The 46562-nt window shown below is 32.6% G+C and carries 45 protein-coding genes, 1 tRNA gene and 1 pseudogene (1 of these 47 running past the window's edge); 14 read left to right on the top strand and 33 right to left on the bottom strand.

Annotation, left to right across the window (positions count from 1 at the left end; translation table 11 throughout):
* Together tgt and Q0K76_RS02475 are read left to right on the top strand one after the other, a co-directional pair.
* Window positions 1-179: the final stretch of a tRNA guanosine(34) transglycosylase Tgt gene (gene tgt / locus Q0K76_RS02470; protein ID WP_294610761.1), read on the top strand. 958 nt of this gene lie to the left of the window's left edge; the window shows 179 of its 1137 coding nt (coding positions 959-1137); its start codon lies off the left edge, out of view; the stop codon is at window positions 177-179.
* Between the two features lie 72 nt (window positions 180-251).
* Window positions 252-328 (top strand) — tRNA-Pro (locus Q0K76_RS02475).
* 263 nt (window positions 329-591) lie between these two features.
* On the opposite strand, the gene Q0K76_RS02480 is transcribed toward Q0K76_RS02475, so the two are convergent.
* Entirely contained in the window at window positions 592-909 is a 318-nt protein-coding gene (locus tag Q0K76_RS02480) for a MerR family transcriptional regulator (RefSeq protein WP_294610763.1), read from the bottom strand.
* 155 nt (window positions 910-1064) lie between these two features.
* Between Q0K76_RS02480 and Q0K76_RS02485 the strand changes: the two genes are divergently transcribed.
* Window positions 1065-2261: an MFS transporter gene (locus tag Q0K76_RS02485; protein ID WP_294610765.1), complete on the top strand. Its 1197-nt coding sequence runs from the start codon at window positions 1065-1067 to the stop codon at window positions 2259-2261.
* A gap of 123 nt (window positions 2262-2384) precedes the next feature.
* On the opposite strand, the gene Q0K76_RS02490 is transcribed toward Q0K76_RS02485, so the two are convergent.
* Together Q0K76_RS02490 and Q0K76_RS02495 are read right to left on the bottom strand one after the other, a co-directional pair.
* The gene (locus Q0K76_RS02490) at window positions 2385-2774 is read right to left on the bottom strand and encodes a hypothetical protein (RefSeq protein WP_294610767.1); all 390 of its coding nucleotides are present in this window, start codon (window positions 2772-2774) and stop codon (window positions 2385-2387) included.
* 245 nt (window positions 2775-3019) lie between these two features.
* The gene (locus Q0K76_RS02495) at window positions 3020-3244 is read right to left on the bottom strand and encodes an EexN family lipoprotein (RefSeq protein ID WP_294610768.1); all 225 of its coding nucleotides are present in this window, start codon (window positions 3242-3244) and stop codon (window positions 3020-3022) included.
* A 505-nt stretch (window positions 3245-3749) separates the two neighbouring features.
* Between Q0K76_RS02495 and Q0K76_RS02500 the strand changes: the two genes are divergently transcribed.
* Complete coding sequence (locus Q0K76_RS02500) at window positions 3750-4469, top strand: hypothetical protein (protein WP_294610770.1); 720 nt, start codon at window positions 3750-3752, stop codon at window positions 4467-4469.
* Between the two features lie 24 nt (window positions 4470-4493).
* Here the strand turns inward: Q0K76_RS02500 and Q0K76_RS02505 are convergent.
* Both Q0K76_RS02505 and Q0K76_RS02510 read right to left on the bottom strand, forming a co-directional pair.
* A pseudogene (locus Q0K76_RS02505) lies at window positions 4494-4706 on the bottom strand (IS3 family transposase); the annotation flags it as partial.
* Window positions 4707-4821: 115 nt separating this feature from the next.
* Window positions 4822-5124: a hypothetical protein gene (locus Q0K76_RS02510; RefSeq protein ID WP_294610772.1), complete on the bottom strand. Its 303-nt coding sequence runs from the start codon at window positions 5122-5124 to the stop codon at window positions 4822-4824.
* A gap of 105 nt (window positions 5125-5229) precedes the next feature.
* On the opposite strand from Q0K76_RS02510, the gene Q0K76_RS02515 reads away from it, so the two are divergent.
* Together Q0K76_RS02515 and Q0K76_RS02520 are read left to right on the top strand one after the other, a co-directional pair.
* Entirely contained in the window at window positions 5230-5397 is a 168-nt protein-coding gene (locus Q0K76_RS02515) for a transposase (RefSeq protein WP_294610773.1), read from the top strand.
* Window positions 5398-5630: 233 nt separating this feature from the next.
* On the top strand, window positions 5631-6314 hold the full coding sequence (locus tag Q0K76_RS02520; protein ID WP_294610878.1) for an IS3 family transposase: 684 nt from the start codon (window positions 5631-5633) through the stop codon (window positions 6312-6314).
* Between the two features lie 12 nt (window positions 6315-6326).
* Here the strand turns inward: Q0K76_RS02520 and Q0K76_RS02525 are convergent, their stop codons facing one another.
* Together Q0K76_RS02525 and Q0K76_RS02530 are read right to left on the bottom strand one after the other, a co-directional pair.
* Window positions 6327-6758 (bottom strand): hypothetical protein, encoded by a 432-nt coding sequence (locus Q0K76_RS02525; RefSeq protein ID WP_294610775.1) that lies wholly within the window; start codon window positions 6756-6758, stop codon window positions 6327-6329.
* 780 nt (window positions 6759-7538) lie between these two features.
* On the bottom strand, window positions 7539-8465 hold the full coding sequence (locus Q0K76_RS02530) for a hypothetical protein (RefSeq protein WP_294610776.1): 927 nt from the start codon (window positions 8463-8465) through the stop codon (window positions 7539-7541).
* A gap of 1117 nt (window positions 8466-9582) precedes the next feature.
* Here Q0K76_RS02530 and Q0K76_RS02535 point away from each other — a divergent pair.
* From Q0K76_RS02535 to mutT, 4 genes are all read left to right on the top strand, one after another.
* Window positions 9583-11127, top strand: coding sequence for a multicopper oxidase family protein (locus Q0K76_RS02535; protein WP_294610777.1), 1545 nt, complete (start codon window positions 9583-9585; stop codon window positions 11125-11127).
* A 140-nt stretch (window positions 11128-11267) separates the two neighbouring features.
* Window positions 11268-11612, top strand: coding sequence for a hypothetical protein (locus tag Q0K76_RS02540; protein ID WP_294610778.1), 345 nt, complete (start codon window positions 11268-11270; stop codon window positions 11610-11612).
* Window positions 11613-11688: 76 nt separating this feature from the next.
* Window positions 11689-14415, top strand: a complete 2727-nt coding sequence (gene secA / locus Q0K76_RS02545; RefSeq protein WP_294610779.1) for a preprotein translocase subunit SecA — start codon at window positions 11689-11691, stop codon at window positions 14413-14415.
* Window positions 14416-14529: 114 nt separating this feature from the next.
* Window positions 14530-14934 (top strand): 8-oxo-dGTP diphosphatase MutT, encoded by a 405-nt coding sequence (gene mutT, locus Q0K76_RS02550; protein WP_294610780.1) that lies wholly within the window; start codon window positions 14530-14532, stop codon window positions 14932-14934.
* Window positions 14935-14974: 40 nt separating this feature from the next.
* Here mutT and Q0K76_RS02555 read toward each other — a convergent pair whose 3' ends face one another.
* From Q0K76_RS02555 to Q0K76_RS02575, 5 genes are read right to left on the bottom strand one after another with little or no spacing between them, the layout of a single operon-like run.
* Entirely contained in the window at window positions 14975-15364 is a 390-nt protein-coding gene (locus Q0K76_RS02555) for an EamA family transporter (protein WP_294610781.1), read from the bottom strand.
* The gene (locus Q0K76_RS02560) at window positions 15364-15720 is read right to left on the bottom strand and encodes an EamA family transporter (RefSeq protein WP_294610782.1); all 357 of its coding nucleotides are present in this window, start codon (window positions 15718-15720) and stop codon (window positions 15364-15366) included. Before Q0K76_RS02560 ends, Q0K76_RS02555 begins: the two co-directional genes overlap by 1 nt.
* Window positions 15708-16142 carry a zinc uptake transcriptional repressor Zur gene (zur, locus tag Q0K76_RS02565; protein ID WP_294610783.1) on the bottom strand — a complete coding sequence of 145 codons (435 nt, stop codon included), beginning with the start codon at window positions 16140-16142 and terminating at the stop codon, window positions 15708-15710. The genes Q0K76_RS02560 and zur overlap by 13 nt, the downstream gene beginning before the upstream one ends.
* A 22-nt stretch (window positions 16143-16164) precedes the next feature.
* A complete protein-coding gene (locus tag Q0K76_RS02570; protein WP_294610784.1) occupies window positions 16165-16437 on the bottom strand; it encodes an RnfH family protein in 273 nt (90 codons plus the stop codon).
* 1 nt (window position 16438) lies between these two features.
* Window positions 16439-16900, bottom strand: a complete 462-nt coding sequence (locus Q0K76_RS02575) for a type II toxin-antitoxin system RatA family toxin (RefSeq protein WP_294610786.1) — start codon at window positions 16898-16900, stop codon at window positions 16439-16441.
* A 33-nt stretch (window positions 16901-16933) separates the two neighbouring features.
* On the opposite strand from Q0K76_RS02575, the gene smpB reads away from it, so the two are divergent.
* Window positions 16934-17416, top strand: a complete 483-nt coding sequence (gene smpB / locus Q0K76_RS02580; protein ID WP_294610788.1) for an SsrA-binding protein SmpB — start codon at window positions 16934-16936, stop codon at window positions 17414-17416.
* Between the two features lie 25 nt (window positions 17417-17441).
* On the opposite strand, the gene Q0K76_RS02585 is transcribed toward smpB, so the two are convergent.
* From Q0K76_RS02585 to uxaC, 7 genes are all read right to left on the bottom strand, one after another.
* Entirely contained in the window at window positions 17442-18440 is a 999-nt protein-coding gene (locus Q0K76_RS02585) for a LacI family DNA-binding transcriptional regulator (protein ID WP_294610790.1), read from the bottom strand.
* Between the two features lie 11 nt (window positions 18441-18451).
* Window positions 18452-19570, bottom strand: a complete 1119-nt coding sequence (locus Q0K76_RS02590) for a glycoside hydrolase family 172 protein (protein ID WP_294610793.1) — start codon at window positions 19568-19570, stop codon at window positions 18452-18454.
* A 68-nt stretch (window positions 19571-19638) separates the two neighbouring features.
* Window positions 19639-20871: an oligosaccharide MFS transporter gene (locus Q0K76_RS02595; RefSeq protein ID WP_294610795.1), complete on the bottom strand. Its 1233-nt coding sequence runs from the start codon at window positions 20869-20871 to the stop codon at window positions 19639-19641.
* A 528-nt stretch (window positions 20872-21399) separates the two neighbouring features.
* Window positions 21400-22728: a glycoside hydrolase family 28 protein gene (locus Q0K76_RS02600; RefSeq protein ID WP_294610797.1), complete on the bottom strand. Its 1329-nt coding sequence runs from the start codon at window positions 22726-22728 to the stop codon at window positions 21400-21402.
* Between the two features lie 420 nt (window positions 22729-23148).
* Window positions 23149-24648: an altronate dehydratase family protein gene (locus Q0K76_RS02605; protein WP_294610799.1), complete on the bottom strand. Its 1500-nt coding sequence runs from the start codon at window positions 24646-24648 to the stop codon at window positions 23149-23151.
* 13 nt (window positions 24649-24661) lie between these two features.
* The gene (locus tag Q0K76_RS02610; protein ID WP_294610801.1) at window positions 24662-26125 is read right to left on the bottom strand and encodes a tagaturonate reductase; all 1464 of its coding nucleotides are present in this window, start codon (window positions 26123-26125) and stop codon (window positions 24662-24664) included.
* 49 nt (window positions 26126-26174) lie between these two features.
* Window positions 26175-27587, bottom strand: a complete 1413-nt coding sequence (gene uxaC, locus Q0K76_RS02615) for a glucuronate isomerase (protein ID WP_294610803.1) — start codon at window positions 27585-27587, stop codon at window positions 26175-26177.
* 296 nt (window positions 27588-27883) lie between these two features.
* Here uxaC and exuR point away from each other — a divergent pair, with 296 nt between their 5' ends.
* Window positions 27884-28663 carry a transcriptional regulator ExuR gene (gene exuR / locus Q0K76_RS02620; protein WP_294610805.1) on the top strand — a complete coding sequence of 260 codons (780 nt, stop codon included), beginning with the start codon at window positions 27884-27886 and terminating at the stop codon, window positions 28661-28663.
* Window positions 28664-29060: 397 nt separating this feature from the next.
* On the opposite strand, the gene galE is transcribed toward exuR, so the two are convergent.
* The 3 genes from galE to aroE all read right to left on the bottom strand — a co-directional run bounded on the left by galE (window position 29061) and on the right by aroE (window position 33038).
* Window positions 29061-30077 (bottom strand): UDP-glucose 4-epimerase GalE, encoded by a 1017-nt coding sequence (gene galE, locus Q0K76_RS02625; protein WP_294610808.1) that lies wholly within the window; start codon window positions 30075-30077, stop codon window positions 29061-29063.
* A gap of 927 nt (window positions 30078-31004) precedes the next feature.
* Entirely contained in the window at window positions 31005-31520 is a 516-nt protein-coding gene (gene aroL, locus Q0K76_RS02630) for a shikimate kinase AroL (protein WP_294610811.1), read from the bottom strand.
* Between the two features lie 687 nt (window positions 31521-32207).
* On the bottom strand, window positions 32208-33038 hold the full coding sequence (aroE, locus tag Q0K76_RS02635; RefSeq protein ID WP_294610813.1) for a shikimate dehydrogenase: 831 nt from the start codon (window positions 33036-33038) through the stop codon (window positions 32208-32210).
* A gap of 419 nt (window positions 33039-33457) precedes the next feature.
* On the opposite strand from aroE, the gene rpmB reads away from it, so the two are divergent.
* Both rpmB and rpmG read left to right on the top strand, forming a co-directional pair.
* Window positions 33458-33694 (top strand): 50S ribosomal protein L28, encoded by a 237-nt coding sequence (gene rpmB / locus Q0K76_RS02640; RefSeq protein ID WP_065557406.1) that lies wholly within the window; start codon window positions 33458-33460, stop codon window positions 33692-33694.
* 15 nt (window positions 33695-33709) lie between these two features.
* On the top strand, window positions 33710-33877 hold the full coding sequence (rpmG, locus tag Q0K76_RS02645) for a 50S ribosomal protein L33 (protein WP_025314526.1): 168 nt from the start codon (window positions 33710-33712) through the stop codon (window positions 33875-33877).
* 375 nt (window positions 33878-34252) lie between these two features.
* Here the strand turns inward: rpmG and gltP are convergent, their stop codons facing one another.
* The 11 genes from gltP to Q0K76_RS02700 all read right to left on the bottom strand — a co-directional run bounded on the left by gltP (window position 34253) and on the right by Q0K76_RS02700 (window position 46509).
* The gene (gene gltP, locus Q0K76_RS02650; protein WP_363322383.1) at window positions 34253-35563 is read right to left on the bottom strand and encodes a glutamate/aspartate:proton symporter GltP; all 1311 of its coding nucleotides are present in this window, start codon (window positions 35561-35563) and stop codon (window positions 34253-34255) included.
* A 91-nt stretch (window positions 35564-35654) separates the two neighbouring features.
* Window positions 35655-38339, bottom strand: a complete 2685-nt coding sequence (gene gyrA / locus Q0K76_RS02655) for a DNA topoisomerase (ATP-hydrolyzing) subunit A (RefSeq protein WP_294610852.1) — start codon at window positions 38337-38339, stop codon at window positions 35655-35657.
* A 98-nt stretch (window positions 38340-38437) separates the two neighbouring features.
* A complete protein-coding gene (locus tag Q0K76_RS02660; protein ID WP_294610854.1) occupies window positions 38438-39016 on the bottom strand; it encodes an SIS domain-containing protein in 579 nt (192 codons plus the stop codon).
* Between the two features lie 14 nt (window positions 39017-39030).
* On the bottom strand, window positions 39031-39375 hold the full coding sequence (locus Q0K76_RS02665; protein WP_294610856.1) for a YraN family protein: 345 nt from the start codon (window positions 39373-39375) through the stop codon (window positions 39031-39033).
* Window positions 39368-41224 carry a penicillin-binding protein activator gene (locus Q0K76_RS02670; RefSeq protein ID WP_294610857.1) on the bottom strand — a complete coding sequence of 619 codons (1857 nt, stop codon included), beginning with the start codon at window positions 41222-41224 and terminating at the stop codon, window positions 39368-39370. The genes Q0K76_RS02665 and Q0K76_RS02670 overlap by 8 nt, the downstream gene beginning before the upstream one ends.
* Window positions 41225-41244: 20 nt before the next feature.
* On the bottom strand, window positions 41245-42327 hold the full coding sequence (rlmM, locus tag Q0K76_RS02675; protein ID WP_294610859.1) for a 23S rRNA (cytidine(2498)-2'-O)-methyltransferase RlmM: 1083 nt from the start codon (window positions 42325-42327) through the stop codon (window positions 41245-41247).
* A 46-nt stretch (window positions 42328-42373) separates the two neighbouring features.
* A complete protein-coding gene (locus Q0K76_RS02680) occupies window positions 42374-43324 on the bottom strand; it encodes a Kdo(2)-lipid IV(A) acyltransferase (protein WP_294610860.1) in 951 nt (316 codons plus the stop codon).
* A gap of 239 nt (window positions 43325-43563) precedes the next feature.
* Window positions 43564-44358, bottom strand: coding sequence for a thymidylate synthase (thyA, locus tag Q0K76_RS02685; RefSeq protein ID WP_294610862.1), 795 nt, complete (start codon window positions 44356-44358; stop codon window positions 43564-43566).
* Window positions 44359-44383: 25 nt separating this feature from the next.
* Complete coding sequence (lgt, locus tag Q0K76_RS02690) at window positions 44384-45271, bottom strand: prolipoprotein diacylglyceryl transferase (protein WP_294610865.1); 888 nt, start codon at window positions 45269-45271, stop codon at window positions 44384-44386.
* On the bottom strand, window positions 45268-45840 hold the full coding sequence (rppH, locus tag Q0K76_RS02695) for an RNA pyrophosphohydrolase (RefSeq protein ID WP_294610868.1): 573 nt from the start codon (window positions 45838-45840) through the stop codon (window positions 45268-45270). The genes lgt and rppH overlap by 4 nt, the downstream gene beginning before the upstream one ends.
* A 117-nt stretch (window positions 45841-45957) precedes the next feature.
* Window positions 45958-46509, bottom strand: a complete 552-nt coding sequence (locus Q0K76_RS02700) for a YgjV family protein (RefSeq protein ID WP_294610870.1) — start codon at window positions 46507-46509, stop codon at window positions 45958-45960.
* Window positions 46510-46562 lie beyond the last annotated feature (53 nt).

Genomic DNA, 46562 nt, shown 5'->3' on the forward strand with positions numbered 1-46562 from the left:
ACCATCTAGATAAATGTGGAGAAATTTTGGGAGCTCGTTTAAATACAATTCATAACTTACGTTATTATCAACGTTTAATGGCAGAAATTCGCGATGCTGTCGCAAACCAACGTTACGAAGCATTCGTGGCTGAATTTTATCAACGCATAGGTAAAACACCGACACCTTTAGCACGATAAAAAGTTACTCGCATTATTTTCAATAGTAACTATTGACACTTAATCGTTAGCGCAGTATTATGCGCTTCCTAACGGCGAGTAGCGCAGCTTGGTAGCGCAACTGGTTTGGGACCAGTGGGTCGGAGGTTCGAATCCTCTCTCGCCGACCAATTTTAAATAAAAAAGCCTACTCTTTGAGTGGGCTTTTTTATTTAATCAGTTTCAACTAGATTCGAACTGACAAGAGATTCAAGTCGAGCACGGCAAGTCAACGTTGCTTTAGCAGCACCCCATAGGGCGAACATGTAATTGCGAGTCATCCTCGCTCAAGGCCACCACGCTTTTACACAATTTCATTGTTCTTCATAATACCTTTACTATCAGAAATTAGTTAAATACTATTATGCTATTTTAATTTAGTATCAAACATTATTCATTGTTCTATCGATTTCAGATCAATTAAATCCATTAATGAATTGATGCTTTCAAGACGCTTTTCAATTTTTGCTGCTGCACCATCAAGAGAATAACCATCGTCGATAAGTTCTTTAATTAATATCGCTTTCTTTATATCAGCTAAAGTGAATTGGCGTGTACTTGAATTCGGATCAACGGATGTAATGATTTTCTTTTCTTCCCAATATCTCAGTTGTCTAACTGTAATTCCTGTTATATCAGATACTTCCCTAATACCCACTTTCACTTGAGAAAGAAAATCATTGTAGGAATTCGATAAAGTTGTTTTTTTCAAAACTAATGACCCTCTTGTTTAAAGCTATTCATATTTTAACACAGTCCCTATTTTTTTGAACCAAATCGCCATTGATTGACATTAAAACCTTTTAATTGTAGTATAACTACAATTAAAGTATTTTTAATACAAAAAATGTATTTTTAGGTGATGTCATGCATAATGAAAAAATAGCAAAAAGTACAAGCTTGATTAGCTTAAGTCTAATTCCTTTTACCGCACTGTGTGTGGTAACACTTCTATACATATTTCTTCCCGTTGCAATTAATTTAGCTAGTTTTTTATCTGTATCACAAGAGAGTGTTGCTCAACTAACAACCTGCTTTGGTATTTTCTATGCTTTTGGTTTTCTTGTTTGGGGGGCTTTATCTGATAAATTCGGTAGAGAAAATATTATTCAAGGTGGACTTTTATCACTTGCTATAATTACTTTTATACTTCCTTTATACCAAAACTATGGCTATTTACTTTTAATGCGCTGTTTACAAGGTTTTTTTGCATCATCTTTTCCACCTGTAATCTTAGCGTGGTTAGCTGAAAATCTGGAAGAAAAATATCGTAAATGCGCAGTGTCATTAATTAGTTGTGCTTTTCTTTTAGCTGGATCACTTGGGCAGTGGTTTGGGTCTGTTATGATTGAAACTGCTATTAATTTATCTATGTATATTTTAGGAATTATTTATGTACTTAGTAGTGTTATATTTTATTTTTTGAGTAAGAAAATAATAAAAAATAGCGTTAATCAAATTAATCAATCACCAAAAAAAGTCTCTTTGATTAAAACATTATGTCAAATTCCTAATGTGCTATTTGATAGAAAATTAATAAGAATTTATGGGAGTGCTTTATTTGTATTAATGAGTTTTGTTGCTTTATATTTATTTATAAATTCATTTAACAGTGATATATCAATAAGTGTCGCCCAACTAAGACAAATAGCCACTTTAGGAATGCTTGTCTCATTATTATCATCATGGCTATTTTCAAAAATAGCAGTCACAAAAATACTAGCTATTTCTCTAATGATGATGTCTATTACATTCGCCGTGCATTTTTTAATTATCTATAGGTTTATTGCAACCAATTCTTTGCTACCTTTAGTCCATTTAATTTATGTTTCATCTATTGCGCTTGCTATTCCATCAATGATTACTTGTTCATCCTTATTTTCAACCCCAAAAAATAGAGGTGTGGCTGTTTCGCTTTATACCTGCATCTTATTTATTGGTGCTAGTTTAGGATCGCTGCTTCCGAACTATATTAATATGAATTTTTTAGTCTTATTCATCACCGCTATGTTATTCATTATTGGAGTTAGTGTAGCAAAACTAAAACAAAGCATTTCTTCTTAAAAATAGTATTAGTATATTTATATAGTTTGATATTTGAGATTTCCACACCTTTCTCACCATAGTAATTTGCAACTGCCACTTCATAAATTTACTTATTTAATTAGTAGACTATATTTTTTACAATCAACCCTTTTCAGAATTACCTTTTGATTGTTTTTCTAATTTAGACATCTGAAAATATAAATACAATAACCCAAAAGGTGCAATAAAAATAGAAAATACAAAACACATTCCCATGGTCATTAGTTTTACGACAACAAATATACTGGTATCTGTAATAAGTATATTATCACCCATTATATAGCTTGCCACACTTTCATAAACAAATCTTGAGTAGGGATATAAAATCCACAATATTGGAATATATATAATTGCATATATACTTTCAGGATATTTAAAACCACCAATAACAATGCTGAGCAAAGGTATGGCAAAAATCAAACCAAATAAATATTGTCGGATCAAATAACTAGTTTTTAATCCTCCAAATGTTTTTTTTATAAAATTAGGCATATAGACCTCAATGTCTAATAGAAAATAACACATTTAAGCAATTAATCATCCAATTAATGCTTTTGGCAAACTCTGTCCCCACTTCTGTTAGCAGTTAATAGAGAACACTATGGTAAACAGCTTGCTCAAAATATTGAATATAAAATATAGAGAGCAAGCTAATTAAAAAATCAATGAAAATACATCTGAAATATTTGCAAGATTATTTAGATTTAGATTTAAATGTTAAAAGATTAGAAACTGGTTTAGTTCCAACTTGCATTATCAATTCTATTTTGGCTCATTAATGCTTTGTGTGAGTTTTCACAATTTAAACTATTGCCATCTATTTCGCCGTTTTTGCATTTTTGACGGTATTCATCTAGTAGTTCTTTGTTATTTTTAAAGTCTGAGACAGTATAAGTTTTTTCATTACAACCCGACAAAGTAAATGCCCCTAAGAGTACAGTAAGTATCACTAATTTGTTCATTGTTTATTCCATTTCTAATAATTGGTGGATATATTGTTTATTTTTTTAGCGATCTAGTCTAATTGTTTAAAACGATCAATTGAGTATTTATTGATCGGCGTTAGCGATCATAAGTAACTAGTTGAAAATAAAATAATAATGATAAAAATAGACATTTGAGATAATTTGAATATACGATGGGCTAGTTAACTCATATAGGATAAAAGTTTGAAAAGTAAATCAGTTAAAGGATGTTAACTGTGGCGTTTATATTTGGATATAGAAATTATAGTATGTCCACTCTCTTAGTACCAAAAAGATTCGATTATCATAACAATAACCTTATAATACTGTTACTAATTAATAACTTATTCAAAGCTCAGAATAGGCGCTGGAAATTCAGATCTTTATATAATAGGTAGAGGTTATAATATGTTGAAATATCTTGAAATTAGTTTCTCTCGCACCTCATTGGTCGGAAAATGGTCGATAATCATTAAATAAGTTGAATTTAAAGGAAATAAAAATGTTTAAAAAATTAATTTTATTATTGCTAGTAATTTTTTCTATACAAGGAGTTTATGCTAAAGAATCATATCCTCAGGATATTAGTAGTTTCATAGAAAAAAGAGAGCAATGTGACTATTTTCGAGGCGAAATATCAGGTGAACCTAATATAGATAATGCTAGAAATATAAATGAAGAGCTTGATAAATATTGTAAAGGAACAGATCAACTATTAGAAACATTAAAACTCAAATATAAAGATGATAACTCAATTCAGAAAAAATTAAATACATATGAATTGATAGAGTGCAAATATAATTGTAGAGATAATTCAGAAGAAATGACGATAAGATTGAAATTTTCAGACTATCCGGTTACTGAAGTAGTAAATAATAATACAAGCAAACATACTGCCACTTTTGCCGGACATTATCACATATCAATTTATGGATGTGGAGGTGGGTCAATTTGTGGAGAAATCATTGATAGTAACACAGGTAAATTTGTCACAAGTTTTCCGAATCCTTATTTGACAGAGGATGAAAATCAAGAAAATAACTTTGACCTTAACTATCAGCTAGATAGTACACTATTTATTATCTCGGGCATAACTGGGGATACAGAAACAGATGCCAATAATAATGTTTTAGAACATGTTTATCGTATTAGATATTATAACTTCTTAAATGGAGAACTAAATTTAATCAGTTATGATGAAAAACCTGCATTTAAATACTAAGTACGTGTGATCCACGCCAAAATATCAGACAGTGCTCACCTCTATAATCTTGTTGTGTTGGTAGTACTGCCTTTCATATTGCTGCGGCGATATCCAGCCATTGGCAGAATGACGACGAAGGCGATTATAATAAATTTCAATATATTCAAATAGTGCTTTATTTGCTAATTCCCTCGTTTGGTAGTAACAATCATGAATAATATGCGTTTTTAGTGTATGAAAGAAGCTTTCAGCAACCGTGATCCTCGCCCAAAAAGTAGACAGAAATCCCCTCTATGATATAAATAAAAATCATAGGAGAAAATATCATGGTCAAAAAATTTATTCTTGAATTCAAACAACAATCCGTTGATTATCTACTAACAAGAACGATGCGAAAATTAGTCATAAATGTTTCGGCTCTTACAACTTTTTCTATCAGATTTTGCCTATCTTTATCACTCAAAATAATCAGATTTAGGTTTTCATCATAGATTGAATTTATATAGATATACTCAATGCCTTTTTCGAAAGTTTTATCCCATCCAAATTCATAATATATTTTATATGTTGAACAAGCATCTTTATAACCAATATAATCTCTTCCCGCAGAATAGACTTCATAACCTGAAATATGACGAACTCTTTGTTCCGTTATTTTAGTAAATTCAGCCATTTTATTTTCCTCTGTTATAATATTTGAAACTTCAATTGATCCTCGCCAAAAAAGTAGACAGAAGTCTCCTCTATGATATAAATAAAAATCATAGGAAAAAATATCATGGTCAAAAAATTTAGTCTTGAATTCAAACAACAATCTGTTGATTTCCTACTAACAAATGCACACCTTTCAATAAGTGAACTAGCCAACCATCTTGGCGTAGGTAAATCAACTCTCGATAAATGGGTAAGGCAACTTGCCCCAACAAAACCAGTCGAGGTGAATTAACGCCAGAAGAGCAACGTATTATTGCGCTTGAAAAAGAAAACAAAGAATTGAAAATGGCGAATGAAATACTAAAAAAGGCACAGGTGTACTTTATCAACAATCCAAGTCGATAAAGTACAGTTATATGAAAACACAGTTATCTCATTACCGGATAAGTTTAATCTGCCAGTTACTTAATGTGAGTCGGTCCGGTTATTACGCTTGGTTAAAAAGACCCAGCTAAGTCAACAGCACTGGCCGGGCATATTAATAAGCAATATTGGTATTATAAAGCTCGTTTAGGGGCGCCGAGCTTAGTTCATGATGCTAGGGATAAAGAGTATCATGTCTCAGAGAGGACAATAAGTCGTGTTTTACAACACTTAGGATTACGCAGTAAAGCGGCACGCAAATTCAAGTATAAAACCGATTCGGGTAGCGGTCATAATGTGGTGCTAAATAAGTTAAATAAAGCGTTTAACCCGGATAAACCTAATATTGTCTGGGTGAGTGATATTACTTACATCAAAACCGGTGAGGGTTGGTTATACTTGTGCGTGATTATTGATTTATATGGACGTAAAGTCATTGCTCGACAAACAAGTCGTTATATTAACCGCCATTTAGTCTGTCAGGCATTAAAACAAGCATTATTTCGACGTGCTTTTCTTAAAAATGTCTTAATTCACAGTGATTGGGGAAGCCAATATTGTCGTGCTGATTTTAAACAGTTAGTGTTACACTATGGACTTAAACAAAGTATGAGTCGGGCAGGAAATTGTTGGGATAATGCGGTTGCTGAAAGCTTCTTTCATACACTAAAAACGCATATTATTCATGATTGTTACTACCAAACGAGGGAATTAGCAAATAAAGCACTATTTGAATATATTGAAATTTATTATAATCGCCTTCGTTTGGCGAGGATCAACAATTAACTCTCTAAAAGGCTAATTTTTTAATACATAATCACTTCCGCTCCACTCTAATATATAAGATGGACCACAGAATATATCTTTCATTTCATTATGTGTAGTTTTTAAAATACCTATATATTGACACATATAATTACCAGAAATTTCTGTATCTGATCCATTAAGAAATATATCAAAAGTTAAAATAGGATTAGAAGATAATTCATTTTTTTTTACACAATCTTCACTAACACAGGCTGTAGGGGGGGGTGAAACACTATAAGAATATTTAATTGTATCAATTAAATTATCATTATTTAAATCTGCATAAACTTCTCCATCCAATATTATTTTTTCAGGATTCTGTTTTTTTAATATATTGGCGTCAACTAATATATCACCCCTTCTTTCAGTGGCGAAAACAAATTGAGTAAACAATAAAAATATTAAAAGTAATGCTTTTATCATCCTATTTCCTTAAAACCTGCTATGATATTTTTCCATTTTTGTTTCTATTATATCCAGTATTTTAATATACTAGATAGCCATACAATTTTCCATGAGTAAGGTAAAATTATCAGACAGATTATGGGTTATCATATTGCTAAACATAAAACAGCAATGGTCGTCATATAGGCATTAAGCCAAATTAAACAGCCATTATCCTCGCTGAATTTATTTCATTCAGATAAGGAGCGCGGAATTTGATAATCAGTTGTTAGATGATTGTTTTAGGACATTTAATATCACACATTCATTAAGCAAGAAAGGTTGTCATTATGATAATGCGGTTACAAAAGCAATATTTAAAATCATTAAAACTGAATTGGTAAAAGGTCAATGCTTAAGTATGACAACGGAGTTACATCAAACCTATTACATTTTTCGCTAGGCTCCTGCCTCCCATTGAATTTAAAAAACAACCCTCAATTTTGTTTTTTTAACTAGCCTCGATGCTCCAATATTGAAAAAACTATCTAAAGCATCAAATACACATTGGGATAGACGAAATAACATTTAATACGGTTTTCACCCAAATTAGTATCAAACATGATTTTTTATTGACTTGAATGGCTTCGGCTGCAATTTGATCACTATGTGGATTGATTGAATTATAATAGTCTTATTCAACGTTAAATTATCAAACACAAATGAAGACAAAACTCGATGGTTTTATCTTATTAGTATTAAAATATGTGAACATTCTTTCTTAGCGTATTAATTTTGGAAATAATTATTAAATCTATATTAATTAGCACGTTCCTGAATTCTACCATTTGAGTTAATAGTATAAGTTGTGTGTTTTTCCATATTTAATATAAATTTATCAGTTTCCATATCCCAGCACCCTTCTGTATCTGTAATATCAAACGACATATCGTCATAAATCTTAAATGTTTTTTTAATGGGGCACTCTGCGGAAGCACCATCAACAATAATCATTTTGTCTAGAAAAGAATAATTGTTATCAAAAATTTGTAGTTCTATTGTTGGTAGATTTAAATATGCGTCCTGATCATTATGATCCCAATAACTAAATAAGAGTAATTTTAAATTTTTATTATTATCAATTTCTTTGAAAAATATGGCATTGCCTTTATAACTTTTCCTATGCTTAATCGGTCCTTTTAACATGGTGTTAGCGTTAAATAGTTTATTTAATTTATTATCTTCATCATAAACAACTCCGTTATCTTTAAAAAAATCATTTAATGAGTAATTTTCTGATAAGATATTTTCAGGGTATTGTTTAAACTCATAAATAACATGCTTTTTAAGATTTATATCTTCTACTTTATTCGTTTTGAAGTTATCAAACAAACTGACATCAGAGGATAATACCCCATCTTCATCTAATACAACCTTTCCATTTTCCTCAATAGTCAATGACGCTGAAGATCTTGAATAAATAGTATATGTATTGTTACCATTTTTAAAAATATAGCCGTAAAAGTCACATGTACTTTTTTCACAGTCTCTATTAAGAGTCTTTCCTTTTAAATGAACTTTTACACCATCAGATTTTCTTATGCTTGTATAAGAAACATCTCCACATGCCACATTTCCTTCTTCACAATTTGAATCAATTTTTATTAAATATGTGTTTGTTTCAAGAATAGTTGCAGCATTAGCAATGCATGAAAATATAGCAAAAATAAAAATATATAGTTTCATTTCGTTACCATAGGTATATCCACACTCATTAGTACCGATATTATAAGACCATTGTTATGACATACAAAATATAAATAAGGTAACAACAATAACAATCAATTTGTCTGGAAGGGAAAAACATAGTTTTACTAACAAGTTTAAAAAACAGATGGTGATGCTATTTCAAAATGTTATAAAACAAACAGATATCGTTGCCCAGTATGGCTTAACTTCAGTATTGGATAAGTGGATAAAGCTGAATCAAACCACCGGCTCTTTACTGTTCAAGGCAATCATTGCGCCGAGGAGAACGAAAATCGAGTTAATTACACACAATTAACATCAATATAGCTTACGCGCATTATGTCGGTGTTTAAAGATAACAAGAACTCGCTTCTATCATCAATGGTAATTAAAGCAAAGAACAACCACCACAACGACTGTGCAAAAGTGGGGCAAGTTTTTAATAACAATTATCAGGCTTACGGTATCAGGCGTCTACAAGCAAAGCCCTGAAAGCAAAGAATGATGTTAGCCCTAAGACAAATCAGTTGGATAACGCAACAAAATAGATAGTTTATGAATATTATTACTTTTCAATATTCATTGTAAATATATTTAAAAAACATATTATTTTGATTTGTTTTTCAGTAAAATAATCGTTGCACTGATAGTAATATGTCATTAATAAAAAGCAGTTCAATATGATTGTTGTGTTAGCAGCATCTCTATTTTTGTTTAGTTATTCTTTATGGCATTTATCAGGAATAGTTATTTTGCCTTTAATTGATTGCAATTTTGCATATAGTTTGTTTTTAAGGCAAATAAAATAGCTTCTTTTCGTCACAAAATCGTTTTTTTACCATCAAAATACCGTATCAGATTGTGCTTTAATAAATCATTATGTTGTAAATGCGACAATAGTATCTAATTATATCATGAGATTTATCGCGTGCTGATTTACCAAAAATTTATTCCTGAGTTAAAACAACCAAGATTTGCTTAAGTTGGTTATAAATGAACAATAGAAGTAAGTAAAAACGTCAATAACACAATGATGATTATCTATCGTTATTGGTTTTTATCACTACGATCAAAACCGTTATTGTTTAATTTAATGAATAATTATAGGAATATTATGAAACGTCGAAATTTTCTAATGAATACTACGACAGCATTAGTAGGCCTAGCCGTAACCAGAGCTATTGCTAAAATGGATCACTCAACTATGTCAGGCATGGTTTGTGATATTAATTCCAACAATTGTGACACAGGCGATAAGGGAGGTATGAATAACATGCATATGAAAATGGCTGATAAAATGCCACAAAAATTATTACCAACTTCTGCTCTACCACAAGGCATTGATTTACCAAAATTAAACCTATTGAAAAATACCAGTCATCAACAAGGTGTTTTTGAAGCAAGTATTGAGGCTAAACCGGTAAAAATAACTTTAACGCCAGAAATTACTACCGAGTTTTGGGCTTATAACAACACAATTCCAGGGCCAGTTATAGAAGTATTTGAAGGTGATAAAGTCAAAATTAAAGTCAAAAATAGCCTTCCCCAACCAACCACTGTACACTGGCATGGTTTACTTGTACCAGCAGATCAAGACGGAAATCCTCAAGATGAAATTCCAGCCAATAATAGTCGAATCTATGAATTTACTATTCCCAAAGGTACCGCTGGAACTTATTGGTATCACCCACATGGACATGAAACAGTTGCAGAACAAGTTGCTCGTGGATTAGCAGGTTTATTTATTGTACGCAGTAAAAATGATCCTCTTGCTTCACTACCTGAACTAAATTGGTTTTTCTCAGATTTGAAATTAACCGAAAAAGGGGAGATTGCTGATAACTCGATGGTCGACTGGATGAATGGACGTGAAGGCCAGTTTGTACTAATCAATGGTGCTTACCGACCCAAAATAAAAATTAACTCAGCGACACGAGTAAGAATATGGAATGCTTGTTCAGGGCGTTATCTAAATCTTTCAATCCCAAATTGTGACGTTTATTTAGTTGGTACAGATGGTGGATTAATTGCTCAACCTTATTTACTCAGCCAACCACTATTACTCACACCAGCTGAACGAGCTGAATTAGTTATTATTCCACAAAAAACAGATTCTGTTTACTTACAATCATTGGCTTATGATCGTAGTAAAATGGGGAATGTGGCACCAGAGCAAGATATCATACTTGGCGAGTTAGAACTTCATAAATCTGATTCGATTAATTTACCAACAACCCTACGCCAATTACCAACATTGGGACCGGCTGTTGCCCATAAATCACTTGAATATACCGAGGTAATGGATATGAATCAGCCTCGTGGAGGCGTGTTATTTTTGATCAATGGTAAACGACATGATATGAATAGAATAGATCTTGAAAGCAATATTCATGATGTTGAAGAATGGACAATTTTTAATAATTCACATATGGATCATAACTTCCATATTCACGGCACACAATTTACGGTGCTATCTCACGAGCTAAACGGTATCAAGAAATTACCAGACTACGTAGCATTAAAAGATACCATTAATCTGCGTCCAAAAGAAAAAATCACTATAAAACTACAGCAAAACCTACCAGGTATTCGTATGTATCATTGCCATATTATAGAACATGAAACATTGGGTATGATGGGGCAATTGTTGGTTAAATAAAAATGTACTTTCCCTTTATCTGTTTTTAACAGCATTGATTGCTAGATAAAGGGAATTATATTGCAACAATATTTATTACACTATAATGTTAACTAATAATTGTTTTTCATTTATGCAAAAAATGCTAACATATTACCATTATGATTATGGTTGGTTATTGTCAAATACTCAGCAAACGCTTGAATATAAAAATAGCTTTATCACGCTTATTTTTAGGTGTGATTGCTGCTGGTTTTAGTTTATGCTCACAAGATGCCATTTTGTTTGAGTCATCTACGTCTCAAGTTGGAATTATTGCAATTACTGCAATAGTACAAGAACATCAGACTGCCACAACAACAAAATCTCAAACATTATCTCGATCAAAAAAACAATACATTGACGAACAAATTATATCGCTAAATTATAGCGATATATCTCCAAGTAAAGCTATCCGTCTATCTCCCTACAATGGTATAAGAGCTGGTCCAATAACTATTGCTTAATAAGCATAATATTTAAATTAATATGTCCTATAAGGTTCTAGCCTTACAATTACTATTGAAAAAATAAGAGAAAAATATGTTATTAAAATTATTAACCAAAGTATTTGGTAGTCGTAATGAACGCGTTTTAAAAATGATGCGTAAACGTGTCGAAAGAATTAATGCTCTTGAACCGGCAATGGAAGCATTAACTGATGATGAACTCAAAGCAAAAACAACTGAATTTAAACAAAAAATTGCTACTGGCACTAAACTAGACGATATTTTAGAAGAAGCGTTTGCGGTTGTGCGTGAAGCAAGTAAACGTGTATTTGGTATGCGCCATTTTGATGTGCAACTAATCGGCGGAATGGTTTTAAATGAACGTTGTATTGCCGAAATGCGCACTGGTGAAGGTAAGACATTGACCGCAACTTTGCCCGCTTATTTAAATGCTTTAACTGACAAAGGTGTACATGTAGTTACAGTCAATGACTATTTAGCCCAACGTGATGCGGAAAATAATCGCCCATTATTTGAATTCCTTGGATTATCCGTTGGTGTGAATTTACCTAATATGCCACCACAAATGAAACGTGATGCTTATAATGCTGATATCACCTATGGTACTAATAATGAATACGGATTTGATTATTTGCGTGATAACATGGTATTTAATAAAGAATCTCGCGTACAACGTCCGTTACATTATGCCTTAGTTGATGAAGTAGATTCTATTTTAATTGATGAAGCAAGAACGCCACTAATAATATCTGGTCAAGCTGAAGATAGTTCAGAACGTTATATTAGTGTAGATAAAATCATCCCACATTTAGTCCGTCAAGAAAAAGAAGATTCCGATAAATTTCAAGGAGATGGTGACTTTTCTGTTGATGAAAAAACACGTCAGGTTAATTTAACTGAGCGAGGTTTAATTAAAGTAGAAGAATTATTGATTAAGCAAGGCATTATGAAAGGCGATGAATCGCTCTATGCACCGAGTAATATTGTATTAATGCACCATGTTAATGCAGCATTACGTGCACATCACTTATTTCATCGCGATGTTGATTATATTGTAAAAGATAATGAGGTCATTATAGTCGACGAACATACAGGGCGAACCATGGAAGGACGTCGTTGGTCTGATGGTTTACACCAAGCAGTAGAAGCGAAAGAGCACGTTAAAATTCAAAATGAGAATCAAACACTTGCGTCTATTACGTTCCAAAATTATTTTCGTTTATATGAAAAATTAGCAGGGATGACTGGTACCGCCGATACTGAAGCCTTTGAATTTAATCAAATTTATGGTTTAGATACCATCGTCATTCCTACCAATCGCCCAATGATTCGTGAAGATCGAGCTGATTTGGTATATATGACTGAAAGAGAAAAAATTAACGCGATTGTAGCTGATGTACAAGATTGTTTAAAACGAGGTCAACCAGTCTTAGTAGGGACAGCTTCAATCGAGAAATCAGAACTGGTTTCAAGAGCATTCCAAAAAGTCGGCATTAAACATAATGTTCTTAACGCTAAATTCCATGCTCAAGAAGCTGAAATTATAGCTAATGCAGGTAGTAAAGGAGCAGTAACAATCGCCACTAATATGGCTGGACGTGGTACTGATATTATGCTAGGAGGAAATTGGCAAAGTGATGTGACAAAATTGGAAAATCCAACGCCTGAAAATATTGAAAAAACCAAACAAGCCTGGCAAATCCGACATGAAGAAGTCATTGCATTAGGTGGATTATATATTTTAGGTACTGAACGTCATGAATCGCGTCGTATTGATAATCAGCTACGAGGACGTGCTGGGCGTCAAGGTGATCCTGGTGTGTCGCGTTTTTATTTATCTCTTGAGGACTCGCTAATGCGGATTTTTGCCTCGGAGCGGGTCGGTAATATGATGCGTAAATTTGGCATGAAAGAAGGTGAAGCGATTGAACACTCTTTAGTAACTAAAATGATTGCTAATGCACAAAAGAAGGTAGAAAGTCATAACTTTGATATTCGTAAACAATTACTTGAATTTGATGATGTTGCTAATGATCAACGTAAAGCAATTTATCGTCAAAGAAATGAATTATTAGATAATTCTGATATTAAAGAAACCATTGATTCAATTCGTGGTGACGTATTAAATGTGCTAATCGATCAATATATTCCGCCGCAATCAATCGAAGAAATGTGGGATATAACAGGACTTGAAACTGCACTTAAAAGTGATTTTGATTTAGACTTGCCTATTGCTAAATGGTTGGATGAAGAACAAAATCTACACGAAGAAACATTGCGCGAGCGTATTTTACAAATCGCTCAAGATAGCTATCAAGAAAAAGAAAATAGTGCTGGTTCCGAGGCATTTAGGCATTTTGAAAAAAGTGTCATGTTACAAACTCTTGATAATTTATGGAAAGAACATTTAGCCGCGATGGATTATTTACGTCAAGGTATTCATCTACGTGGTTATGCCCAAAAAGATCCAAAACAAGAATATAAACGTGAATCATTTAATATGTTTGCTGACATGTTAGAAACACTCAAACATGATGTAATTAGTATTCTAAGTCGTATAAAAATACGTTCCCCAGAAGAAGTCGAAGAAGCTGAACGGCAACGTCAAGCTGAAATGGAAAAATTGGCAGCAAAACAACAAACTAACCACGAGCCTATGGCTGGCATGAATGGAGATAGTGAGCAATCATCAAGACCTACACAACCGATAGTTCGTTCTCAAGCTAAGGTTGGACGTAATGATCCATGTCCTTGCGGTTCAGGTAAAAAATATAAACATTGTCATGGTGCTGTTCAATAATCATAAAATGCAGTATCATCAAATAATATTGAGATAATTAACGCCAACATACGTTGGCGTACAAATCAAAGGAATACAATAAGACCTTGATATGACCAATAAATAAAAAGAATTATGAAAAAATACACTGAAATTGCTGTAGGCATTATTCGTTCACAAAATTGTCAAATTTTCATAACTCAGCGAGGTGAAAATTCCCATCTAGCTGGTTTTTGGGAATTTCCTGGTGGAAAAATTGAGCCTGGAGAAACACCTTTTCAAACTTTACAACGCGAAATTGCTGAAGAAGTTGATATCCATATTCACGAAGCACAATTTTTAAAAAAATTTGAACACAGCTATGATGATCGCGATATCACGATTCATGCTTATTTAGTTGAAGAATGGGATGGAGTACCATTTGCTAAAGAAGGTCAACCTAGTCGTTGGATTGATCAAGAAGATCTCAATGCTGACGAATTTCCTGATGCCAATCGTCCAATTATTGAAATGCTAAAAAATTTGGATAAACAAATTTAATAAAAAAACTTTGCAATAAGTTTCAGGAATACACTACGTTTTAGTATAAAGACTTTTTGTGTAGTCGTTGCTCTGCTAGAGCAAGAAAAATAATACCAATAATAATAAATGTAGCTCCAAGCAAGCGCGTCAATGTTACTTGTTCATTAAAAACAATAATTGAAACAATCATCACAAAAACAACTTGAAGATGAGAAGCAGCAAAAGCTGGTCCAACTGGCGCTTTTTTCAATAATACCATCCAAGTAATAAATGAACCACTATAACCAAGCATAACTAAATAAGCCCAATAATGACTAAAAACACGAATTAACCAGTCAATATTCATCTCAAATGGCAATGCTGATAATGCCGTTAATTTAAAACTAGTTTGGCCAAAAGTATCAAAAAATAGTAATAAGATAAAACCTATTAAATAAAATTTTTTCATTAGTTGAGCCCTACCAATACTACGCCAAGTGTAATAAACAAAATACCAATAAGACGAAATGGAGTAATATGCTCTTTGAATAAAACTCTTCCCGCAAGCATGACGGTTATCATATTAAAGGAACCCAATAAAATACCTTGGGATAAAGGTATATAACTTAAAAAAGCTAACCAAAAAACAAAACCAATTAAATAGCTACTAAAACCTAACCACAACCAGTAATTACCAAAAAGGTTCTGCCAATAATGCAAACCTGCTTTATGTTTAGAAGTAATTGCTGCATACTTAAATGCAATTTGTCCTACTGTATCACAGGTAATATTGATTAACCAAAGTATGATGATTAAGGTTGACACTGCTGACAAAATCCATGAATTTCAAGCACACTATGCTTTATTAAAAAAGTATTTTTTTGTGCTAAGTATTTAAGTTGTTGTTCTATATCGGCTGAATGTTTCTCAATAATTTGTTGACATTTATCACAAATTAATAAAATTGAAATATGCTCAGGATCATGAAAATGAGGACAGATAATATAACTATTAGAAGATTCAACTTTATGAATAAAACCTTGTTCAAGCAAAAACTCAAGAGCTCGATAAATTGTTGGCGGTTTTGCTTGAGGCTCACTAACTTTTAACAAATCCAAAAGATCATACGCACTCATTGCTTTATTCGCTGTTAACATAATATCTAACACGGTTCGACGTTGCGTTGTCAAATTAATATTACGTTTTTGGCATAGTGTTTCAATCTTGTCAATTAACCGAGTATGCATATGTTACCTTTGCCTTTAGTCATTACCTTTTTTGTGCAGCCTTTCTGCGTCTAATCTCTTTAGGATCATTAATTAAAGGTCGATAAATTTCTATGCGATCACCCTCTTTAACCCACTCAGTAAGAGCACAACGTTTACCATAAATGCCAATTAAATGATCATCTAATTTAATTTGACACAATGATAAGATATTGGATTTTGTAATAGCTTGCAAGACATTACTTTGTTCATCAACTTCACAATCAATTATCGTTGAATTATTAGGTAGCGCATAAACAACTTGAATACTTATCATGTTAATAAATCTGCCTTGCTCTTTGTGAAAATGCATTAACCATATTAGCCATTACTTCTTTAAATACTGGCGTAAATGCAATATCTAACAACTTATTTTTAAATTCGAAATCTAAACTGAAACTAATTTTACATTTAGTTTCATCCAATGCAATAAATTGCCATTTACCTGATAAATGTTTAAATGGACCTTCAAGCAATTTCAATTCAATTGAATTTGGCTCATTTATTTGATTAATTGTTGTAAATGATTTTTTAAAACCTAATTTTTCAACTTCTATGAAAGCAGTAACAAGATTATCTTGTTTGCTAATAATGCCAGTTGCGATACAATCTGGGACAAATTCTGGATAATGAGCAATATCATTGACCAATTCGAACATTTGCTCAATAGAATAAGGCTCAATAACTTCATGAAAAACATGTGCCATAACAATAAAATTAAAAAATAAAATTATTGGCATATAGTATCATGTAACTCTATAATAACGCACATTATGACTAAGAAAAAATCACATAAGCCGGGTTCGGCTACCATTGCATTAAATAAACGCGCACGCCATGAGTACTTTATTGAAGAGGAAATTGAGGCGGGATTATCCCTGCAAGGTTGGGAAGTCAAATCACTACGCGCAGGTAAAGCTAATATTAGTGATAGTTACGTATTACTTAAAGATGGTGAAGCATGGCTATTTGGCGCTACAATTACACCGCTTTCTGTTGCTTCAACACATGTTATTTGTGAACCGATGCGTAACCGAAAGTTACTTTTAAACCAACGCCAATTAAATTCATTATTTGGTCAGATCAACCGCCAAGGCTATACAGTGGTTGCGCTTTCTTTGTATTGGAAGAATGCATGGGCAAAAGTTAAAATTGGTTTAGCCAAAGGTAAAAAAGAATTTGATAAACGCACTGATATTAAAGAGCGCCAATGGCAAGTTGATAAAGCGCGTATTATGAAAAATGCTAATCGCTAATTATTTATAGCCACTAATAAATTGTTTATTGGTGGCGTATAATTTGGGGTTCAATCAAAAAAGCATTGCTTTTCAATTCTTTAAATTTAAGTAATTTATTTATAATATTGACACAGGTATGCGCCATACTTTGATAATCCTGAGCAATTGCATCAACAGGATAATATGAATAATCGAGGTAAATATTATAATCATAAGAACATAAACAAATATTTTTCGGATCTGCTTTTACTTCTACTAAATAACTAAGTACTTCTTGTAATAGATTACCTGAAGGAGTGAAAATTGCTCTGGGTAATCGCCCTAATTTTTCATGTACCATTTTAAGCAACTGGTAGCCTTTATTTGGGCAGTAGTCATCACTCACTAACCAATCCGGTTTAAATGTTAATCCCGCCTTTGCTAATCCTTGCTTAAAACCAGCTAATCTTGCACCAATGGAAGTTAACTGGATATCACAACCAATAAAATAAAACTCTTTTAATTGCTCTGCATAAGGTTTAATTAAGTCTGCAACTGATCGTATAGCCTCACTAGTAATAAACGGTAATATAGTATCTTTTAGATAACGATCAAAAAATAAAACCGGAGTATATTCATTAATACCGACATAAAACTGATCGCTATCTAATGATGTAACAACAATCATCGCATCAACTTTACGTTCAACTAAGTTTTGCGCGACTTTAATTTCAACATCTCGATTATAATGACTACATGTAATTAATAATTGAATATTTTTTTGTCTAAATGACGCTTCTAAATGATGTAAAAACATAGAGAAAAACGTATTTGACATATCAGGAACAATCACCCCAATAGTATCGGTACTATTAGCTTTAATAATACATTGGCGGATATGAGGTTGATCACTATATTGCTGTGCAATACTAAGCACTTTTTGCCGAGTTTGTGGCGAAATACGATATTTTTTGTCTCGCTTATTAAAAATATGACTGACGGTCGTAGCCGACACGCCAGCCAAACGAGCAATATCATTAATTTTCAACTTATTACTCGCCATAAATTACCCCTTCAACGTGGAGTCCGTTGTTGTTGATTTGGAAATGGAGGATAATGGTTAACTGTTGGATTTTGATACCAATATGCAACACTCGCTATATCATCACACCGCTCGTATAATCTTATATCATCGTTACCTATTTGCTGAAAGGCAAGTTTGATATTTTTATGAAATGCTATTGGATCTGGCAAATGCCAACGATATAAACCATGCATTGGTAAACTATCATCACCAAAACCATGTACTGGATTAGAATCCCCTGTTTGGAAAAAATCACGCGTCGCATCCCGATTGGTTTGATAAGGGTAACCCATAAATAGTGTTTGAAAACATTTAGCTTTTGGTCGGCCTTGACTATCACGGTTATGAAATGCCCATGCCCCACCAAAGTAGTCTTCCGAACCTGTTGAATGCTGAGTTGGGTAATCACTATCATCATCAAGATAGAACTTAAACTCCCCTTCACCCCACCAGTAACGCTCAAGAGCCGTCAATGCTAAGTAAGTACCAACATAATAACCATGACCTTTAACATTATCCAATATTACATAATCTTGTGCATAATTGGTTACGCGTTGTCTTCGCCATTGAGCATGGAAATAAAGTGGTGCTTCAAACGGTTTTGGCATAAGGGCATAATTAATCGTAAAAAAGAAATGTTGTAAATCAGCTTCATGCTCATTTTGAATTTCAATACGAGCTTTTTTATTAAATGGCATTCTAAAATAACTATTAAAGCCCCCAGTTGGATTAACCACAATTGGCATTGAATTAATATCGCACCTTGCCCCAAAACCATTACAGAAAAAATCGCCTATAGGACTTTCTACTGAAGGTGTTTTTTCATCATCCCAATAAATACGTATCACCACATCACGAAGCACAAAGCTACCGCGATGCGTTCTGTCAGTTAAGGTAAACCACATGTGACGAATCTCGGCTGGTCCTGTGATTTCTGCTATAGTTACTGTTTTACCGGCTGGAATTGAAATACAGCCTTGACCTTTTCTTCCTGGACCTAAATGGCTGGATTTCATACATGACTTACCTTTTTCGCCCGTCATATTTTCAGGCGAAATTGTTCTAGTTTGTTCAAAGTGAAACTGTGTTACAGAATTAAATATATTCATTTTAAATCCTTACTATAGTTAGTTAAATTCTATTTGTTAACGTCCGAGCTTATTTCAGGTGGTGTAACCTAATTTTTTATAGTTTGTTTTCTATCTCGGCTTAAAAAGATTATTGCAAAAAACATAAAACCTAATACTACCAAACCTAAATTATTAAATGTTGTTGCCGCACCTGCGGTATCGTAAAATTGACCGACATAGGTTGAAAATAAAATAACCCCAACAGATCCTGCTACTTGATAACCAATTAAGAAAACTGTTGCCGAAAGACGGGCATTGAAATTAATATCAATATATTTAAATACTGACACCAAAATAGTGGAGATTTCTAAACAATGCATAAGTTTAATCACTGAAATAATTGCAATGCTATTCACATGCCCAGTTAAGAAAATACGCGATGCAGAAATAAATGCGGCAAAAATTAAAGCATTCTTCGCTCCTACACGATTAACAACAAATGGAACACAGAACATTACCGCCGCTTCTAGAAAAACCTGAAATGAATTCAAAATTCCATATAATCGATATCCATCATTAACGTCAGTAAATTGTTGAGTGAAATAAACTGGAAATAACTGTTGATCATAAATATTGTAAAGGCTATAAGTACCAAGCACGTAAATAACAAAAATCCAAAACTTTTTCAGCATAAATACTGATAAAATTTCATTAAAACTAAGTTTATCTTTTTTCTGAAAAACAATATCCGATGACTTACTTAAATCAGGTTTAAAATTGAGATTAAGGATCATAAAGCAGATACCAACAATAGATGCTGCCCAAAAGTTAAGGTGCGGATTGATACTGATTAGTATACCGGCAATAAAAGTACCAACCGCATAAGCAATGCATCCCCAAGTACGACATTGCCCAAATTCAAAACCAAAAGCTCGGCTAATTTTTTCACAATAAGAGTCAATTAAACCCATTCCAGCAACCCAACCAAAACCTAAAAAGAAACTACCAAAAATTACACCTAAATAGAAACTGTTTCGTAATAGTGGTTCATAAACATAAATTAATGCCGGCGCTGCTAATGTAATAATAATACTTTGAAACCAAATAAGATGTTTTTTTAGTACTAGTTTATCTTGATAAACACCATAAATAATCATAATGATTAATGAGATAAAATAATTAAATGAATAAATAATACCAGTCTGTTTTGCTGTTAAACCAATCTCCTTACTAAGCCAAATTGCATAAAAAGAAAAAACAAAACTACCTGCTGCGTAATACATAAAACTGTAGCAAGATGCGAACCAATATGTTGGTTTTTTATAAAATATAGTTGTCATAATTTATCCTATCTTGAGTGAAGCACTGAAATGAGTATGAATAGCTAAAAATTTAGCTTTAAAAGGTTTATTGGATAAATGTGATCAACATCAAAATTATTTTTATGGGTTGAATAAAACGAAATTAACTCAGAATTAGCCGACAATAGACTATAAAATAAGAAAAATATTATTTTCACCTATCATACTTACTCAAATAGGTTGGGTATTAATAGCATCTTCAATTTCATTTGTTGATTTAGTTGCGTCTATAATAGACATCGATGATGTGACTTTTATTTCATTTATTGGGTTGGATTTGCCTTTACCGGTACAGCGACCTAGGGTTAACTTAACAATATAGCATCAAGAAATACCGTATCGTTTTACCTTTGTGATTGCTGATAATTAGAAAATTAAATCAACAAAAATTGGTTTAATCTAACATACTGTTATTAAGAGATAATATAGTAGATAAAAAGAAAGTAACATTTGATTAATACTTACAAGTAAAAAATAACCGCTTAGTTGCGGTTATTTCATACCAAATTACTTAGCCATCAGGCTGGATAATTTACCATTTTGTTTTACAAATGACTGTGTCACATGCACATCAGTACTATTTTTGATACACAGTGGATCACTTATTACATTATCAACAATGACATTATTAAATAAAATACTGTTAGCATTTTCAATAAAAAAGCCTTTGCCCACCTCATGTTTGACACCTTTAAACATATCCACTTCACCGGCTTGTGCATTAAGTTGCATTAATATTTTGATATTATCAAATGATATATTTGAAATTGGTGACTCGGGTAGTCCATATAAAAAACCAGCATAAGCACGAACATTTTTAGCAATAATATTTGAAAAACTAATATTTTTACATGCTGGAGTAGTATCATTGACGGGTAGAGGATCTTTATTCCAAACAATTGGATCGTCACCTTTAGGTCCACAGTAATAATAATAGTTCATAACAAACGCAGATAAAACTTCATCCATAACGATATTATTAAAGGTAATATCAGAAATCGTTCCACCTCTTCCGCGACGAGTTTTAAATCTTATACCACGATCTGTTTTTTGAAATACGCAGTTAGTAATAGTAACATTACGAATACAACCACTCATCTCACTTCCAAGTACAATAGCACCATGCCCATGAATCATATTACAATTGGTAATTAAAATATTTTCACATGGGCTTTTTTCTGCAGTTTCTTCTGTGCCAGCTTTAATCGCAATACAATCATCACCCACATCAATATAACAATTTGAGATCCTGACATTTCGACATGATTCTGGATTAATACCGTCTGTATTGGGTGAATCGGCAGGATTAACAATTGATATGTTATCAATAACAATGTTATTAGATTCCATTGGATGAACCGTCCAACTTGGTGATTGAGTTAAAAATACCTTTTCAATCGTCACATGTTCACAAAAATCAAATCCAATTAAATAAGGTCTTGGATACTTAAGATTGCCACGATCGTTACGAAAAATATGCCACCATTTTTGTCCGTTACCATCGATTTTCCCTCCACCAGTTATAGTCACATTTTTAATGTTTTGACCATAAATACATGGCATGTAAACATCTTGCTTTACCCCTTCCCAACGAGAGGTAACAATTGGGTAATCGTCTATATTATCAGAAAATAATAATGTTGCGCCTGATTCAATAATTAATGTTAGATGACTACATAGCTTAATGGCACCAATATAGTAAGTACCAGCTGGAACTACAACTGATCCTCCGCCTAAATTTTCAATATGTTGTATTGCTTTTTGAAAAGCAGATGTATTGATAAATTTACCATCACCTATAGCTCCAAAGTCTATTATTGATACAATACTATTCATTATTCAGTCCTTGATTGTTTATAACGTGAACTATATCGCGTTAAATATAGTTTGCTATTTACTTCTTAAAAAGTAGGATTGAGTTTTACTCATCCTCATAAATAATTAAATTATTACTTTGTTGTTGCCGAACTTTTTGCCTTGTTATCGATGTTATTATTATCAAAGCAATTTTCATATGTTATACCTGATAATTGTTCAATAATTATAAATATGCACAACTGTTAAACCACATAAAGTAAGATAAAAATCAAATAACCATGCACCATTGATCGCTAATATTCCATTACCATATATAATCCTACTAACAATCTAATTTTATTATCTTTTTTAACCATAACTGCTACTTATTTTAAAAAAAGCTTGCATTAAGTCCAAAGGACTTAATGACATAATTTACTAATAGCTAAATGTTTATTTTTACAGGGTTACGCCAGTTTTCAAAATAGCTAAATTTTTGAAATTATTTTTTTCGTTGCAAGTTTTTTTACCATTAGCAAACAGAACAATTTGCTCAATAAATTCTACTAATAATGTATGCATTGAAATTCCTTGGATAAGTTTCCCAGCATTAAAATCAATCCAATTCACTTTTTTTTCAGCTAATTGAGTATTAGTAGCAATTTTGACAGTTGGCACAATTCCGCCATAAGGTGTTCCTCTACCGGTAGTAAATAATACCATATGACAGCCGGCGGCAGATAAAGCGCCAGTAGCAACTGCATCATTACCTGGTGCACTAAGTAAATTAAGCCCATGAACCGATAATTTCTGCCCATACTTAAGCACATCAACGACTTCACTTCCACCCGCTTTTTGGGTACAGCCGAGCGATTTTTCTTCTAGTGTAGTGATACCACCCGCTTTATTACCTGGAGAAGGATTTTCATATATAGGTTGGTTATTTGAAATAAAATATTGTTTGAAATCATTGATCATGTGTACTGTTTTATCAAAAGTTGATTCATCAATGCAATGCGACATTAAAATATTTTCTGCACCAAACATTTCTGGTACTTCAGTTAAAACACTTGTTCCACCATGTGCAATAACATAATCGGAAAATAAGCCTAACATTGGATTAGCAGTAATGCCGGAAAAACCATCGGAACCACCACATTCAAGACCAAATTTTAATTCACTTAAGTGACCGACTTCACGTTTATCATGTTTCATAATCGCATAAAGTTCTCTTAATTGAACTAAGGCTGATTCCACTTCATCTGTTTCTTGTTGAGCAATCAAAAACCTGACTCGAGACTCATCATATTCATTTAAGTCTTCTTTGAACTCGGAAACTTGATTATTTTCACAACCGAGTCCAATGACCAATACGCCTCCGGCATTAGGATGTTTAACTAGATCTTGTAATATTATTTTGGTATTTTTATGATCTTGTCCTAATTGTGAACAACCATAAGGATGTTCTAATACTGTAATACCATCAATATCTAATTGATTATTTAATTCATCACTAAATTGTTTAACAATTTGTTGCGCAATACCGTTAATACAAGTAACAGTAGGTATTATCCAAAGTTCATTACGAATGCCAACTTCACCATTTTTACGGCGATAAATTTGTACTTCTTTATCAGATATGTCATGTAGTAAATTATTTTTTGACGAATTAGGTTGATATTTATAATCATCAATATCATTCAAATTGGTTTTTAGATTATGCGTATGAATATGCTCACCCGCTTTAATAAAACAGGTTGCATGTCCAATAGGCAAACCATATTTAATAATATTATCATTTTGATTTATATCGTTAAGGGCAAATTTATGCCCTTGTTTTATTGGTTGCTGTAAATCGATGGTTTTGCCATCGATCACAATATCTTTTTCATGTGCTTCTATATCGGATAATGCCACACCAACATTATCTTTATTATTTATTTTTATAAATTTAACCATTGTATTACTCATTTTATTTACTACTAATCACGCACTCTTCCATTGCCTGACGCATCCCTTTTTGGGTAATAACAGATAAATATTGTGTTAATGTTTCTGCCAATTGTGGAATACTCAATAAATCATGCTCCCAATGTTTATTGTCGCTTAACACATTACGCACTAATTCTTCCAATGTTTCTTTACCTTTAGCGATATTTTTCCAACCAGTATTAAAGCGTTCTAACCAAATAGCATCATCTTGTAGTGGATAGTTTTGATCATCTCTGACGCCACGATAAAAAGCGATTAAAGCAGCGAAAGAGAATACTAAATGCTGAGGTAAAACACCTTGCTGTTTTTGATAAGCAATCAATTGTGGCAAAATACGAGTTTTGAATTTGGTCATGCTATTTAAAGCAATAGACAATAATTGATGTTCAATAAACGGATTTTTAAAACGGCTAATCACGGATTCTGCAAAATCAACTAATTCTTGGTGAGGTAAATCAAGTACTGGAATAATCTCATCAAAAATCGTTGTTTTAATATAAGATAAAATTTGAGGATCTTTCATTGCTTCACCAACAGTATCAATGCCCGATAGGTAAGCAACAGGTACTAATGCTGTGTGGGCACCATTTAAAATAGCTACTTTACGCTCTTTATATGGCTTAATATCATCAACTATTTTGATGTTCATATTGCACTTATTTAAACAAAGTTTTTCAGCTAACCATTGTGGACCTTGAATAACAAACAAATAAAAATATTCAGCTGAATCTATAAAATTATCTTTATAACCTAGCTGAACTTCTAATTCAGTAATTTGAGTTTTCGGATAACCAGGTACAATTCTATCAACTAATGTTGAACAGAATAAATTGTCATTTTCAAGCCAACTAATAAATTGGTCAGACAAGTTCCACTGATTGGCATATTTAAGGACTATTTGTTTAAGTGCATCACCATTATAATCAATTAATTCACATGGAATAATAATCAAACCACTTTCTTTACTACCTGCAAAATGAACAAATCTTTCATATAAAAAAGCCGTTAATTTAGCTGGATAACTGGTTGCTGGTCTATCAGTTAATTGATCACTTTCAACGTAGCTAATACCTGCTTCGGTAGTATTTGAGAAAATAAACTCAATATTAGGATCTTTAGCCAATTCCATATATTGGTCGTATTGAGTGTAAACATTTATCTCATTATTGACAGAACGAATCATCCTAAATTCTTTTACCGCTTCATTATTTTCATTCAATCCACGAATGAGTGTGGTATATAAACCGTCTTGAATGTTTAAAGATGGAGGAAAATCTGTATTTAATGGTCGGACAATAGCCACACCAGCATCAAGGTTTGTCTTCTCGTTTAAGATATCTATTTGCCAATCGACAAAAGCGCGTAAAAAATTACCCTCACCAAACTGAACTACACGTGTAGTATATTTTGCACCAGGGAAATCAACTCTATTTAATGTCTTCATTTATATAACTCTTTTTGTAAATTAATCTATTTATGGCTAAGGTCATTTTTTAGTTTAGTTCGATACCAAAATAATTTTTTGCATTATCAAAACAGATATTTTTAACCATTTGACCTAATAATTGGATATCGCTCGGCGCTTCACCATCTTCAACCCAACGCCCAATCATACGACATAAAATACGTCTAAAATATTCATGGCGAGTATAAGAAAGGAAACTACGACTATCAGTCAACATGCCGATAAAACGGCTTAATAAGCCAAGTTGTGCCAATTGGTTCATTTGGCGAATCATGCCATCTTTCTGATCATTAAACCACCATCCTGAGCCAAACTGCATTTTTCCGCAAATACCTTCACCTTGAAAATTACCAATCATGGTTGCAAGTATCTCGTTATCAGATGGATTCAAACAATAAAGTACTGTTTTAGGTAATGCATTATCTCTGGCTTGAGCGTCTAATAATTTGGATAACGGCTGTGCGATTGGTGAATCATTAATTGAATCAAATCCAACATCAGGTCCCATCAAATTAAACATTCTTGAATTATTATTGCGCAATGCGCCAATATGATATTGTTGAATCCAAGAACGTTTGTTGTATTCATTACCAAGGAAAACAAGCACAGCTGTTTTAAATTGAGCTTCTTCTTTTGACGTTAAAATAGAACCTGATAGGCGTTTAGTTAAGATTGTATCTAATTCTTTTTCTGTTGCTATTTCATATACTACTGTGTCTAATGCATGATCAGAAACTTTACATCCGTGTTGTGCAAAGTAGTCCATTCGTTTTGATAATGCCTGGCAAACATCTTTAAACTTAGAAATAGTTATATCAGCTGCAACTGATAATTTTTCCATATAATCAATAAAGAATTCTGAATTGATATTGAAGGCTTTATCTGGACGCCAACTAGGTAATACTTTGATATCAAATGAATGATCTTCAGCTATGGTTTTATGATGAATCAAATTATCAATAGGATCATCAGTAGTACCTACCATTTTCACATTCATTTTTTTCATAATACTTCGGGCTGAAAACTCTTTAGTTGCTAACATAGCATTACATTTATTCCAAATTGTTTCAGCCGTAGATGGTGAAAGTAAAATATTATCAATTCCAAATGGTCGTCGAAGTTCTAAATGAGTCCAATGATAAAGTGGATTACCAATTGTATTTGGTACTGTTTCTGCCCATGCTTTAAATTTATCAAAATCACTGACATCTTTACCAGTACAGAATTTTTCTGCTACACCATTAGTACGCATGGCTCGCCATTTATAATGATCACCTTTCAACCAGATGTCATATAAGTTTTTAAATTGATAATCTTGCGCAATTTGTTCTGGTGGTAAATGACAATGATAATCAAAAATAGGCTGATCGGCTGCATAATCATGATAAAGTTGTCGAGAAAATTCGGTATCTAGTAAAAAATCTTCAGTTAAAAAACTCATTTTGTTCTCCGTTAACATTGGCATTTATTTGATAACTACAAAATCTATTAGTTGGATTGAATATTAATATTATTGATAACAATATATTTGAATAAATAATAACATATCAGTCAACTAAAAAGTTGACATACATCACACTATTTGAATATATCCACATTGTATGAAAGGTTGTTTTTTGACGGTGATAAACTGTTAACGAATTTGTTTAAAATATTCGTGTAATATTTATTTAACTCTAAGTGATTAGATGTTATTTTAAAGTCACAAGCAATTTTAGGATTAATACAAAATTAATTATGACCCAAGAACAACATGAACACCAACGGCTCTATCAAGTTATAGCAACCGAATTAAAAAATCGTATTAATAGCGGTATTTATCCTATAGGTAGTAAATTACCTTCAGAAAGGTTAATTTGTGAAGAACTTAAAGTTAGTCGTTCTGTAGTAAGAGAAGCAATTATTATGCTTGAAGTTGAAGGTTTCGCTGAAGCGCGCAAAGGCTCTGGTATTCATGTTATTGGAAATAAATTACAATCAAATATCATAACTACAACACAAGGTTTAAATTTTGCCACAACCGGACCATTTGAACTCTTACAAGCCAGGCAACTTATTGAAAGTAATATTGCTGAGTTTGCGGCAACACAAATTACTAAAGATGATATAGTTAAACTGCTTGAAATTCAACATAATGCACAAAAAGAGGATCATTATCGTGATTCTGACTGGGATCTAAAATTCCATACCCAAATTGCCATGATAACGCGCAATACTGCTTTGACCACAATTGTTCAGGAAACATGGCAACAGCGAACACTAAATCCATTATGGAAAAAACTTCATGAACATGTTCCCGAACAAGATATTGATAGTTGGTGGGATGAACATGATAAAATACTTGAAGCATTAATTAATCGCGATCCTAAAGCGGCCAAATTAGCCATGTGGCAACATTTGGAAAATACCAAGAAAATGTTATTTGATGCCACCAGCAAAGATTTTGAGACTAAACGAGATCACTATCTATTTTCAGATAATCCAGTTGTTAGTATTGATAGTGACAAGCATGAATAATTTATTTTAATGTTACTTACTAACTATTAACCATTGACTTAAATTAGTAGATATAAATAATCTTAGGTGAACTTAACATACTAAAACGTATACTATTCCTGAAACATCTTTACAAGCTATTTTTATTTATTGAGGTATGAAATTATTCTTACTGTGTTATACCCAAATCCAAGTTATGACTAATTAAATATTATCAGCTTAAAACAATTATTGATCAGGAGAATAGACTCATCATTTCACACTGCATGTTAAATTGACCTTATCATACTTGTTTTAACGCTAAGTGATAAAACAAGTAATCATTAATTAATCGAAGAATTTTATCGGTAATAAAAATATTAAACCAAAATAAAAATGTGCTTTTTAGATACTATTTATTTTTATTAATATTCATTTATTAATCTGGATAACCTTGAGGATTTTTTTCTTGCCAACGCCATGAATCTGTCACCATATCATCAAGTGATAATTTTGTTTTCCAATTCAATATTTGCTGGGCTTTATTAACATCAGCCCAAAACGCTGGTAAATCACCAACCCTACGTGGCGCAAAATGCCAATTAAGTGACTTCCCGGATGCTTTTTCGAATGCTTTAATTAATTGCAATACACTATAACCAACACCTGAACCTAAATTATAAATATGTATACCTGCTTTATTTTGATCAGCTTTAAGTGCGGCAATATGACCATCGGCTAAATCAACTACATGAATAAAATCTCGAACACAGGTACCATCAAAAGTAGGGTAATCATTACCAAATACAGCTAACGATTCGCGTTTACCTATTGCGACTTGCGTAATATATGGCATTAAATTGTTAGGAATACCAAGTGGATCTTCTCCCATTAATCCACTTGGATGTGCACCAATAGGATTAAAATAACGGAGTAATGTTAATGACCAATCAGGTTCTGCAATAGCTAAATCCATAATACATTGTTCGACCATTAATTTACTTTTACCATAAGGGCTAGTAGGTAAGCCTTGTGGTAAGGTTTCAACATACGGTATCTGGTTTTGTTCTCCATAAACAGTTGCTGAAGAACTAAATACTAATTGTTTAACATTTGCTGTTCGCATTGCTTTCATAAGCACGATACTACCATAAACATTATTTTCATAATATTCTAGGGGTTTGTGAACTGATTCACCAACAGCTTTTAAGCCAGCAAAATGAATAACAGCTCGAATATTATGTTCAGTAAAAATTTTCGCTAACAATGCCTCATCACAAACATCACCTTGGTAGAAATTGACCGAGTGACCCGTGATTTTTTGTATTCTATCTAAAACCGAAACCTTACTGTTACACAAGTTATCTATGATTATCGGTGTATAGCCTGATTGAATTAATTGAACACAAGTATGGCTTCCTATATATCCACAACCACCTGTTACGAGTATTTTCATAGTAATAAAACCTTAATTTATTGTTCTGTTCTTTAAAAAAGGCCTGACAAGGTGCGTTATACTTGAGCCGTTTTTTGGACGATGATTTAGCTGATTTTAAACCGCTTTAATCTTTTTATCACTGATGCTATCAAAAACTATTTTCTTTGGAAAGTATTGTCTAATTAATCCTTTAAAATTTTCATTATGTCATCGTTGCCATAAACTATATGGATGGACCAAATAGTATTGGCAATCTAAGGCGCTTACTTTCGCTTTATGCTCCGCAAATTCTAAACCATTATCTGAAATTATCGTCTTAACCCAATGTTTTATCGGGGGTTAATAATTCAATTATCGTATCCTTTATCTCTTCTGCTGTTTTTGCTGAACTCTTTATTAATTAATGCCAGTACTGGTTTGCGTTCAACTACAGAAACTAATGTCTGTTTTCGATTACTGCCTATAATCGTATCAACTTCAAAACCAGCTGTTCGACCTGTTTTATCTACTATACTTGGGGCGTTTATTAATATTCACCCTTGATATATCCACACTTTTTAGTTAAGAATTTGACTTAGTATTTGAAGTTGAGTTTGAATAAGAGTTTATCCACTATGATCACGCTCTTTATAATTAATTGCTTATTAAGTTGTTTTGATGTATCACTGGAGAATTGCGTAAGCACAATCAATGCTTTGCTTTACATTGCATAATTAGCATAAATCGATCCGGCAATTTTGTAAAAGGTAACTTTTTGAGTATCAACATTAACCAACCAGAAATATATACAAGTTTATCGAAAAAATTGTTATTGTTCATATATTTCATATTAATTTTTTATAAAAAATCATCTTAAATCAAATATGCAATGTATTCTTTATTTAGTTAATAAAAACCCTCAGCCGAATAGTAGTATTTATAATAGAATAAGTTAACTATACAAGATTAATTACTTTGTAATAATTCAACCATTTGATTAACAATCAGGTTTTCATCTTGATTAACGTTGATAATATGATGTGCAGCATCATGATATAAAGGTAGGCGTTCAGTTAGAACCTTTTCCATTTCATCAACTATTGACAAACCGGTTAACGACGGCCTCTGAGCGACATTAGGATCTTTCATTAAACGTTCAGCTAATGTTGATGCTGGAGCAGACAAAAAGAAAACCATACCATTTTTTTTCATAAAATTACGGTTTTGTTCTGCCAATACTATTCCTCCTCCTGTAGCAATAACCCGATTTGGTTTGGTTGTGTCAACCAGCACTTGACTTTCCCTTGCTCTAAAGCCTTCCCACCCTTCTTTTTCAACAATTTCAGCAACAGTTTTTTGGGTTATTTCAAGCAAATGACAATCTGTATCAATGAAAGAATATGATAATTTATTAGCGAGCATCTTCCCTAAGGTTGTTTTGCCCGCAGCTCGTGCACCGACTAAAAAAATTGTTTTATTCATATTGGATCCTTTGTATTTACAGATTTTAGGGCAGACCGACTATGCTAGTTATTCACTCTTATTTTTGCAACTTTTTTTTAGATATTGTTCCTTAAAAGCAATATTATTAATTTTTATAAAGTATAACTAAATATTCTAATTTATATTTGTAAATAATTTTTTACGATATTGATTAAATATATAACTATTTAGATTCTAAAAATGACTAAACAATCAACAAAATTTTTCTAAACCACAAAAATGAAATTAAGTGGCAACTGATTGATGCAATCGCCGTTGAATAGCGTAAAAATTGGGATTTATTTGAAATTCAGCAAATGACATAATATAACAAATTGTATTACTTTTTACTTGATCATTAATACTATTAATAATGATATTTATTTTTTTATTACAAAATTTTTAAGTCCTGCATCCCACTGCCAACGTATTTTGGTACAGGTAAAACACTATGTTGTCATGCATGCCATGTTTAATTTCTGTTTTACCTAATATTCACTTACTTTTGACACGGTTAACATAAGAAAAGGGTGATAGCTTACAATGCTAGTGTTACCATAACTATTTTTTAATGCATTGTTTTAAAGTGATATTTCAAAATATCATTAACAACCTAACAAATAGATTATCCTAAACATATATTAAAAATGCATCTAAAATGATAGATTAGATGCAGGATCTTAGTTACTATTGTTTAGCTAAAGCATCAATAACTGCTTGTTTAGCATTATCTGAGAGTTCCTTCCCCGTCCAAATTTTAAACTGAGCATTAGCCTGTGCTATAAACATATCGCGTCCAGAAATAGATTGCCATCCGGCTTGTTCTGCTTCTTGCCTAAAACGTGTATGATAAGGAGTATAAACAATGTCATATGCCACTCCTTTACCTTTAAACCATGCTTGCTCATAAGCAGTTTGGTCTTCAAATTTACCTTTCATTCCTAGGGGTGTTGAATTAATAATAATTTGCGCTTCAACTTGCTTACGTTCTTCCCAAGCCACAATGTTGAGATTAAATTCTTTTGCTAATGCTTTAGGTAAATCTGAATTAATATCGGTGACTGTTATATCTGTATAACCAAGATCATGTAAACCAACAACAGCAGCACGAGCAGCTCCTCCTGCGCCAAGTAACAAAACTTTTTGATATTGAGCAGGTATTTTTTTTTGTTTTAATGGCTCCATAAAACCAATAATATCAGTATTATCACCACAAAGCTTATCACCATCCCAATAAACTAAATTAGCTGCACCAGCTTTTTTTACATGATCAGTAAAATAATCCAAGTAAGGAATAATGGTTTGTTTATGTGGAATGGTGACACATAAACCACGAATATTTAATAATCGAACTGACTTAAAAAGCGTTGCTATTTCCTCTGGTGGGGTTGGGAAAGCAACCAGTATAGCCGGTATACCGTGATCTTGAAATGATGTGGTATGTATAAGTGGACTCATACTGTGCCCCAAGGGATAACCTATAATGCCGTATATACTATATGGAGAAAACTGATTCATACTATCTCCTTGAAAGTGATAAAATCAAATAGAAAAATATAATTTATAGTATTAAAACATATTTAATATAAAATTAAATATTTTCGAACATAATTATGTATTTATTTTAAATTTGCAACATTATCACTTTTTATTTAAATTTGACCAACTTAGAATTAAAGAATATTTTAGTAAAAACAATGTTTGCCGATTATTTAACACTATTGTGATAAAGACTTATTTTTCATCTTGATATAAGATAATACTTGAGAATATTTGCATAAAAGCGTATACTTCGCTACCTCATTATTATGGGTGTAGTGTGAGAGGTTAGACTGCTTCTCAAATAGAACTGCAGCAAACTAAAAGCCTGACGAGGTTAATTCCATTAACATATTACGCCCAAGGCTTAAGCATAGAAATTTCGGAGAATTATTGACATGTCACGAGTATGCCAAGTAACAGGAAAAAGTCCTTTAGTAGGAAATAATCGTTCTCATGCGATGAATGCTACTAAACGTCGTTTTCTACCAAACCTTCAAACTCACCGTTTTTGGGTTGAGAGTGAAAAACGTTTTGTAAAATTGCGTATATCTGCTAAAGGTATGCGTACTATCGATAAAAAGGGTATTGATGCAGTTTTAGCTGAACTTCGTGCCCGTGGTGAAAAGTACTAATAAGGAAACCATATCATGGCTAAAGGTGTACGCGAAAAAATTAGATTAGTTTCTTCTGCTGGTACAGGTCATTTTTATACCACTAGCAAAAATAAAAGAACCATGCCAGAAAAAATGGAGATCAAAAAATATGATCCTGTTGTTCGTCAGCATGTAATTTATAAAGAAGCTAAAATTAAATAATTATTCTATATAAGATATAAACAAAAAAACCGACGTTTGTCGGTTTTTTTTGTAACTAAATTTAACCAACACCCATTATCATTTAAATAATGATATTATCCACATCGTTAAACATCTGCTATACCAATAACTTTTCAACTATTTATTTACTATAAAATTAAATTAGTACCATTCAAAGTTAACAAGATAACAAACCGTGTTGAAACTATTAATACGATTTGTGGGAATATAAGATAGGTGAAAAATTCATACTGGATATGATAACTATTTTAATATTCAAATAACTCATTGTTACTGAATATAAAAAAACTACCTGATAAACAGGTAGTTTTAACAAAGTTAATAATAATAGAACTAACTTTTTAAAGGTATTTTCTATTTTAGATATTGTTGTTCATAAGCTCTGGCTTTTTTATCGTCGAATAAATGTTCCCAACGAGCGATTACAATAGCTGCTAAAGCATTACCAACAACATTAACCACCGTTCTCCCCATATCCAAAATACGTTCAACACCCATGATATAACCTATCCCTTCAAGTGGAATTCCCACGCTACCAAGTGTTGCTGATAAAACCAAAATAGAAGCACCTGGCACTCCAGCAATCCCTTTAGATGCAATCATCAAGGTAATAACAATAATAACTTGATCGGTAATAGTTAAATCCATATGGAAAAGTTGTGCTAAGAATATAACCGTAATACTTTGATAGAGTGTAGAACCATCAAGATTAAATGAATAACCAGTTGGAATAACAAAACTAGTTATAGCTTTAGGTGCCCCATAAGCTTCCATTTTTTCAATAATTTTAGGTAATGCTGTTTCTGAACTCGCTGTCGAGAATGCAATAATGAGTTCTTCTTTCAAAATTCGTAATAAAGTGAAAATATTAAATTTACACATTTTACAAACTACCCCAAATACCAATATGGTAAAAATAATCATAGCTGAATAAACAGTCAAAATTAGTTTAAATAGTGGTATTAAAGATTCAAATCCATATTTAGCAACAGTAACAGTAATCAGTGCAAATACACCTATTGGTGCATAGCGCATAATCATATTAGTTACTTTAAACATTGTGTCAGAAACAACTTTCAAGAAAAATACAAATGGTTCACGTTGTTTAGTTGGCAAAGACATTAAACCTAAACCAAAAAACACACAGAAAAAGATCACTGGTAAAATGGCACCATCAGCCATTGCTTTAAAAATATTGGCTGGGATCATATCTAAAATCATCACGATCAAACCATGCGGTTTACCACTTAGTTCTTCAGTAGCCTTGGTGTATTTACTGATATCTGCAGTTGCAAGAGTTGAAGAATCAATACCAGCTCCTGGTGCAAAAATATTTCCCCAGAAAAGACCTAATAAAATAGCTATAGTAGTAATAATTTCAAAATAGAGAATCGTTTTAAAACCTAACGTTCCTAGCCGTTTAGAACCACCAATCCCAGCAATACCTAAGGTTAGGGTACTGAGAATAATAGGTAACACGATCATTTTTATTAAACGAATAAAAATATCACCTGCTGGCTGAAATATGTTTACTATTGTAAATTGATAATATTCATGTAACGGGTGATTAAGATCGGATAATTGATAAAAATAAGATCCGACAATAACACCTAGAATTAAAGCAATTAAAATTTGCCATGCTAGGTTAGTTAAGATTTTTTTTATTGAAAATGCCATTAATTATTATTCCTTATTATAGTTATCTAAAATAAAAAAGGACTAGTTATGTTAGCTAATCCTTTTAGATAATTAAAAACTACTCTTCCGACTCCTGAGTTGAATCATTCTGTTGATCACTCAGTGATAACTCTTCTTCATCTTCAGTTTCGGCAATTCTCTGCAATCCAACAACTTTTTCATTTTCTGCGGTGCGAATAAGCATAACCCCTTGAGTATTACGCCCAACTATACTTACTTCCGCTACCCGAGTACGAACGAGTGTTCCTGCATCAGTAATTAACATAATTTGATCGGTTTCATCTACTTGTACCGCACCAACTACTGCGCCATTTCGATCACTAACTTTGATTGAAATGACACCTTTAGTTGCACGTGATTTAGTTGGATATAACTCCTGTTCAGTACGTTTACCAAAACCATTTTGTGTTGCAGTTAAAATCGCACCATTACCCCGTGGTACAATAAGTGAAACAACTTTATCATCACTATCAAGTTTAATACCACGGACACCCGCTGCCGTTCTGCCCATACAACGAACTTTATTGGTTGGAAAACGCACAACTTTACCATTTGCAGAAAATAACATGATGTCTTCAGTATTAGATATTTGAGCAACTTCCTCATCATTTTCGTTTTCTTCAACAATTGCATCATCATTGAATTCTTCTTCATCTGTTATTGCCGTTGGATCATTACTGGTTAAGTCAACACCAATTAATTCATCATCATCACGTAAGTTGATAGCAATAATACCACCAGTTCGTGGACGACTAAATTCAATCAGAGATGTCTTCTTAACTGTACCTTGTGCGGTAGCCATAAATACGCAATGTTCGTCATCAAATTCTTTAACAGGCAAAATAGCCGTTATACGTTCATCAGCTTCTAACGGTAATAAATTGATAATTGGACGACCACGAGAACCCCTGCTCGCTTCTGGTAATTGGTATACCTTCATCCAATATAATCGTCCACGACTTGAAAAACAAAGGATTGTATCATGCGTATTAGCTATTAGTAATTTCTCAACAAAATCTTCTTCTTTAATTTTAGTTGCTGATTTACCTTTACCACCTCGACGCTGTGCTTCATAATCTGACAGTGGTTGATACTTCACATAACCTTGATGTGAAAGAGTCACTACCACATCTTCTTGAGCAATCAGGTCTTCGATATTAATATCAGCACTACTTGCGGTTATTTCAGTTCTTCTTGCATCCTGGAATTGATCGCGAACCGCTTCAAGCTCTTCACGAATTACCGCCATCAATCTTTCCGGATTTGCTAAAATGTGTAATAGTTCGCCAATTTGTACTAATAATTCTTTATATTCATCAAGAATTTTATCGTGTTCAAGACCAGTTAAACGATGTAAGCGCAGATCTAAAATAGCCTGAGCTTGAGCATCAGATAGGTAATAATGCCCATCACGAATCCCAAATTCGGGAGCTAAATCTTCTGGACGTGCTGCATCATTTCCTGCTTTTTCAAGCATAGCAGCAACATTACCCAGTTGCCATGCTTGAGCTAGCAATTTATTTTTTGCTTCTGCTGGTGTTGATGCTGCCCGAATTAATTCAATAACAGGATCAATATTAGCAAGAGCTATAGCTAAACCTTCTAATACATGCGCTCGCTCACGTGCTTTACGTAACTCATAAATAGTTCGACGTGTTACAACTTCACGTCGATGAAGCACAAAAGCTTCAATCATATCACGAAGGTTTAACAGTTTAGGTTGACCTTGGTGCAAAGCCACCATGTTAATACCAAAAGAAACTTGTAACTGCGTGAGTGAGAAAAGATTATTTAATACCACTTCGCCAACTGCATCTCGTTTGATTTCAATGACAATTCGCATACCATCTTTGTCAGATTCGTCACGTAAAGCAGAAATACCTTCAACTTTTTTATCTTTAACTAATTCGGCAATTTTCTCGATTAGTTTTTTCTTATTAACTTGATATGGGATCTCATTAACAATAATGGTTTCGCGTCCACTATGATCGTCAACTTCAACTGTCGCTTTAGAACGAATATAAATAATACCGCGACCAGTACGATAAGCATTTTCAATCCCTTTACGACCATTAATTAGTGCAGCTGTTGGGAAATCTGGACCATGGATATACTCCATTAAACCATCAACTGAAATATTTTCGTCTTCAATAAATGCTAGACAACCATTAATTACTTCAGACAGATTATGTGGTGGAATATTAGTTGCCATACCAACAGCAATTCCAGAAGATCCATTGATTAACAAGTTTGGAATACGTGTTGGTAACACATCAGGAATCATTTCTGATCCATCATAATTTGGCGAGAAATCAACCGTTTCTTTATCTAAATCAGTCAGTAATGCACCAGCAAATTTTTGCATGCGAATTTCCGTATAACGCATAGCCGCTGCAGAATCACCGTCAACTGAACCAAAATTACCTTGCCCATCAACAAGCATATAACGTAAGGAGAATGGCTGAGCCATACGTACAATAGTATCATAAACGGCTGAATCCCCATGCGGATGGTATTTACCTATTACATCTCCAACTACACGAGCTGATTTTCGATAAGGTTTATTCCAATCATAACCAGCTTCATGCATAGCAAATAAAACACGTCGATGAACAGGCTTTAAACCATCACGCACATCAGGTAGAGCACGTCCAACAATTACAGACATGGCATAATCAAGATAAGAGGATTTGAGCTCATCTTCAATATTAACGGGGGTTATTTCTTTGGCTAGTTCGGTCATAACACCAGGATCTCTTATAAATTTAGGTCGTTAAGATAGCTTATAATTATAGCATAACATTCATTATTAAGGCAGAACTAAACTGTTTTTATTTCAATTTATTCGGTGTGATTAAATAATGTAATTTCAATTAATTGACATAAACAATTTAAAATCATGGCATGCATTTCATAGGCCATCACTTTCTTGTAAGAAGGGACTCTAATTTCAATATCATTCTGCCCTAATAGGCCAATAACTTCTCCACCATCAAAAGCGGTTAATACAACAATTTTCATATCTTTAATCACTGCTTCTTGAACGGCTCGAATAATCGATCGACTATTACCCTGACAGGAAGATACAATTAAAATATCACCTTGTTGACCTAATGCTTGAATTTGACGTGCATAAACTTCCTCATGATTGGCTATAGCACTTAATAAAACATTATCAGCAACTAAAGCGATGGCAGGGATACTCGGCCTTTCAATAGTAATACTAGTGATTAATCGTGATGTAAAGCTTTGAACATTAGCAGCTGATGCCCCATTGCCACAACTCATAATTTTATTGCCGTTAAGCAAACCTTCAACAATAATTTTGGCAGCTTTTTCAATTGATAATCCTAACGATTCAGCCATTACAATTTGGGTTTGAATACTTTCTGTAAAATAATTTTTAATTAAATTTTGCACGTTTTCACCTAAAATTAAAACGCATTAATAATCCATTGTTGAGTTTTACCAGTAATAGCAAAAACATCAAATCTAAATTCTGTTTTTTCAATATTTAAGTTTTGTGTTAGCATCCAACATTGTGCTGCTTGCTTAATTTTATTCTGTTTACTTTGCGTAATCGTCGTTGCTGCATATCCAAAATCAGCATTCTTTCGGTAACGCACTTCAACAAACACATAACATGCATTATCACGCATGACTAAGTCAAGTTCACCCAAACGATATTGACAATTTTTTGCCAGTAAAGTAAGTCCTTGCTTAATCAAATACTGGCAAGCAATATTTTCATAATGCTTACCAATTTGGTTATTATTCACTTTTCGGTTTAGATTTATCTTCACCATACGTATATTGTTGCCAAGATAATGACCGAATAATGTCACATTGATCTAAGGTTGATAATTTACCCGTCATTCCTTCTAAAAAATCAACTTGATGTGAATCTAATTGATTATACCGATTAGCCAATCGCCATGCATCGATCCCCATAGCATATAAACGCATTAATGAATAATCTTTTCGAATGTTACTAGGAAGAGTGAATGTATTGTTTTGTTCATTAATAATCATAGGAATATCAGCATATTCAGTCTGATTCATATCATAATAGAAATCATTAGATGCGTTAGCCACATGACTTTTAGAACTTGAGTAAAGCTTTATCGATGATGGTGTATTACCAATAGATTTCCGCGCTCCCATGTCAAGCATTGGTTTAATAAGAGTTAATTCATCGTAAGAAGCATAAATATAAACTGCATCAAAATCACCTCCTGATCGATTAGACGGCAGTGAATAAGATGTCATACCATCAATCAAAATCGGATCACCGGTAAGGCGGATGCCTACATTGCGATTCATATTAGCGCTGAGTGTTTTAGTACTACCAAAATATTGCACATAAGCTTGAGATTTGTTTGATGATAATTGCAACCATTCTTTAGCAAAACTCTGTGCAACACGCTCCCCTAATTCATTTTGAGGTAACAATAATAAAGGTTTTAATTTACTTTGCGCAAAAATATGGGCAGCTGCATCTTTCGCTTCATCTTCGGGTGATAACGCGAAAAAACACATTTTATTTGAAGAAACACTGTTATTATCAATTTTATTTAATGCTAAGACAGATATAGCAGGACCTAACTGTTTTATTTTAATTACTTCATCTTTTAATAATGGACCTACAATTAAATCATAATTACCTTCTTGTACCTGTTCAATAATAGTTTGTAATGATGTAGTAGTAGTGTCAAATACTTTCACATTTTGTTGCGGTTCCTGTGGGAAAAACTTTATCGCATCTTGATATCCTTGTTGAATAGTTTCACCAAATACACGAGAAGAACCATTTAAAGGTAATAGTAGCGCTATATTTTTAGCATTCGCATCATCAATAGAAAGTGTTTTTTGACCAGCTAATATAGAGCTAATAGCTTTTGCCGGATGATTGGAATATTGCATCAACCAAGTGTTAATAGCTTGTTTTAATGAATTATTATTTTTGGGCTCATATTGATTGATATTCTCTGAATTAGTTTCATCATCTTGAATAAGTGATGGCTGCGTATTATTATTATATGCATAAATTAAATCTAACCAACCCTGTAAAACTGTTTCATTGCCATAAATTATAATTGTTTCTAGTTCATCAATACTTAATTTACTTAAAAAGTTCCAGGTATCGTTAATTATTTGCCTTTTTTTTCTTTCAGGAACAAATTTTTCTATTTCAACATAATCATGAAGTTGGGCATTGATATCTTTATTTTTACCATCTAATGCTAATTTAATAGTATAATAACGATATAATTGTGAATTAATCATACTTTGGATTGGCAATTTATCGAGACTGAATGGCTTGCCAGTCTTTATTGCAATTTCAGCTTGTGATAACAATATGTCTATTTGTTGTTTTTCATTAAGTGATGTAGGTAATTTAGACAATAAGTTACTTGCCTGAGTAAATTTATTTTCATTTATGAATGCTCTAACAGCTAATAATTGCCAATCAGTTTTAATCGAACCTGAACTAGCTTCTGCCTTAGAAAGATAATAATCAGAGCTTTTAGTATCGTCAAAAACATTATTTGATATACTCGGGCATCCCACCAATAATGTTAGTAATCCAAACATTAATATATTATAAAAAAAGCGTTTTAAATTCATACCCATTCTCTTGTAAATTGTTATCCCCAAATTCGCTGTACATGAATAGTCACTTCTTCTCGATCATGATAAAGTTGTTTAGCCTGAATTTGTACATTGATTTGTTTATTATGTAATTCATCAATCAATAATTGCAAATTTTGTTTTACTTCTTCATAACGTTTCTTCATCGGTAACTTGAGATTAAAAATAGTCTCTCTACACCACCCATTAGTAAGCCATTTTGCAATTAATCCCGTTATCTTTGTCGGTTTTTCCACCATGTCGCATACCAACCAGTAAATATTATGCTTTTTAGGTGTAAATTTAAAGCCATCTTCTCGATAATGTTTAACTTGACCGGTTGACATTAATTTTTCATTCATGGCACCATTATCAATAGCATAAACCATCATATTACGTTTAACTAATTGATAAGTCCAGCCCCCTGGGCAAGCACCTAAATCCACAGCATTTAATCCACCTTTTAACCTTTCATCCCACTCTTCATAAGGAATAAATATATGAAAAGCCTCTTCTAATTTTAGAGTAGAACGGCTTGGTGCATCGGCAGGGAATTTTAATCTTGGTATTCCCATATAAAAAGGTGAGTTATTTTGGCTAAAAGAATAACCAACATAGCAACAATTATTATTGATAAAAAATAGGTGAATAACTGGACGGGATGGATTAGCTATTTTTAATAAAATACGTTTATTACGTAATGCCTGTCTTAAAGGAACGGTAAATTTACGGCAAAAACTGGCAAGTTCTTTACCTTCATTAGTGTCTGCAACTTCAACCCGCAAATCACCGGCTTTATCAATACAATCAGATAAAACATCAATAATTGGCGTTATACGATCATTAGTCGGTAGATCAGTTAGTAAATTCCCTGCCACAAACATTTGTCGAGCGAAGACCAATTTACGGAAAGAAAGGTTTTTCACTAATGTTTGAGCATCATTATCTTGGTAACATTGGAAAATCACATAACCACATTTTTCATTAACTTTAGCAAAACCATATATTTCTTGTTGCGAAGCTTTATCTGTGATTTCTGCTGCACATTCTTTTTCAAATCCTGAACGACAGTACAAAATAATTTTGTTAAGTTTTTGCATATTTGTGTATTTAACTTGTTAAACTATCCTATAAGTAAAAATGATATTAATCTGATTGCACACTATTAGTATACAAAGGTAAATCACCTTTTGGGCGAGTTTTAAAACGCCGATGCAACCACATATATTGCTCGGGCGCTTTTAATATCTCGTTTTCAATCGCTTTATTCATAAATGTTGCAGCCTGTACATCATCATCCTTAGGATAACCTTGCAGTTCTGATGAAACGTAAACAGTATAATGACCATTTTTTTCCCGTTTTGGAGTAAAAGGAATAATAGCTGGTTGGCCAAGTTTAACTAAAATACGTGTACCAATTGTGGTTGCGGCTTTTTCAACTGCAAAAAATGGCGCAAATACACTATTTTTAGGCCCATAATCATGATCTGGCGCATACCATAACAGTTCACCATTTTTTAAAGCACGTATCATTCCCTTGGTATTATGGCGATCAAGCATATATTTATTTGATTTTAGCCGACCTTTTAGCTGAACGTAATCCATAACAGGGTTATCATTTGGCCGATAAACTCCTACCCCTGGATGACTCATTCCTAAAATTCGTGCACCGATTTCTAAGGTTAAGAAATGAATACCAATGAGTAATACTCCTTGACCTGACTGTTGTATTTGAGTTATATGGGAATCATCGATAATTGAAGTATGTTTTGACAGTCGTTTATCCGACCAAAACCATGCAATACCTGTTTCAAAAATAGCAAGGCCTGTTGAAATAAAATTTTCACGTAGCATCAACTCCCGTTCTTGTTTTGATTTCTCAGGAAAACAGAGTTGAAGATTTTGTCTTGCCGTTTCTTTACGCTTACTAATGAGTTTCATAGAAAGCAAACCTAAACATTTGCCTAATGAATAAATGATTGGATACGGTAATAAAACTATTAGATATAAAACACCAATACCTAACCAAGTTAACCAATAACGAGGATGTAATAAATTTATGGTAAATGCTGGGCGAATTTCCTGATTTTGGCTCATATTAAGATGAAGTTATTTTTCCTATAAATTTGTTTATTATATATTAATCTTGATTTTAGGGGCAGAAAAAATGAAAAATAGACTAACTAAGCTATATTTATACATTTTACATATAATGCAACAAAATATATAGACTTGATGTAAATAGAATAGCTGTAACCAATTCTCATAATTTAACCTAATGTAATCATATGTTTTATAAATAAAAACATAGTTAATCTGAAATATTCTTATTAACTTTAAACCGCCACTGGTGCTTTAATCGGTGGATATGGATCGTAATCAACAATTTCAAAATCTTCAAATTCATAATCAAAAATTGTTGGTGGCTTGCGTTTGATTACAAGTTTTGGTAATGCTTTTGGTTCTCGACTTAATTGTAAATGGGTTTGTTGCATATGATTAGAATAAAGATGTGTATCCCCACCAGTCCAGACAAAATCACCCACTTCTAAACCACATTGTTGAGCAATCATATGCACCAATAGAGAATAACTTGCTATATTAAAAGGTAATCCTAAAAATACATCACAAGAACGTTGATAAAGCTGGCAAGACAGTTTACCTTCGGTAACACAAAATTGAAAAAATGCATGACATGGTGCTAATGCCATTTGATCAAGTTCGCCAACATTCCAAGCAGAAACAATCATTCGTCTAGAATTGGGATCATGTTTAATTTGTGATATCAATTGTGAAATTTGGTCTACTTGACGACCATCAGCCGTTCCCCATGCTCGCCATTGTTTACCATAAATCGGACCTAAATCACCATTTTCATCAGCCCATTCATTCCAAATAGTAACCTTGTTATCTTGTAAATACTGAACATTGGTATCACCTTTTAAAAACCAAAGAAGTTCATAAATTATTGATCGCAAATGACATTTTTTTGTTGTAACAAGAGGGAAACCTTCTTGTAAATTAAAACGCATCTGATGACCAAAAATAGATAATGTTCCAGTTCCTGTACGATCTGATTTAGGTACACCTTCTTCTATAATTTTTTGCATTAAAGCTAAATATTGTTTCATTTTTTATCCCATAATACGTTTTATTTTATAAAAGGGCTGTGCCAATTCGGATTCTTAAACCAGTTGGATACTTGTAAGCATAATAAATAAATATTGTTCCCAAAATAATCATTGGCAAACATAAAATCTGCCCCATACTAATAATATTAAAAAATAATCCTAACTGTTCATCCGGTTGTCTAAAAAATTCAATTATAAATCTAAATAAACCATAACAAAGTAAAAATAATCCTGAAACTGCCCCCATTGGTCTAGGTTTACGGATATAAATATTCAAAATAATAAACAAAATAATACCTTCAAACATCATCTCATAAAGTTGTGAAGGATGCCGAGGTAAAACACCATTTAGTTGTGAATAAAGCGTAACCCATTCAGGATGGGATTGTGCAAACATAAAATCAGCATGTTTTGAAGTAGGGAATAACATTCCAATAGGTGAATGAGTTACTCGTCCCCATAGTTCCCCATTAATAAAATTACCTAAACGGCCAAACATAAGACCAATAGGTACAAGTGGAGCGACAAAATCCGCAACTTGAAAAAAATATTTATTAGTTTTAATGCCAAAAAGAGCAATAACAACTAAAGCACCAATTAATCCACCATGGAAAGACATCCCACCTTCCCATACACGAAACAGTATTGATGGTTCAGCAATAAAAGCTTCTAAATTATAAAAAAAGACATACCCTATTCGTGCACCAATAAATAAGCCTAAAAATCCCCAAAAAAGTAAATTCTCAACCTGAGATTTAGTCCATCCACTATTAGGCTGTTTAATCCTTTTATTAGCTAATAGTAAAGCTCCGAGAACACCAAATAAGTACATAGCACCATACCAATGGAGCGAAATGGGTCCCAATGAAAAAGCAATTGGATCTAAATTAGGAAATTGTAAATATTGATTCATTTTTTAACACGCTGTTTATTTTTTCGTTTATGAGTAAAGAAATTAAATCGTTTCTTCTTTGGAATATTTGTAATGGGTAACTCTAACTCAGATTGTATAGTAAATACTGATGCAGAAAACTCTTTCATTGCTTTTCGATATACGTCACGTTTAAAAGCAATAACTTGCCTAATAGGATACCAATAATTTACCCACTTCCAATCATCAAATTCGGGAGTTGGAGAAACATTAAGATTAATTACCGATGTATCAGAAATTAATTCTAATAAAAACCATTTCTGTTTTTGACCAATACAAACAGGTCGATTTTCCCAACGAATCATTCTTTTAGGTAATTTATATCGCAGCCAACCATTAGTAATGGATAAAATTTTAACATCTTTTGGAAATAACCCTACTTCTTCATTTAATTCACGAAACATTGCTTGTTCAGGTGTTTCGTCTTGTTTTATTCCGCCCTGTGGAAATTGCCAAGAATTTTGCCCATATCGACGAGCCCATAGTACTTGACCGTACCTGTTACAAATAACTATTCCTACATTTGGACGGTAGCCATCATTATCAATCACTGACTACCTCAAAAAGATAATTCTTATATTGCTAAATTGTTTCATACATACAACAATAAATAAATAGTAAAATGATATTAAATGAATAAATATATCTATAAAAAGATTACTTTTTTATTAATTTTTCGATAATTTGACGATAGTAATAATATTGATTATTGCAAATGTTACTTCTATAGCTAAGCTTCCTAAAGATCCTATCCATAAACTATAAATAATCCATAAAGCACTACTGCATAATATAAGTAATCGCATTTGTCGCTGCTCAAGCCGAAAAAGAGCAAATGTTACCAATGTAGTGCCTATTACAGAAAAATAATGAATAAACTGCGTCCAATCAGGAGTGGTAAGAAAATAAAATATCCACATTAATGCTATAAAAAATAACATTACTATAATGTTTTTTGTATAAGCTGAGGCAAGGTTACGAAATATATTAACAATATTGAGAATTGCAGCGGGATAAGATTGAGGACCTAATAAATAGAAATGAATTGTCATAATAACGTTGACAATTGTTAGTTGCCAGCGAAAAACATTATCTTTACGTTGTAAAAATGCGCTAACACCAACAAGATAACCCAGTATACCAATCATTTGAGGGACTGTTAGATATTTTTGGATAACATCATCATTAAATAAGTAATATATAAAATTCAGATTATCCATTATTCACTCCCTAAACAAATCGAACTATAAAGCTAAAATAACAAAATAAATTA

Origin of the sequence: uncultured Gilliamella sp. (assembly GCA_945271295.1) — a bacterium.
Lineage (GTDB): Bacteria > Pseudomonadota > Gammaproteobacteria > Enterobacterales > Orbaceae > Gilliamella.

Coding starts and splice junctions, on each gene's coding strand:
- Q0K76_RS02485 (WP_294610765.1), top strand. CDS start 1,065: ATGCATAATGAAAAAATAGCAAAAAGTACAAGCTTGATTAGCTTAAGT.
- Q0K76_RS02490 (WP_294610767.1), bottom strand. CDS start 2,774: ATGCCTAATTTTATAAAAAAAACATTTGGAGGATTAAAAACTAGTTAT.
- Q0K76_RS02495 (WP_294610768.1), bottom strand. CDS start 3,244: ATGAACAAATTAGTGATACTTACTGTACTCTTAGGGGCATTTACTTTG.
- Q0K76_RS02500 (WP_294610770.1), top strand. CDS start 3,750: ATGTTTAAAAAATTAATTTTATTATTGCTAGTAATTTTTTCTATACAA.
- Q0K76_RS02510 (WP_294610772.1), bottom strand. CDS start 5,124: ATGGCTGAATTTACTAAAATAACGGAACAAAGAGTTCGTCATATTTCA.
- Q0K76_RS02515 (WP_294610773.1), top strand. CDS start 5,230: ATGGTCAAAAAATTTAGTCTTGAATTCAAACAACAATCTGTTGATTTC.
- Q0K76_RS02525 (WP_294610775.1), bottom strand. CDS start 6,758: ATGATAAAAGCATTACTTTTAATATTTTTATTGTTTACTCAATTTGTT.
- Q0K76_RS02530 (WP_294610776.1), bottom strand. CDS start 8,465: ATGAAACTATATATTTTTATTTTTGCTATATTTTCATGCATTGCTAAT.
- Q0K76_RS02535 (WP_294610777.1), top strand. CDS start 9,583: ATGAAACGTCGAAATTTTCTAATGAATACTACGACAGCATTAGTAGGC.
- Q0K76_RS02540 (WP_294610778.1), top strand. CDS start 11,268: ATGATTATGGTTGGTTATTGTCAAATACTCAGCAAACGCTTGAATATA.
- secA (WP_294610779.1), top strand. CDS start 11,689: ATGTTATTAAAATTATTAACCAAAGTATTTGGTAGTCGTAATGAACGC.
- mutT (WP_294610780.1), top strand. CDS start 14,530: ATGAAAAAATACACTGAAATTGCTGTAGGCATTATTCGTTCACAAAAT.
- Q0K76_RS02555 (WP_294610781.1), bottom strand. CDS start 15,364: ATGAAAAAATTTTATTTAATAGGTTTTATCTTATTACTATTTTTTGAT.
- zur (WP_294610783.1), bottom strand. CDS start 16,142: ATGCATACTCGGTTAATTGACAAGATTGAAACACTATGCCAAAAACGT.
- Q0K76_RS02570 (WP_294610784.1), bottom strand. CDS start 16,437: ATGATAAGTATTCAAGTTGTTTATGCGCTACCTAATAATTCAACGATA.
- Q0K76_RS02575 (WP_294610786.1), bottom strand. CDS start 16,900: ATGCCAATAATTTTATTTTTTAATTTTATTGTTATGGCACATGTTTTT.
- smpB (WP_294610788.1), top strand. CDS start 16,934: ATGACTAAGAAAAAATCACATAAGCCGGGTTCGGCTACCATTGCATTA.
- Q0K76_RS02585 (WP_294610790.1), bottom strand. CDS start 18,440: ATGGCGAGTAATAAGTTGAAAATTAATGATATTGCTCGTTTGGCTGGC.
- Q0K76_RS02590 (WP_294610793.1), bottom strand. CDS start 19,570: ATGAATATATTTAATTCTGTAACACAGTTTCACTTTGAACAAACTAGA.
- Q0K76_RS02595 (WP_294610795.1), bottom strand. CDS start 20,871: ATGACAACTATATTTTATAAAAAACCAACATATTGGTTCGCATCTTGC.
- Q0K76_RS02600 (WP_294610797.1), bottom strand. CDS start 22,728: ATGAATAGTATTGTATCAATAATAGACTTTGGAGCTATAGGTGATGGT.
- Q0K76_RS02605 (WP_294610799.1), bottom strand. CDS start 24,648: ATGGTTAAATTTATAAAAATAAATAATAAAGATAATGTTGGTGTGGCA.
- Q0K76_RS02610 (WP_294610801.1), bottom strand. CDS start 26,125: ATGAAGACATTAAATAGAGTTGATTTCCCTGGTGCAAAATATACTACA.
- uxaC (WP_294610803.1), bottom strand. CDS start 27,587: ATGAGTTTTTTAACTGAAGATTTTTTACTAGATACCGAATTTTCTCGA.
- exuR (WP_294610805.1), top strand. CDS start 27,884: ATGACCCAAGAACAACATGAACACCAACGGCTCTATCAAGTTATAGCA.
- galE (WP_294610808.1), bottom strand. CDS start 30,077: ATGAAAATACTCGTAACAGGTGGTTGTGGATATATAGGAAGCCATACT.
- aroL (WP_294610811.1), bottom strand. CDS start 31,520: ATGAATAAAACAATTTTTTTAGTCGGTGCACGAGCTGCGGGCAAAACA.
- aroE (WP_294610813.1), bottom strand. CDS start 33,038: ATGAATCAGTTTTCTCCATATAGTATATACGGCATTATAGGTTATCCC.
- rpmB (WP_065557406.1), top strand. CDS start 33,458: ATGTCACGAGTATGCCAAGTAACAGGAAAAAGTCCTTTAGTAGGAAAT.
- rpmG (WP_025314526.1), top strand. CDS start 33,710: ATGGCTAAAGGTGTACGCGAAAAAATTAGATTAGTTTCTTCTGCTGGT.
- gyrA (WP_294610852.1), bottom strand. CDS start 38,339: ATGACCGAACTAGCCAAAGAAATAACCCCCGTTAATATTGAAGATGAG.
- Q0K76_RS02670 (WP_294610857.1), bottom strand. CDS start 41,224: ATGAATTTAAAACGCTTTTTTTATAATATATTAATGTTTGGATTACTA.
- rlmM (WP_294610859.1), bottom strand. CDS start 42,327: ATGCAAAAACTTAACAAAATTATTTTGTACTGTCGTTCAGGATTTGAA.
- Q0K76_RS02680 (WP_294610860.1), bottom strand. CDS start 43,324: ATGAGCCAAAATCAGGAAATTCGCCCAGCATTTACCATAAATTTATTA.
- thyA (WP_294610862.1), bottom strand. CDS start 44,358: ATGAAACAATATTTAGCTTTAATGCAAAAAATTATAGAAGAAGGTGTA.
- lgt (WP_294610865.1), bottom strand. CDS start 45,271: ATGAATCAATATTTACAATTTCCTAATTTAGATCCAATTGCTTTTTCA.
- Q0K76_RS02700 (WP_294610870.1), bottom strand. CDS start 46,509: ATGGATAATCTGAATTTTATATATTACTTATTTAATGATGATGTTATC.